A 57,671-nucleotide genomic window follows, 5' to 3' on the forward strand; every position below is an offset into this window, starting at 1 on the left:
GGCGCGCCAGGTCGGACCAGTCGCCGGCGACGCGCCGCTCGCGGAACGCGCGCAGCGCGTCGACGTACGGGGCCCACCCCACGGCGCGCGCTCCCGACTGCCGCAGCCGCTGCTCCAGCCGCTCGTAGGTCTCGGTGAGCGGCCCGTAGGTCTCCTCGACCGCGGCGCGCAACCGTTCGGGAGACGCGTCCGGCGGCGGAGCGCCGTCGTTCGTCCCGCCGCTGTGCCCTGAGTACTCCACCGCCGCCATCCAGACTTCCCGCGCCCGTACGTCTCCCGTCCGTCCTCTGACTAACGTCTCATACGCCCCGGGGTGCTCCGCCCCTTCCGTTGCGCCGCATCCAGCATGATGGCCTGGGACGTTCCTTGTACGCGCCGCCATGAGGCAGGGGTGATCTACCGCACGGCGTCGAAGATGTCGCAGGGAACGGTTCGCGGGGCGGACGGGGCAGTGGCGTCCACGTACCACTCCCGGCCCAACAGCAGCCCGAAGACCGGCGCGGGCACCCGGACCAGCGTCCTCATCACGGCCGCGGCCCGCCCCTTCCCGTAGACCTCGGACCGGTGCGCGGCGAGCGCCGCCTGCTTCCGCCCGGCGTACCGGCGGACGTCGACGCGGTGGGTGATCGCCTCGCGAGGGCTGAACATGCCGCTGAGCTCGTCGGGGTCGAAGCCGATGGGGATCCTCAGCGGCCTCACCAGCCTGGCGAGGCGGACGGCGACGTCGCTCGGGAGCGTCGCCTCCAACAGGCGCGGAACCCGCGCCAGTTCGGCGGCGCGCCTGCCGACCTCGTGCACTCTGACGTGGTCGCGGTGCCCGTAGCCGCCGTTGCCGTCATAGCTGAGCAGAACGTCGGCGTCCTCCTCGCGGAGGATCGCGGCGAGCGTTTCCGCCGCCTCGGCCGGGTCCGCCCGCATGAACCGGGGGCGGTCGGGCGGATCCGGGTACAGCACGGCGCCGTGCCCGCTGTCCGCGTACCCCAGGTGCGCGACGCGGGCTACGCCGAGGACGCGGGCGCTTTCCCGCAGCTCCTTCATGCGCGGTGCGCCGCCGTCCGGCACCTCGCCCATGAGGCCGTCCGTCGCGACGACGACGACCGTCCGGTGCCCCTCGGCCGCGGCACGGGCGAGCGTCCCCCCGGTGAGGAGGACCTCGTCGTCGGGATGCGCGTGGAAGGCGACGACCGTGGCCATGCGGCCCAGTCTGCCGGAGACGATCGGCCGGTCCGGCGGCGAAGGATCGCCGCACCGTTTCGCCGGGTTCCTGCCCGATATCGGGCAGAATTGTTGGCATTGCGTGGACGATGTGGGCAGGATTGAGCGCCATGTCCGCCCCCCACCCCCATGAAGAGCTCGTCGCCCACCTGTGCCGCACCAGCCCGCTCGGGCCGGGCGAGGCGGCCCGCGTCATCGCGGACGTGCTGGCGTACTTCGGCGAGCCGGTGGAGGAGTTCGTCCGCCGCAGGCACGGCGAGCTGCGGGCGCGCGGGCTGACCAACGACCAGATCTTCGAGCGCGTCGCGGCCGAGCTGCCGGCGCGGCGGTTCGCCCCGCCCGAACTCTCCCTGCGCCAGCTGCGTCGCATCGTCTACGGATAAACCGCTCAAACGGAGACATCGTGTGCGGAATCGTTGCCTACGTCGGTCCCCGAGACGCCGTCCCCATCCTGATGGAGGGGCTGACGCGCCTGGAGTACCGCGGATACGACTCGGCGGGGCTCGCCGTCATCGGCCGCTCCGGCGACCTGCGCGTCCGCAAGGCCAAGGGGCGGGTCGCCGACCTCGCCGCCGCGCTGCCCGCCCGCTTCAAGGGACGCACCGGCATCGGCCACACCCGCTGGGCCACCCACGGCGAGCCCAGCGACGTCAACGCGCACCCGCACGTGTCCGGGCCCGTCGCGGTCGTGCACAACGGGATCATCGAGAACGCCGACGAGCTGCGCGCCGAGCTGGAGGCCGACGGTGTCGCCCTGGCGTCCCAGACCGACAGCGAAGTGCTGGCGCATCTGATCGCCCGGTCGGAAGCGGCCGAGCTGGAGGACGCCGTCCGCGACGCGCTGTCCCAGGTGGTCGGCACGTACGGGATCGCCGTCGTCGACACCCGGCACCCCGACACGCTCGTCGTCGCCCGCAACGGCAGCCCCGTCGTGCTCGGCATCGGCGAGAAGGAGATGTTCGCCGCCTCCGACATCGCCGCGCTCGTCCGCTACACCCGCCAGGTCGTGCACCTGGACGACGGGGAGCTCGCGACCGTCCGCGCCGACGGCTTCCGCACGTCCACCCTCGACGCCCGCGCCACCAGCAAGAAGCCGTCCGTCATCGAGACCGACGAGGCGGCCTACGACGCCGAGGGCTACACGCACTTCATGCGCAAGGAGATCTACGAGCAGCCCGCCGCCGTGGAGCGCGCGCTCGGCGGGCGGCTCGACGACCGCTTCCACACCGCGCACCTCGGCGGCCTCAACCTCGACCCGCGCGAGGCCCGCGGCGTGCGCCGCGTCAAGATCCTCGGCTGCGGGTCGGCGTACTACGCGGGGCAGATGGGCGCCCAGCTCATCGAGGAGCTCGCCCGCATCCCGGCGGACGCGGAACCGGCCTCGGAGTTCCGGTACCGCAACCCGGTCGTCGAACCGGACACCCTCTACATCGCCGTCAGCCAGTCCGGGGAGACCTACGACACCCTCGTCGCCGTCCAGGAGCTGCGGCGCAAGGGCGGGCGCGTGCTCGGCGTGGTCAACGCGGTCGGCAGCGCCATCGCGCGCGAATGCGACGGCGGCGTCTACCTGCACGCCGGACCGGAGATCGCCGTCGCGTCCACCAAGGCGTTCACCTCCACGGCCGTGGTGTTCGCGCTGCTGGCGCTGCACCTCGGCCGCATCCGCGACCTGTCGCCCGCCGACGGCCGCCGCATCTGCGCGGGCCTGCGCGCGCTGCCCGGCCAGATCGCCGAGATCCTCCGGCAGGAGGACGAGATCGCCGCGCTCGCCGCCGACCTGGCGACCTACCGCAGCATGCTGTTCATCGGACGCGTCCGCGGCTGGCCGATCGCCCGGGAGGGCGCGCAGAAGCTCAAGGAGGTCTCCTACGTCCACGCCGAGGCGTACCCGGCCAGCGAGCTCAAGCACGGGCCGCTCGCCCTGGTCAGCCCCGAGCTGCCGACCGTCGCGGTCGTCCCGGACGACGAGCTGCGCGACAAGAACCTGTCCACCCTCGGCGAGATCCGCGCCCGCCGCGGCCGCGTCATCACCGTCGGCCACCAGGAGCTCGGCGACGACTCCCTGACCGTGCCCAAGAACGAGCCCGAGCTCGACCCGATCCTGCTGACGATCCCGCTGCAGCTGCTCGCCTACCACGCCGCCGCGGCGCTCGGCCACGACGTCGACAAGCCCCGCAACCTCGCCAAGAGCGTCACCGTCGAATGACCCTGATCGTGCCCCTCCTCGCCTTCGCCGGGGTCGCGGCGGTGCTCACGCTCACGCCCGGCCCCGACTCGCTGCTCGTCCTGCGCACCGCCGTCGCCCACGGCCGCCGCGCCGCGCTGACCGCCGCCCTCGGCGTCCAGACCGGCTGCCTGTGGTGGGGCGCCGCCGCCGGCCTGGGCCTGTCGGCCGTGCTCGCCGCGTCTCAGACCCTCTACACGGCGGTGCGCTGGGCGGGCGCCTGCTACCTCGTCTACCTGGGGCTGCGCCTGCTGCTCCACCGCCACGACGACGAGAACGCCCCCGAACCGCCGGGCCGCCGCTTCTTCCTGCGCGGCCTGCTGACCAACGCCCTCAACCCGAAGGTCGGCGTCTTCTACGTGTCGCTGCTGCCGCAGTTCGTCCCTCATGACGCCCCTGTGGCGGCATGGAGCCTGCTCTTGACCGGCGTCCACGTCGCGGAGGGCCTCCTGTGGTGTGGGGCGATCGCCGTACTGGCCGACCGCCTGGGCCACTGGCTCCGCCGCCGCGCCATGCGCCGCGCCCTGGACCGGCTGGCGGGGACCGCGTTCCTCGTCTTCGCCGCCCGCCTGGCCCTCCGCCCCTCCTAGACGGCGCTCAGCCGCTGTACCCGGGGCGTCGCCGCGCCGTGATGCCGCTGGCGTGCGAGGACGGGCATTGGCCTAAGACACCTCTACCTCGGGCGGGGCGATGAGAGGACCAAGGGGACGTTGGCCAAGATCGGCAATCGGCGGCACCGGCCGGGGAACGGGCGTTACGGTGGGCGCCGTCCCGACGACCAGACGCCCGGCGCGACCGCGCCGTAGGGGAGAGGTGTTCGGTGGACGCAGACCCGCCCAAGATCGACACGACGGTGGCCCATCCGGCCCGGATCTGGAACTACTGGCTGGGGGGCAAGGACCACTATCCGGTCGACCGCCAGGTCGGTGACGAGACCACCCGCGTCTACCCGGAGATCGTCGAGCTGGCCAGGCATCAGCGCGCCTTCCTCGGGCGCGCCGTGCGCTTCATGGCGGGCGAGATCGGCATCCGCCAGTTCCTGGACATCGGCGCGGGCCTGCCCACAGTGGACAACACCCACGAGGTCGCCCAGCGGGTCGACCCCTCGTGCCGGATCGTCTACGTCGACAACGACCCGCTCGTGCTGGCGCACGCCCAGGCGCTGCTCACCAGCACCCCCGAGGGCAGGACCGACTACATCGACGCCGACCTGCGCGATCCCGACAGGATCCTCGCCGAGGCCGCGAGAACGCTGGACTTCACCCGGCCGATCGCGATCACCATGCTCGGCATCCTGATCTTCATCCAGGACGACGAGGAGGTCCGATCGATCATCCGGCGGCTGGTGGGGGCCCTGCCGTCCGGCAGCCATGTCGCGATCACGCACACCACCAACGCCGTCCACGGCGAGCGCACCGACGACGCCGTCCGCGTCTGGAACGAGGGCGGCTCCGTGCCCATGGTCGTCCGCAGTCCGGAGACGATCCTGAGCTTCCTCGACGGACTGGAACTGCTCGATCCCGGCCTGGTGTCGCTGACCCGCTGGCGCCCCGAGGCCACCCCGTTCGGCCCGCCGCCCGAGGTCGACGAGTTCTGCGCCGTCGCCCGCAAGCCCTAGCGCGCCCGGCGGGCCAACGACGGCCCCGCCGGGCTCGAACGCGGCGCGGCCCCGGTGCGCGCCGCCCCGCGCGGAGTCGGGGGCCGTGATCCGTCGACCTCGCCACCCGCTCGGCGGCCCACCAGGCGGACCTGGTCGCGCGTCTTCAGGAGCTCGGCGCGGCACCCGCCGACATCGGCCAAGGCGACGTCCCATGGACGGTTCTGGCCGACCCCGAAGGCAACGAGTTCTGCGTGTTGGAACCTCGACCGGTGTACCAGGACACCGGGCCGATCGCCGCGGTGGTGGTCGACTGCACGGACCCGCGGGCCATGGCCCGCTTCTGGGGCGAGGCGATGGACTGGACCGTGCACGAGGTCACCGACGAGTACGCCAGGCTTCGCTCCGCCCGGGGCGTCGGGCCGTACCTGGAGTTCGTCCGCACGCCCGACGTCAAGACCGTGAGGAACCGCGTCCATCTCGACCTGCGCCCCTACCCCGGTGACGACCAGGCGGCGGAGGCGGACCGGCTGCGGGCGCTCGGCGCCACCGACATCGACATCGGCCAGGGCGACGTCCCCTGGACCGTCCTCGCCGACCCCGAGGGCAACGAGTTCTGCGTCCTCACCCCCATGTGACTCTGAACCCCACCGCTCCGGCCCCGGCGTCGTCGCCTTCGTCGCGGCTTCTGGGGTTGCTGCCCTGGGCCGTTCGCCGAACCAGGCTGCCTTTGCTGTCGCTCCGGTGCACGGCCTGCCGCGCGGAGTCGGCCACCACCGGCGAGGGCAGGTTCCGCGTCAACGCCAACCGCAAGCTGCTGGACGTGTGGCTGCTGGTCCGCTGCACTTCCTGTGACCGGACGAGCAAGCTCACCGTGCACGAGCGAGTACCGGTCGGACCCCTCGATCCAGCCGAGCTGGACGGTTACCGCGTCAACGATCCGGAACTGGTGGCGTCCACGCTGCTGAATCCGCTGTTCGCCCGCCGCAACCGCTTCACCCTGAACTGGACAGGGGCCTGGCGGCTGGACACCCCCTCGACTTTGCCCGACGGACCATGGCCGGTCAGGGTGGAGGTCGCCTTCGAGGACCCGGTGCCGGTGCGTCCGGACCGGCTCATCGCGCAAGGGCTCGGCCTCAGCAGAAGCCAGGTACCGCGCCGGATCAAGTGCGACATTCCGCTGCGTCGTCCGACGAGCACCGGGTTCACCTTCACCGTGCAGGCCCCGGACCAGGCCTGGCGGTCGACGGGCGCGACCTGTCGCCGTCGACCGTGCTCACGCCCGGCGGCGTTCACCCGGCCAGAACCTTGGCCTTGGCGCGCTGGTACTCCTCCGCCGTGAGATCGCCGTGGTCCTTGAGCGCGGCGAGCCGGTCGAGTTGCTCGGCCTGACTCGCAGCGCGACCTCCCAGGGCCGCCTGGTACCGGGCCTCGCGCGCACGCAGCGAAGCGATGTCCCGCTCGCCCATTCCCCTGCCCCGGACGATCAGATACGCCAGCACTCCGACGGCCGGCAGGACGATGACGAAGATCGTCCAACCGGCCTTGGCCCACCCGCTCAACGAGTCGTCGCGGAACACATCGGTGATGACCCGGAACAGCAGCATGAACCACAGGACCAGCAGAAAGAGCCACAGCATCGTCAGGAACGCGTTGAGCAACGGATAATTCATGATCGTTGTCCTGTCGTCGTGTCCGCCGCGCGACGTGACGGCGCCGCCGCACACCAGGGGTCAGGTCCCGGCGCCCGAAGACCACTCGCCGCGGGGCCACAGGGTGTTCCCCGCTCCCGCGCCGTCGCCACGGCTGATGCCGTGCGCCGGATCCCTATCCCGGGCCCCGCCAACGGCCCGGCGTGGATCTCGACTTTCACCTCGTGTCATGGGTGGCGTGCCCAGCGCCGGGGTTCGTAACCGGCGCCGATGCCAAGGTCGCGCGGCCTCCCGTGCCGCGACACCGGCGATCCGGCCGAATGGGGACTCCTCTTCGCACCGACGTACGCCTGAGGCGCGCACACCATGTGCTCGGGCCCCGCCCGTGAGCGGAACTCGCCGTGTGATCGTCGGCCTGGCAGTGACGGGCGAGCTTCTCGTGGCAGGCGGCGATACCGCGCCCGTCCCGCGCCGTCGGGCGCGGGACGCCGGGACGCCCGATGCGTCAGTGCGGGTTGGCGGCCAGGAGCTCGGCCAGCAGATCGTCCAAGGTCACGATGCCCATGTAGTCGCCGTCGGGGCCGTGGACCACGGCCAGCTGGGCACGGGCGCGCCGCATCGCCGTGACGGCGTCCAGCACGGTCGTGCCCGCGACCAGGTCCGGGGCCGGGTGGGCCAGGTCGGCCGCGGTGCGGTCGCCGTCGGGGTCGGTGACGGCGGCGCGGACGTGCACGATGCCGACCACGCCGCCGTCCGCGTCGCGGACGAGCAGGCGGCTGTGGCCGCTGGCGGTCGCCACTCGGCGGATCTCGGCCGTCGAGGCGTCCGCGGCGATCGTCGTGACCGAGGTGGCCGGGACGACCAGGTGGTCGACGGTGACCTCCCGGGCCGAGATGGCGCGGCGCAGCAGCTCGTGGTCGTGCCGGCCGATCAGGCCGAGGCGGCGCGACTCGCCGACCAGGTGGCTGAGCGACTGCGGGTCGGTGCGCTCCTCCAGCGCGTCCCGCGGGGGGATGCGCAGCAGCCGCAGCAGCGCGCCGGTCGTCGCGTTCAGCAGCGCCAGCACCGGCCGGGAGACCTTCGCGAAGCCGCGGAACGGCAGCGCCAGGATCAGCGCCGAGCGCTCCGGGTGGGCGATCGCCCACGACTTGGGCGCCATCTCCCCGACGACCATGTGCAGGAACGTCACCACGGCCAGCGCGGTGGCGAACGCGACCGCCTTGGACCCGGCCTCCGGGACGCCCAGCGCGTGCAGCGGCGGCTCCAGCAGGTGCTCGAACGCGGGCTCGGTGACGATCGCCAGGCCCAGCGAGCACATGGTGATGCCGAACTGGGCGCCGGCCAGCATCAGCGACAGCTCCCGCGACCCGGCCACGGCCGCGGCCGCCGGGCGGCTGCCGCGCGCCGCGGCGCGCTCGAGCTGGCCGCGGTTGGCCGCGACCATCGCGAACTCGGCGGCCACGAAGAACCCGTTGCCGAGCAGCAGCAGGACCGTGACGAGCAGGGTGGCGACCGGGTCCATCAGGACTCCACCGCCGCCAGGTCGCCCGGCACGGCGGGCTCGGGGGCGACGGCGCGCAGGCGCACCTGGCGCGCCACCCGGCGGTCCACCGTGACCACCTCGATCTCGGCGCGGCCGACCGGGTCCAGGTCGACGACGACCCGGTCGCCGGGCGCGGGCAGGCGCCGCAGCCGCGCCATGACCAGGCCGCCGAGGGTGTCGTACGCCTCGCCCTCGGGCAGCTCGATCCCGGTCAGGCGGACCACCTCGTCGATCCGCATGCCCGCGTCCACCAGCCACGACCCGTCGGGGGCCGCGGCCGGGGCGCTCTCGCCCACGTCCGTCTCGTCGACGATCTCGCCGACCAGCTCCTCGGCCACGTCCTCGAACGTGAGGATCCCGGCCAGGCCGCCGTACTCGTCGACGACGCAGGCGAACTCCTCGCCGGTCTCGCGCATCCGCTCGATCACCCCGTACAGCGGCTGGCTGCCGGGCACCAGCAGCGCGGGCCGGGCGATCTCGCGGACCGGGGTGGCCGGGTCGAGCCCGTCGTCGGCGACCTCCCGCACGCCCGCCACGCCGATCACGTCGTCGACCTCGCCGTCCCACACCGGATAGGCGGTGTGCCCGGTGCGGCGGATCAGCTCGACCAGGTCGGCGACGGCGGCGTCCCCGGACAGCGCCTGCACGCGGGTGCGGGGCACCATCACCTCGTCGGCGGTGCGGTCGCCGAACGTCACGGCGCGTTCCAGCAGCCCGGACAGGTCGGCGGGCAGGTGCCCGGCGCTGTGCGAGCGGCCGATGATGTCGCCGAGCTCCTCCAGCGTGGCGCCGCCGGGCAGCTCCTGCACCGGCTCCACGCCCACCGCCCGCAGCAGCCGTTCGGCGGACTTGTCGAACAGCCGGATCAGCGGGCCGAACACGGCCAGGTAGGCCAGTGTGGAGGCGGCCAGGGCGCGGGCCAGCGACTCGGCGCGGGCCAGCGCCAGGTTCTTGGGGAACAGCTCACCCAGCAGCATCTGGATGAGGGTGGCCAGGACGAAGCCGGTCGCCAGCGCGATCGCCCCGGCGGCGCCGGCGGGCACCCCCGCCAGCGGCAGCACCGGCTCGATCAGCCCGGCCAGGGCGGGTTCGGCGATGAAGCCGACCACCAGCGTGGTCATGGTGATGCCGAGCTGCGCGCCCGACAGCATGAACGACAGGCGGCCGAGGACCTTCAGGGCCCGCGCGGCCGCCCGGTCGCCGCGCTCGGCGGCCTGGGCCAGCCGCGACCGGTCGGCGGCGACGTAGGCGAACTCCTGAGCGACGAAATACCCGGTGGCCGCGGTCAGCAGGACCACGGCCAGCACACCCAGCGCCGCGCTCAGCATGGGGCACCGGGTCTATGACTGGGGTCCGACACTGCGGACGCTCAACTCCTCTCTCGACTGCTCACGTTCCCAAACGCAAGCTCACACCAGGTCGTTCCCGAAAACAAGGAGGGAGGTCCTGTGATGACCACCGCTTGTGTCCAAGTGTGTCACCGATCACACTGAATGATGAACGCCTGCCGGATTCTTGACGTTGAGGGCGGTTGACGCTCCCCGGCCGCCCACGGGGGATCGACGGGGGGACGACGGAGCCCGGCGGGCGGCGGGGCCCGCCGGATCGAGCGCGGAGCGGACGTGAACGAGAGCGGGGCCGGGGCGGCCGCGCCCATGAGCCGTGAGGGCGTCGACCATGCCCTGCGCGCCCTGCGCGAGGAGCACGAACGCATCGCCGACTCCCTGCTCGCGCTGGAGGACCACCAGGGGTTCCGGCTGCTCAAGGGCGCGACGCTGGCGGGCGAGACCTGGCGGCGCTGGGACGCGGCGCGGCGCGGCCTCGAACGGATGTGGCTGCTGTTCGACGCCTGCCGGCGGGTGGCGGAGGAGGCCGGGCGGCTGCGGGCCAGGCGGAGCCGTCCCGACCACGAGACGCTGGTGGAACTGAGCGCGCTGCTGTCGGGCCCGTCGGTGGACGCGCCCGAGGCCGAGATCCCGCTGGAGCGGCGCACCCTGCTCGGCCCCGACCGGCGGCGGCTCACGCTCGACGAGGCCGTCGCCGAGATGTCCGCGACGTTCGACCGGGTGGTCGAGGTGGTCGCCGCGGCCGACGCGGCGTGGACGGCGCTGCTGGCCCCGCTGGACGAGCTGGAGGACCGGTGGCGGGAGGCGGCCCGGCTGGCGCAGGAGCTGGACGGCGCGCGGCACCCCGAGGTCGACCGGCTGGGCCGGGAACTGACCGCGTACGGGCGGCTCGTCCGCGGCGACCCGCTGTCGCTGGTGCGGGACGGACGGCCCGACACGTCCCGCCTCGACCGGCTCCGCGCCTCCCTGGACGCGCTGCGCGGGTCGCTCGCCGAGGCGGTGCGGCTCAAGCGGGATTACGAGCGGCGCGTCGCGGACCTGCGCGCGTCCGTCGACGGCGTCGCCGAGGCCGAGCGGCTGGCCGCCCGCGCCCGCGCGGAGGCGCTCGCCAAGATCGCCTCCCCCGCCCCGCCCGACCCGGGCCCGTCGCGGGCCGCGGCGCTGCGCGACCAAGTGGCGGCGCTGGAGGGGCTGCGCCGCGCGGGCCGCTGGACCGAGCTGGCCGGACGGGTCGCGGAACTGGACGCCGCCGCCCGCCGCGCCCTCCAGGAGGCCCGCGACGAGCGGGGCCTCAGCACCGGCCTGCTGGACCGGCGCGACGAGCTGCGCGGGCGCCTGGAGGCGTACCGGGCCAAGGCCGCGCGGCTGGGCCTCGCCGAGGACGAACGGCTCACCGCTCTCTACGAGCGGGCCCGTGACCTGTTGTGGTCAGCCCCCTGCGACCTGCGACGGGCGACGATGGCGGTGGCGGATTATCGGCGTGCGGTCAGAGCGTGCGGGAGCGAGACGGGGACGGGGCGATGACGCGGTGCACCCAGCCCGGCTGCTCGGGCACCGTCGGAGAGGACGGCTTCTGCGACGAGTGCGGCCTGGCCCCGCCCGTCGGCCTCCCCTCTGGTGAGGCCGCACCCGCTGGAGCGGCCGCGGCCGCAGGGGGCGCGGCATCCGGCGGAGAGGCCGCGCCAGGCGACGGCGCCGTGCGGGCGCCGTCCGCGGCCGCGCCGAAGGCCGCGTCCGCCGCGATCCCGGCACCGAGGGCCGGTTCGGGAGGCTCCCCCGGCGGCTTACCGGACGGCGCAGCCGGAGCCGCCACGATGGCGCCCGACGGGCCGTCTCCCGCAGGCGCCGGTCCGCCCCCGCCGCGGGCGGGCTCGCAGCCGTCCGGGGCGGCGGGCCGGGCGGGCTCCGGGTCGTCCAGCGGGGGACGGACGCTGTGGCGGGGGTCGCCGGGGTCCGGGGGCAGCGGCGGCTCGGCCCGGCGCGGCACGCTGGGCGCCGGGCTCGTGGACGTGCCGCCCGTCCCCTACCGGGACCCCGCGTCGGCGATCCTGCAGGACCCGCAGGTGCCGGAGAAGCGCCGGTTCTGCAGCCGCTGCGGCGAACCCGTCGGCCGCAGCCGCGACGGGCGTCCGGGCCGCACCAAGGGGTTCTGCCGCAAATGCGGGCACCCCTTCTCGTTCACGCCCAAGCTGAAGCCCGGCGACATGGTCGGCGGGCAGTACGAGGTGCTCGGCTGCCTCGCCCACGGCGGGCTCGGCTGGATCTACCTGGCCCGCGACCACAACGTCAACGGCCGCTGGGTGGTGCTCAAGGGCCTGCTGGACACCGGCGACGCCGACGCGCTGGCCGCGGCCGCCGCCGAGCGCTCGTTCCTGGCCGAGGTCGAGCACCCCAACATCGTCAAGATCTACAACTTCGTGCGGCACGGCGACTCCGGCTACATCGTCATGGAGTACGTCGGCGGCCAGTCCCTCAAGGACATCCTGCTGGAGCGCCGCGAGCGGGAGGGCGAGGACGCGGCGCTGCCGCTGCCGCAGGTGCTCGCCTACGGCCTGGAGGTGCTGCGCGCCCTCGGCTACCTGCACGGCGTCGGCCTGCTGTACTGCGACTTCAAGCCCGACAACGCGATCCAGTCGGAGGAGCAGCTCAAGCTGATCGACCTCGGCGGGGTGCGGCGGGTCTTCGACGTCGACAGCCCGATCTTCGGCACGCCCGGCTACCAGGCCCCCGAGATCGCCGCCTTCGGCCCGTCCGTCACCTCCGACCTGTACACCGTCGGCCGGACGCTGGCCGTGCTGAGCTTCCCGTTCCGCGGCTACACCCGCAAGCACCTGCGGAGCCTGCCGCCCCGCGACGAGGTGCCGCTGCTGCGGCGGCACGAGTCCTACTACCGGCTGCTGCGCCGCGCCACCCACCCGGACCCGGAGGCCCGTTTCCAGAGCGCCGCCGAGATGGCCGAGCAGCTCACCGGCGTGCTCCGCGAGGTGCTGGCCGCCGAGGACGGCACGGCGCGTCCGGCCGCCTCCACGCTGTTCGGGCCGGAACGCGACGCCGCCGGAACGGAGATCGCCCACGTCGGGGACGGCGGGCCGGTTGCCGCCGGCGGGCGGGCGGGAGCGCCGGTCGTGCTGGCCCCGCTCGACCCCGCCGAGGCCGTCGCCGCGCTGCCGGTTCCGCGGGTGGCCGACGACGATCCGGCGTCGGCGTTCCTGGCCGGGCTCACCTCCCGCGACCCGGACTCCCTGGCCTCCGCGCTGGCCGCCTCCCCGCTGTCGTCGGTGGAGGTCGACCTGGCCCTGGCGCGGGTGCGGATCGAGCGCCGCGACCTGACCGCCGCGGCGGGCATGCTGGAGCGCGTCGCCGACCGCCACCCCGACGACTGGCGCGTCGACTGGTACCGCGGGGCGCTCGCGCTGGCGGACGGCCGCTGGGCGGAGGCCCGCCGGATCTTCGACGAGCTGTACGACCTGATGCCCGGGGAGATCGCGCCCAAGCTGGCGCTGGCGTTCTGCGAGGAGGGCGACGGCCGCTGGGAGTCCGCCGCCCGCTTCTACGAGACGGTCTGGCGCACCGACCCGACGTACGTCAGCGCCGCGTTCGGGCTGGCCCGCGTGCGGCTGGCCGTCGGCGACCGGGCGGGCGCGGAACGCGTCCTGGACTCGGTGCCCCCCGTGTCGAGCCACTACCTGGCCGCGCAGCTGGCGGCCGTGGCGACCGCGGTGCGCGGGCGGCGCGCCGAGGAACTGGACGCCGGCGTCCTCACCGGGGCGGCGCGCCGCCTGGAGAGGCTGCGGCTGGACGTCGAGCGGCACGCCAGGTTCGCCGCCGAGGTGCTGGAAGCGGCGCTGACCTGGGTGCGCGCGGCCGCCCCCGGCGACCCGGCCGGCGAGGTGTTCGGCACCCCGCTGGAGGAGCGCCGGCTGCGGCGGCGGCTGGAGCAGACCTACCGCACGCTGGCCAAGCTGGCGGGCCGCGCCGAGGACCGGCACGCGCTGGTACGGCGGGCCAACGCCGTCCGACCGCTGACCCTGTTGTGACGCCGTGCCGAGTTGCGACGCCGTGCCGAGTTGCGACGCCGTGCCGAGGGACGCGGGCGGACGGACGGGCGTCGGGCCGGACGACGCGCCGCACCCCCGACCGCACGGACCAGGGAGCAGTCACATGAGCGACCTTCCCGAGTTCACGATCAAAGTCGACCAGAACCCCTACCTGCCCGAGGGCGGCCGGGAGATGCACGCCATCGTGACCGTGGCGGCCGCCGGGGGCTCCGCCGCGGCGGGCCCGTCCCCCGCCGCGGAGATCATCATCGTGGACACCTCGGGGTCGATGTCGTTCCGCAACAAGATCGCCGCCGCCAAGCGCGCCGCCCGCGCCGCGCTCGACGTGCTGCGCGACGACGTGCGCTTCGCCGTGATCGCGGGCGCCAACGGGCCGCGCATGATCTACCCGCGCGGGGAGGGGCTGGCGCGCATGACGGCGGAGACGCGGGCGCAGGCGCAGGCCGCGGTCGACCGGCTCGACGCCGCCGGCGGCACCGCCATCGGCTCCTGGCTGACCATGGCCGGACGGCTGTTCGCCGACCACGCCGACCCGGGCGCGGTCCGGCACGCGATCCTGCTCACCGACGGCAAGAACCAGCACGAGTCGGCGCGGGAGCTCGACGCGGCGCTCGAGCGGTGCGCGGGCGCTTTCGTGTGCGACGCGCGCGGCGTCGGCACCGACTGGGAGCCCGCGGAGCTCCGCAAGATCACCTCGGCGCTGCTCGGCACGTTCCTGGACGTGCCCGACCCCGACGCCCTGGAGGACCACTTCCGCGAGATGACCGAGGCCGCCATGCGCAAGCAGGTGGCCGACGTGGCGCTGCGCGTCTGGACGCCGCGCCGGGCCAGGCTGCGGTTCCTGAAGCAGATGGTGCCGACCGTGGTGGATCTGACCGGCCGCCGCGTGGAGTCCGGGACGCAGACCGGCGACTACCCGCTCGGCGCGTGGGGCGACGAGGAACGCGAGTACCACCTGTGCGTCGAGGTGCCGCCCGCCGACGTCGGACGGCAGATGCGCGCCGCCTGGGTCAAGGTCGTCGCGCCCGGCCCGGAGCCGGACGCGCCCGTCCGGGAGCTGGCCGCGGGCAACGTCCTCGCCGAATGGACCGACGACGAGGCCAGGGCCACGCGCATCAACGCCCGCGTGGCGCACCACACCGGGCAGCGGGAGCTCGCGGAGGCGATCCAAGAGGGCCTGGAGGCCCGCCGCCGGGGCGACGAGGACACCGCCACCGCCCGCCTGGGACGCGCCGTCGTGCTCGCCCGCGCGGTCGGCAACGAGCAGATCGCCGGGCTGCTGGACAGGGTGGTGGAGGTCCTCGATCCGGCGACCGGGACCGTCCGGCTGCGGAAGGACATCTCCAAAGAGGACGAGCTGTCTTTGGACACCCGTTCCGTCCGGACCGTGCGGACGAGGCAGGCCCCCGAAGCCGCGCCAGGGGAAGGGCTGTCATGACGCCCCCCGCGACCAGTCCCCCGGCCGCGCCGGACCCGTCGTCGAGCGGACCGCCCGCGCCGCCGCCGCTCGCCGCTCAGGCGCCCGCCGTCCGCCGGGCGCGCACCCGGCGGCGGTTCCGGCGGGTCGGTCTGCGCACGGTGCCCGGCTGGATCCGGATCGGCACGGCCGCGACGCTCGCCGCCGTCGTCCTGCTGGTGGCCGCGACGATGGCCGCGGTCGGCGACGCGCGGGAGGGCATGCGGACCGTCGGCCACGACGCCGGCCGGCAGGTCATGGCGACCGGCACGCTGTACTTCGCGCTCAGCGACATGGACGCGCAGGTCGCCGACATCCTGCTCATCGGGCGCGAGCACGACCTCGGCATCGGCCGCGCCGAGTCGCTGCGCCGCTACGAACGGCGCCGCGCCGAGGCGAACCGGGCCGCGGTGGAGGCCGCGCAGATCGCCGGACGCGACGAGGCCCGCCGCCGCACCGTCCGCGAGGTGCTCGACGGGCTCGGCAGCTACGAACGGCTCGTCGGCGAGGCCATGCTGCTCGACCGCCAGTCCGACCACCCGGCCGGGGAGCTGCCGCCGAACGTCGTCGAGACCTACCGGAAGGCCACCGACCTGATGAAGCTGGAGCTGCTGCCCCGGGCGTACAACCTCACGCTCGACAGCGGCGCCACCGTCCGGCGGTCCTACGAGACCGACCGCGCCGCCGTGCTGGCCGGGCGGCTGCGGGTCGGGCTGACCGGCGCCCTCGCGCTCGTCCTGCTGATCGGCCTGCAGGTCTACCTCGCCGCGCGGTTCCGGCGGCTGGTCAACCCGGCGCTGGCGCTGGCGACCCTCGGCGCCCTCGCCGTCGCGGTGCTGGGCGTAGGCATGCTGTCGGCGCAGGCCGGGCACCTGAAACGGGCCAAGGAGCAGGGGTTCGACTCCATCCTCGCGCTCAACCGCGCCCGCGCCATCAGCCACAGCGCGTTCGCCGACGAGAGCCGCTACCTGCTCGACCCGGGCCGCGCCGACACCTACGAGCAGACTTTCCTCGACAAGGCGCTGTCGGTGCTGTACGTCGACCCCGGCGAGCGGCCGCTCAACCTGGAGACGTACTACGACCTGCTGCCCGGCGCCGTGCGCAGCTACGAACGCGCCCCCGGCGGCCCGCCGGTGGAGGTGCTGGGCCTGCTCGGCGAGGAGAAGGGCAACAGCCTCGGCCCGTCCGAGCGGAGCAGGCTGCACGCGACCGTGCAGGCGTACCAGCGGGTCCTCGACAACGACCGGCGCATGCGCGAGCTGGCCGTCCGGGGCGACCGGCGCGCCGCGATCGAGCTGCGCATGGACCGCGCGTCCGGCGCCGTCGCCGCGTTCGACGCCTACGACCGGCGGCTCGCGCTGCTGATCCAGGCGCACCAGGACGCGTTCGACCGGGCCGTGCGGGCCGGCGACGACGGGCTGGCCGGCTGGGACGCGCTGCCGACCGCCGCCGCGCTCGCCGTCGCCGCCCTCGTCCTGGCCGGCGTCCGTCCCCGCCTGGCCGAGTTCCGCTGAGACCGGCTGACCGGAGGTCGACAGTCATGCACAACCCGCGCCTCGCGCGAAGGGGCCTCGCCCTGGCCGCCGCGGCCGCCGCCGTCGCCGCCGCGGCCGGGTGCGCGGTGGAGCCGGACACCGGCAGCGTCGTGGACGCGCGCTCGCTGACCATCGGGGTCAAGGCCGACCAGCCGGGCCTCGGGCTGCGCCGCCCCGACGGCCGCTACGAGGGCTTCGACGTGGACGTGGCCACCTACCTGGCCGGACGGCTCGGCGTGCCGCCCGAGCGGATCCGCTTCCGCACCACCCCGTCCTCGGTCCGCGAGAAGGCGCTGCGGGAGGGGACGGTCGACATGGTGGTGGCGTCCTACTCCATCACCGCCAAGCGCAAGACCCAGGTCACCTTCGCCGGGCCGTACTACGTGCCGCACCAGGACACCCTCGTCCGCGCCGACGACGACTCCATCCGCGGCGTGCGCGACCTGGAGGGCAAGCGGCTCTGCCAGGTGACCGGCTCGAACTCCTGGCGGCGCGTCACCGAGGAGCGCAAGATCGCCGCGCGGCTGGTCGAGGCCCCCACCTACAGCGCGTGCATGGACCTGCTCGCCGCGTCGAAGATCGACGCGGTCTCCACCGACGACCTGATCCTGGCGGGCTTCGCCGCGGGCCGCCCCGTGAAGATCATCAACGCGCCGTTCACCGACGAGAAGTACGGCGTCGGCCTGCACAAGGGCGACCTGGCCGGCTGCGAGGCCCTCAACCGGGCCATCACCGCCATGTACCAGGACGGCACCGCCGCCAGGCTGCTGGACAAGTGGTTCGGCGAGTCGGGCTTGAAGCTGACGACCAGCGTTCCCCAGTTCGAGGGCTGCTCCTGATCCGCCGACAGGTCCGTGCGGTCGGGCGGACGGCGTGCGGCAACGGAGGCGCGGCTCAGGGGACGCGGGCGCGTCTCAGGACGGAGTGGTGGACGACAGGGCGCCGAGGGCCTCCCGCAGGGTGTCGTAGGTGGGGACGAACTCGTCGACCCCGGTGATCCGGAACACGCGCCGGACCCGGGGCGGCAGCGCGACCAGCGCGATCGGCACGCCGCGTTCGATGGCGCGGCGGTTGGCCGCGACCACCGCGTTCAGACCGGTGGAGTCGCAGAAGGTCACCTGCCGCATGTCGACGATCATCGGGCCGCCCGTGTCGATGACCTCGAACATGGCTTGCTCGAAGCGCGGCCGGGTGACCACGTCGATCTCTCCGCGCACCCGCACCAGGGTGCAGCGGTCGTGATGCATCAGGTGCACGTCGAAGTCCATGGGCAACCTCTCGTTCACCGCCCGGAAGAGGTTCCGTCCCCTGCCCGTCGTCCCTCAGCATCGCGCAACCGCGGCCCCGAACCAAGGGGGCGGACGGACGGATCGCCCCGCCCGCGCGCGCCGCCGGCCCCGCGGATCGCGCGCCGAGAGGAGCGCGGAACGGCTACTCATTGGAAACTTACCCAATGGTAGGAAATGGCGGGCCGTGTCCCGAGGCGCCCTATATCAAAGCCATGCACCGGTTCGCTCAGGAGAGATGATATATATCACCGATCAGCGGCTTGACCTGCGACGCGGCCATTCGGGGGAGGTTGTCGACGGGCAAACCGCGGCCCCAAACCCGGGCCCGGTTCGGCGCGCGGGTTACAGTAGCGGTGCCGAATTTGGGGAGGCTGGGTGTTCTACACTTTCTTGTCGCGCGTGGTCGCACCGATCCTTCGCCTGCTATTCCGCCCGCAGGTCGAGGGCGTCGAGAACGTGCCGAACTACGGTCCGCTGATCGTGGCCAGCAACCACCTGTCGTTCATCGACAGCTTCATCATCCCCTTGGCCATCCCCCGGCCGGTGACCTACATCGCCAAGGCCGACTACTTCGAGGGCCGCGGCCTCAAAGGCCGGTTCGTCCGCTGGTTCCTCACCACGCTCGGGCACATCCCGGTCAAGCGCGGCGCCCGGCGCGCCGCGATGGGCGCGCTGGAGCAGGGCGTGGAGGTGCTCGCCAACAGCGGCGCATTCGCCATCTACCCCGAGGGCACCCGGTCCCCGGACGGGCGGCTCTACCGGGGCCGCACCGGGGTCGGCTGGCTGGTGCTGGCCTCCGGCGCCCGCGTGCTGCCGGTCGGGGTGACCGGCACCGACAAGATCCAGCCGCTCGGCGCGTCCTTCCCGCGCATCTTCGGGCCGCGCCCCACCGTGCGCATCGGCCAGCCCATGGACTTCTCCCAGTACCGCGACCTGCCGCCCGCCCGGGCCCGGCGCGTCATCACCGACGAGATCGTCGCGACGATCCAGAAGCTGTCCGGGCAGGAGTACGCCGGCGTGTACAACGAGCGCGCCGACCAGCGCTGACGGCCGGTACCGGCCGGGCGGCGTGTCGTCCCGGGCGGCCCGCCCCGGGCGCCCCCTAAGGTCGCCCCCATGGCGCAGCACAGGCTCTTCCCGGTGGCGGTGCTCGCGGCAACGCTGGCGGCGGCGCTGGCGTCCTGCGCGGGCGACGAAGGGGACGCCCGGCCCGTCCGGGCGACCGACCGGGCCGCGCCCGTCGGCACCGGCTACACCTCCGACCAGCTCGAACAGGCCCTGCTGTTCGAGATCTCCGGCTACCAGCGGGCCGGTGAGCCCGACTCCGGCGAGTACGGCTCGCTCAAGGCCATCCAGAACTTCGACCAGCTCCAGGACCAGGTCGTCCTGGACAAGCCGCGCTGCGCCAAGGCGGCCCGCCCCGGCGCGGAGATCGACCGCAGCACCCCGACCGCCATCGCGACCTTCACCCGCGGCAACGGCCTGACGGCGACCGAGACGCTCATGGCGGTCGGCGCGGCCACCGCCGACAAGCACATCAGGGCGCGGGTGCCGGAGGGCTGCCTGACGTTCCGCACCCGCGTGGGCTCGCAGTGGTCCGAGCACCGCGTCGTCGAGACCCCGCCCGGCACGCTCGGCGAGGGGTCGCGGACCGTGGGCGTGACGACGACCAGCGGCGCGTCCCACACCAAGACCTGGTACGTGGTCCTGCGCGGCCGCCACTTCCTCGCGACCATCAGCCTGCACGGGCCGGGCGCCACCCGCGCCGAAGCCGAGCTGCTGGCCACCCAGGCCTACGACCAGGCCCGCCGCATCCTGCGCTGACCCGTCGCCGCGGGCGCCGCGCACGCGCGCGGCGGAGCAGGAGGAGGCGCAGTCGCGGCGGGACGGGAGGAGCGGCTACCGTTCCCCTACACGATGTCGGGCCCGCGGCGGCCCCGGCCGGGACGGGCCGGGCGCGGCGGCGTCCGCGCGTGCCGACTCCGGAGAACGAAGAGGAGCGGGGGAGCGCTTGATCGGCAAGGAGGGCCGGGTCACCGGCAAGATCGGCCCCGGTCTGGTCGGGGAGGTGATGATCCCCGTCCGCGGCGGGGTGGAGGCGTTCTACGCCCATCCGGTCGATCCCCGCGAGGAGATCCCGGTGGGGAGCATCGTGGTCGTCGTCGAGTACCACCCGCCCCGCACCGTCTACGTCGCCCCCGCCCTGTCGTCCTGACGCCGCCGCGCGCCGCGGCCCGGCGCCGCGGACGAACGCGGGGCGCCGCGCCGCCCCGCCGGCCTGGCCGTTCACGGCCGTTCTCGGCCGTTTTCACCGGACGACAGAACCGAACGGGCCGTCACCGCGTCTATGAGGCGAGTCGGTGAGGCGTCGGGGGTTGGAGGACCGGTAGGAGGCCGCATGTCCCTAGCAATAGCCGCCGCGGTCGTCGTCGCGCTGATCGTGCTGATCATCCTCTTCAAGATGGTCTGGCGCGTCGCCGAACCGAACGAGGCGCTGATCATTTCCGGGCTCGGCGCGCGGTCCAAGCCGATCGACGGCGTGGACAGCCTGGGCTTCAAGATCGTGACGGGCAAGGGCACCGCGGTGCTGCCCGGGTTCCAGGTGGCGCGGCGGCTGCGGCTGGACAGCCGGGCCGCCAACCTGGAGGTCAACTGCGTCACCCAGCAGGGCATCCCGGTGCGGGTGCGCGGCGTGGTGATCTACAAGGTGGGCGACGACTTCGTGTCCATCGCCAACGCCGCCCGCCGGTTCCTGGAGCAGCAGGCCTCCATGGACGGCGCCATCCACGAGCTGTTCACCGGCCACCTGCGGTCGATCATCGGCAACCTGACCGTGGAGGACCTGATCCTCAACCGGGAGCGGCTGACCAGCGAGACGCGCAGCTCGGCCGCCGACGAGATGAGCAAGCTGGGCCTGGTCGTCGACTCGCTGCAGATCCAGGAGATCGACGACGAGACCGGCTACATCACCAACCTGGGCCGTCCGCACGCCGCCCGGGTGGCGTCCGCCGCCCGCATCGCCGAGGCCGAGCGCGACCAGGAGGCCACCGAGCGCGAGCAGGAGGCCGAGCGGCAGAAGGCCGCGGTGATCCGGGACACCGAGATCAAGAAGGCCGAGTACGAGGGCCAGGTCCGCCAGGCCGAGCAGCAGGCCCGGCAGGAGGTCATCCTCAAGGAGACCCGCAACGCCGAGCTGGAGGCCGAGCGCACCGAGAAGCGGCTGGAGAGCGAGATCCGCAAGCCCGCCGACGCCCGCGCCTACGAGCGGGTCAAGCTGGCCGAGGCCGAGCGGGAGGAGCGCATCCGCCTCGCCGAGGCGCAGGCCAAGGAGATCCAGCTCAAGGCGCAGCGGGAGGCCGAGGCCACCCGCATCCTCGGCGAGGCGCAGGCCGATGCGATCCGGCAGAAGGGTCTGGCCGAGGCCGAGGCGATCAAGGCGCGGGCCGCGGCGCTGGCCGAGAACCAGGAGGCCGTCATCGCCCAGCAGCTCGCCGAGAACTGGCCGCAGATCGTCGAGGCGGCCGCCAAGGTGTTCGGCAACGTCGACAACATGGTGGTGCTGAACGGCGCCCAGGGCGTGGAGGACATGCTGGCCAAGGCGCTCACCTTGGGCGGCACCGGGCTCGGCCTGGCGCGCCAGCTGCTCGCCGGGATGAACGGCGGCCTCGCCCCCGACGGCCGGACGACCCCGTCCGGCGTCCCGGCCGCGGCGGCCGACGGCGCGCGGGACGACCGGCCCGTCGGCCAGGACGGCTGACGAGTTCTCCGAGGCCCCTCCGGGAGGCGCCCGCGCGCGGCGGGCCGCCTCCCGGAGGGGCTTTCGTCCGGACCGCCCGCCCGAGCGGCGGCCAGTGCGCACCGTCAGCCGGTAACGTTCATGACATGACCGTGCCCCGGCTCGCCGTCACCGTCGACCTCGTCGTGCTCACCGTCCGCGGGCACCGGCTGTGCGCGCTGATGTGGCGGCGCGACCGCGACCCGTACAACGGCTGCTGGTCGCTGCCCGGCGGGTTCATCCAACTCGACGAGGACCTGCCGGTCGCCGCGGCGCGGCTGATGGCCGAACGCGCCGGGCTCGCCGACGTGCGCATCCACCTCGAGCAGCTGGCCACCTACGGCTACCCCGACCGCGACCCGCGCCAGCGCGTGGTCAGCGTCGCCTACCTGGGCCTGGCCCCCGACCTGCCCGCCTCCAGCCGCGCCCAGGTGCTGTGGACGCCGGTGGACGATCTGATCCACCGCGACCGGGCCGCCTTCGACCACCGCCGCATCCTCACCGACGGCGTGGAGCGGGCCCGCGCCAAGCTGGAGTACACCTCGCTGGCCGCCGCGTTCTGCCCGCCCGAGTTCACCGTGGCCGAGCTGCGCCGCGTCTACGAGATCGTGTGGGGCTGCCCGCTCGACCCGCGGAACTTCCACCGCAAGGTGACCGGCGCCGACCGCTTCCTGATCCCGACCGGCCGGACCACGACCCGCGACGGCGGCCGCCCCGCCCAGCTCTACCGCCGCGGCGACGCCGAACAGCTCCGCCCGCCCATGCTCCGGCCCCGCCCCGACCGCACCCCCTCCTCCAACGAGCACGCCCACACCTGACCCCGCGCCCTGCCCCGCACCGGACGCCGCGGAGACAGGGCGCCCGCACGGCGGCCGAGGGGGCTGGGAACGGCACGGCGGAGCGCGGGCGGTAGCCGCGTCCTGACCGGATGCGACGTCGCGCGGAGCGAGGCGAACGGGTTTCGGGACTGGCGACACGACCGGTCGCGCGCGTTGCTAGCTTGTCCGGCATGGATGATCTATCGGAGCGGCTGAGCCTGCTGGTCCGCGACATCGGGGAGGCGGGGGTCGCCGAGATGGCCGGCTCGCCCGCGCTGGTCGCGGCCGTGGACCAGCACGCCGCCGAGATCCGGGACATGCGCCTGGCGCCCGGACGGTCGCAGACCGAGGCGCTGCTGGGGTACCTGCACGAGTTCACCGAGGAGGTGTTCCGGCGCGGCTGGCGCCCGAACGGTACCCGGGACTGGGAGTTCGTCCGTATCGTTACGATTTGCTGGATGTTGCGACAGGCGTCCGGCTCGTAGGTCCTTCAGCGTCCGCCGGGCCGGTCCGTACCCTGGAGCCACCACCTCGACCGCTACGGAGGACAACGGTGTCCGAGGCACCCACACCGCGCTTCCGCTCCGTCCTGGACCGGTTCGTGGCCTACAAGCCCGGCAAGCGGGCCGTCTCGCCGGACGGCCGCTCGTACAAGCTGTCGTCCAACGAGTCGCCGCACGGCCCGCTGCCGTCGGTGCTGGAGGCGATCAGCCGGGCCGCCGCGAGCGTCAACCGCTACCCCGACAACGCCTGCGCCGAGCTGGTGGAGGCGATCGCCGCCCGGCACGGCGTCCCGAGCGAGCACATCGCGGTGGGCTGCGGGTCGGTCGGGGTCACCCAGATGCTGCTGGAGGCGGTCGGCGAGCCCGGCGCGGAGGTGGTGTACGCCTGGCGCTCGTTCGAGGCCTACCCGCTGCTGGTGTCGCTGTCGGGCGCCGCGTCCGTCCAGGTCCCGCTGCGGGACGAGACGCACGACCTGGCCGCGATGGCCGACGCGATCACCGAGCGGACCCGCGCGGTGTTCGTCTGCAACCCCAACAACCCCACCGGCACGGCGGTGCGGCGCGCCGAGCTGGAGGCGTTCCTCGACCGGGTGCCCGCCGACTGCCTGGTGGTGCTGGACGAGGCGTACCGCGAGTACATCCGCGACGCGGACGTGCCCGACGGCCTGACCCTGTACGGCGACCGGCCCAACGTGGCCGTCCTGCGCACGTTCTCCAAGGCCTACGGGCTGGCCGGGCTGCGCGTCGGCTACCTGGTGGCGCACCCGCAGGTGGCCGAGGCGATCCGCAAGACCTACCTGCCGTTCTGCGTCAACAGCGTCGCGCAGGCCGCCGCCGTGGCGTCGCTGGCCGCCACCGACGAGCTGCTGGCGCGCGTCGACGAGACCGTCAAGGAGCGCGAGCGCGTCCGCGACGCGCTGCTGGCCGACGGCTGGACGGTGCCGCCGACGGAGGCCAACTTCGTGTGGCTGCGGCTCGGGGAGCGCACCATGGAGTTCTCCGCGGCCTGCGAGGCGCAGGGCGTCAGCGTGCGGCCGTTCGCGGGGGAGGGCGCCCGGGTCTCGATCGGCTCCGCGGAGGAGAACGACGCCTTCCTCGCCGTCGCCCGCGCCTTCCCGCACCGCAACTGAGGCGGCCCTCCGCCTGGCCTCGTGGCTCGGCCGGCCGTGCGTCCGTCGGCCGAGCCGCCGTCGCCGCTCGAACCGTTCGCAGGGCCGCGACGTGCCGCGCCGCGACCCGAGGCGGGACGCAGGCGCGCACGACCGGCGGCGTGGCCGCCGCGGCTCGTTCCGTTGCGCGGGCTGCCGCCTGGACATGCGGCCGTCGGCGCACGTGGGACGCCGCCGCGGCGCCTGAGGCCGGGCGGTGGAACGCGCCCTCGGCCCGCCCGCGCGCGGTGCCCGCGGCGGATCAGGCGCCGGTGCCGGACCTCGGGCCCAGCTTCTCGACGATCAGCCGGTAGAGCTGGCGGGGGCGGCCGGGCTGCGGCGTCCGGTTGGGCGGCAGCGGCCAGGCCAGGCCCTCCTCGACCAGCGTGCGCAGCAGGCGCCGCGCCGTGCGCGGCGTCACGCCCAGCATCTTGCCGGCGTTCTCGGCGTCCACGATCAGCGGCTGCTCCTGGTCGCCGAGCTTGTCGGCCAGCCGCGCCAGGATCTCCAGCCCCTTGGGCTTGGCCTGCGGCTGCGCCCGCGGCGGCGTGCGCGGGGCCGGGACCAGCGCCCGGCCGTCCCGGTCGAGGGCGAACCCCTGCGTGCGCTGCGAGCTCTGCGACCGCGCCAGCGCGGCCCGCGCGTGCGTCTCGGCCTCGTGCGCGGTGCGGCCCATGCCGATGCCGACCTCGATGGCCAGCCCCAGCTCCTCGCGGACCCGCTCGACGAACGGCGGGGTGCGGAAACCCTCGGTGGTGGCGGTGACCGAGCCCCGGGTGGCGATGACCAGGTAGCTGTGGTCGTCCAGCGGCCACACCGAGGCGTTCATGCGGTGCGCCTCCTGCAGCAGCACCCGGTGCAGCGCCAGCTTCAGCTCGTCGCGCCAGTACCGCGGGGTCACCCGGCGCGGCGTCTCGCGCAGCGTCGGGACGTCCACCAGGACGACCACGAGCTGCGACTCCTCCAACCGGTGGTGGGCGCCGAGCAGCGCCGCGGTCTGCAGCGAGCTGCGGATCGCCGCGCCGGTCGGGCGCACCCGGATGGTCGGCACCCCGGCCATCTCCATCCGCTCGGCGGTGGCGTGCACGCACGTCATCGCCACCGTGGTGGCGCCGCGCCGCCACAGCCGCTCGTGGAAGGCGGCCAGCGTGCCGGGCCCGGCCGCCTCCTCGCGCAGGTGCACGCCGTCGGTGGCCAGGTTGATCTCGGCGTACGCCTCCTCGACCTCGGCCCGGCCCAGCACGTCGATGCTGACCCGGGTGGGGTCGTAGCGTTCGTCCAGCGACGCCCGCAGCAGCGCGCCCTGCAGGGCGGCGCCGTTCAGCGGGACGTACGTGGCCGGCATGGTCAGCACCCCGGCCTTGCGGGCGAAGTCATAGGGCACCGGACTGGCGAACAGGCACACGTCCACGCCCGAGCCGAGCCGGACGACCTTGTCGGCCGCCTCCTGCTCGTCCCGGTACGCGGCGGCCACCAGCCGGCTCGGCACCGGCGTCGGTCCGTGGCCCATCAGCATGACCCGCTCCACCAGGTCATGGGGGCCCACGACTCCGATCGTGAGCTCCGGTGTCGCCGAGCCCGTTCGCGCGGCGGTCATCGGCGACCGCCCGCTTCCCGCTCGGCCTCTCGGCGGGGCCCCCGCCCCGACCCTGCGTTCACGCACGCTCCGCCCAACGGTTGACTCATGGCTTGTCGCCCCTGCCTTCTGACCCTGCACCGCAGTTCCCGTGCGATTCGTTCCTCAGTGGGCAGATCGGGTCAGGGCGACGTTGTGTGACGCCCAGACGCGAAATCGAATCAAGAGTGCGGCGAAAAAGTAACCTACGCGACCCCTCAGTCAGTAATTTGTCACCAATCGGTCAGTCTTGATCCTGCATCTTCGGTCGTCCGAAGATGAAAGGCAAGACCCGAAAACACGGCAACGGCGCCGCCGTGGTGCTGATGCGCATTGAGATGACCCCTGTAGCGTGCGTTTGGTTTACGGGTCGCCCGAATTGCGCCTATCTCGCGGTGACCCTCGCCAAAAATCAAGCAAAACGTCAGCTCGGACACCCGCGGGGCGCCGATCCCGGGTCCCAGGGGGGTCTGTGCCCGCTGGTCAGGCGCTCAAAGGAGGTGTGGAGGGCGCGTTGCGAAGCCTCTTCTGCGCTGTGCCGAAGCGCTTACTGTGCGTGAACGAGAGGGTCGCGAACCCAATCTTGGTGATTTTCCGACGCCCGTGACTGAGGTGCGCAGCATCAGTAAGGACCGCGCCCCGGCGCCGGACGTTACAAGCGACCTTGACAAGCCAGGCCCCTCGCGGCGGGTCCGGCAAGGGGTGCGCCGAGGGGGCAAACCGGCAGAAAAGCGAACCGCCCGCGCCGTGCGGCGGCGGGCGGTCGGGCGGAGCGCGGCGCCGGTCAGTCGGTCTCGCGGACGATCTCGGCGCCCAGCTGGGAGAGCCGCTCGGCGGTGTGCGCGTGGCCGCGGTCCAGGTAGTAGCCGTTGCTGATGACGGTCTCGCCCTCGGCGGCCAGGCCCGCCAGCACCAGGGCGCTGCCGCAGCGCAGGTCGTGCGCCTGCACCTGCGCGCCGCGCAGCGGCCGCGGTCCGCTGACCTTGGCGCGGTTGCCGTTGACCTCGATGTCGGCGCCCATCTTGCGCAGCTCCCCGGCCAGCTTGAACCGGCCGTCGAAGATCCGTTCGTAGATGTAGGACTGGCCGTCGGCCAGGCAGGACACCGCCATGATCGGCGACTGCAGGTCGGTGGCGAACCCGGGGTACTCGTCGGTGATGACGTTGATGGGCCGCAGCGGGCGCTCGCGGCGCACCTGCAGCACCGCCCCCTGCTGGTGGAACTCCACGCCCATCTGCTCCAGCTTGTCGGCGGCCACGCCCAGGTGCTCCAGGGACGCGCCCACCAGGTTCAGCTCGCCCCCGGTGATCGCGGCGGCCATGACGAACACGCCCGCGTCGATGCGGTCGGGCATGACGGTGTGCTCGACGGCGCTGAGCGCGTCCACGCCCTCCACGGTGATGAACCCGGTGCCGCCGCCGCTGATGCGCGCGCCCATGGCCTGCAGCAGCGCGATGTGGTCGAGCACCTCCGGCTCCAGCGCAGCGTTCTTGATCAGCGTCCGCCCCTTGGCCAGCGCGGCGGCCATGATCAGGTTCTCCGTGCCGGTGTGCGACGGCGTGTCGCAGTACAGTGTGCCGCCGCGCAGGTCGCCCGCCTTGATGTGGATGATCCCGTTGCCGCCGCCGGCCATCTGCTCGGTGACGGTGGCGCCGAGCCGCTTGAAGCCGTTGTAGTGGAAGTCCAGGTTCCGGCTGCCCAGGTTGCACCCGCCCACGCCTTCGATCACCGCCTCGCCGAGCCGGTGCAGCAGCGCGGGCACGAACAGGAAGGAGCCGCGGAAACGGGACGCGATGTCGGCCGGGAGCACCGGGCTGTCCAGCCGGGAGGCGTCGATCACCAACGTGCGCTCGGCCTCGTGCAGCTCGGCCTTGGCGCCCACGGCCTGGGCCAGCTCGACGGCGCGCCGCACGTCCTCGATGATCGGGACGTTGCGCAGGACCGTGCGGCCCGTGGCGGCCATCAGCGAGGCGCCGATCATCGGCAGGACGGCGTTCTTGGCGCCCTGGACGAAGACGGTGCCGTGCAGTCGCCGCCCGCCGCTCAGGCGGTAGCGGACCTCGTGGCCCATGGTCATCCCGATTGACTCCTTTAGCTGCGAGAACAGTGGGTCTGCTGAGCCGATGGGGGACTTGGCCTGCCCGTCCGCCCGGCGGGGAGACGGGGGTGACCGCGTGCGCCGGACGGTGTCCCTGTGCGTCGGCGCGCCCAAGTAAACCACCGTGACGCCGATGAGGCGTCCGGACCGGAGACCTCGTTCCGCCGGCCACTCTGTTAGATCGCACGTGGGCTCCTCGAAGTTCGAGACGAGTGCCCTCAGCGTGCCGTGTTTCGTCGTAACGTGTCCCCCATGCCGGACTAAGGTGACGGTCTATGGATGAATCAGCCCCCGGCTGGGACGCGATCGACGGTGCTCTCGGGCGCGTCTACGGGGACACGGAACCGTTCCACTGGGGCACCGTCCTCAAGTGGTCCCTGGGCGGCCCGGACCCCCTGGACGGCATCAGCGCCTACCGGCGCGACGACCCGGTGCCGCACTGGCACTACGTCTCGTACGGGATGACCGAGCTGTACGAGAAGGAGTCGTCCAATCCCGACGAGTCCGGCTGGGGGTTCGAGTTCACGTTCCGGCTGGCCAGAGACCCCCACGGGCCCGCCGACGACGAACCGCCGGTCTGGGCGGCGAACTTCCTGCAGAACCTCGCCCGGTACGTGTTCCGGACGGGCAACTGGTTCGAGGCCGGGCACCACATCGACCTCAACGGGCCGATCGCCGCCGATCGCGCCGACACCGCGATCCGCGCCGCCGCGTTCGTCCAGGACCCGGAGCTCGGCGCGATTTCCACGCCGCACGGCCGGGTGGAGTTCCTGCAGATCGTCGGGCTGACCCACGACGAGTACCAGTCGGCGCGGCGCTGGGACGCCCGGTCGCTGCTGGAGACGCTCGGCCCGCACCTGCCGCTGTACGTCACCGACCTCGGCCGAGGCTCGCTGCTGGCGGACCCGGACGTGGCCGAGGCCGTGCGCCGGGGCGAAGCGCGCGACGGGTCGAGCCAGGGGTCGGTGCTCGTCGACGTCGTGGGCTGGACGCTGCGGTCCGGCGCGGTCACCCTCCGGTTCGGCGCGCTGCCCGCCCCGGCGATCGCCGAGGCGCTGCGCGGCCGCCTGCCGTACGGGCGCGACCTGGTGGTCAGCGGGCGGGACGCGCACGTCGTGTTCCGGCCCGGCGACGCCTTCGCCGCCCGGGAGATCGACGACTCCGCGCTGGAGCTCACCGTCCCCGCGTCCGCGCTGGACGATCTGGTCGCCGCGCTGCCCGCCGAGGCGGGCAGCAGGCCGGTGCCGTCCCTGCCCGGCCTGGTGGTCGACATCGAGCCGACGGCCCTGCGCGACGGGCGCACCGGCGAGGCCACCGGCCGCGTCATCGGCTGACCCGCCCGCCGTTTCCCACCGCGGCCGCGGCACCGGCAGCTTGCGGCCATGGGCGAGGGCACTGCGGCCGGCCTCGATGGGGGAGCCACCGCGCGATCTGTCCACCGGCCCGCCCGGCCGCCAGGCCGTACGGAGCTTCCCCTCCACGCCCGCATCCCCGCCGCGCGCGGTCGATGAGGGCGGCGTCAGACGCGGTCCGAGGGGGCTACCGGCCGTCGTCCGAGTCGGGCGGCCGGGTCTCCAGGACCTCCACCGGGTCGCCCACCGTCAGGGTGCCGAGCACGCGCGGGACGCCGTTCTGGCCGAAGCGGATGCCGCGGCCGATGGTCCGGTACGCGGCCAGGGTGCGCAGCGGCTCGCGGCCGCGCACCCCGGTGTCCTGGTCGGTCGTGGTGATCACGCACCGGGTGCACGGCTTGACCAGCTCGATCACCGCGGGCCCCACCCGCAGCAGCCGCGCCTCGTCCTCGCCGTACGGGCCCAGCCCCTCGATCACCAGGCTGGGCCGGAACCGGTTCATCGGCAGCGGCTCGGCCAGCCGCGCGTTCAGGTCCGCCAGCGACTCGGCGGAGAGCACCAGCAGCGGGTAGCCGTCGGCGAACGCGACCTGGCCGCCGCCCCGCTTGGTCGCCCGGCGGCCGGTGAAGCGCACCAAGCGGCACTCGGCGTCCAGCAGGGCGGAGAACCAGGCGGCGGCCTCGTCGCCCTGGTCCACCCCCTGACAGGCGGACCTGTGGACGAACACCTCCCGCACGGGCCCGTCGTGCACGGCCTTGTGAACGAGCGGCGCGACGTCCACCGCGGGATCGGCGAACGCCACCGTGAGGACCTCGCCGTCGTACGACGGCCGCAGCAGCGCCATCCGGGGGAAGTCCCGTTGCGACAGGAAGCGCCCCTCCGGGGTGATGAGCATGAACTCCCGGTCGTACCGCAGCCCTGTCGGGGTCAGCTCCGCGGTGCGCAGGGACGTGCCGCGGCCGCTCTTGAACGGGTACACGTTGAGCTCGGTGAGCACCCCCGTGCCGGCGGCCGGGCGTCCCCCCTCGCGGTTCCCTCGTGCGGGTACCGTCACGGCGTCTCCTCATGCTGCGCGCGCCGGGGCGCGCGTGCGCGGCTCAGGTGAGGGCCGCCAGGCGGTCGAACACGGGGCCGAGGCGCTCCACGAACCGCTCGGGGCGGCACACCTCGTCCAGCCGCGCCTCGTCCAGGGTCAGACCGGCCTCGGCGGCGTGCTTGCGCAGCGTCTCGCGGAACGGCACGCCGGTCTGCCACGTCTCCATCGCGGCCTTCTGGACCAGCGGGTACGCCTCGTCGTCGCGCGACATGCCCATCTCCACCAGCTCCAGCAGCACCGTGGAGGTGTAGATGAGCCCGCCGGTGGACTCCAGGTTGGCCTTCATCCGCTCCTTGTCCACGACCAGCCCGGACATCAGCCGGTCGGTCAGGTGCAGCATGTAGTCCAGCGCGATGGACGCGTCCGGCAGCGCGATCCGCTCGGTGGACGAGTGCGAGATGTCCCGCTCGTGCCACAGCGGGATGCCCTCCATGACCGGGACGATCTGCGCCCGCACGACCCGCGCCAGCCCCGCCAGCCGCTCGGAGATGATCGGGTTCTTCTTGTGCGGCATCGCCGACGAGCCCTTCTGGCCCTTGCCGAACGGCTCCCACAGCTCGCGGACCTCGGTGCGCTGCCCGTGCCGCACCTCCAGCGCGATCGCCTCGCACACCGTCGCCATGATCGCCAGTGCGGACGTCCACTCGGCGATGCCGTCGCGCAGCACCACCTGCGTGGACACGTCGGCCGGGCGCAGCCCCAGCTTTTCGGCGACCTGCCGCTCGATCTGCGGGTCGATGTTGGAGTAGGTGCCGACCGCGCCGGAGATCGCCATCACGCCGACGGACTCGCGGGCGCGGCGCAGCCGGTCGCGCGACCGGGCCATGGCGAACGCGAAGTCGGCGACGCGGTGGCCCCACACGTCCGGCTCGGCGTGGATGCCGTGCGTGCGGCCCACCCGCAGCGTGGCGCGGTGCTCGAGGGCGTGGTCGCGCAGCGTCGCGACCAGCGCGTCCGCCTTGGCCAGCAGGATGTCGGTGGCCTCGACCAGCTGCAGGGCCAGCGCGGTGTCCAGCAGGTCCGACGACGTCATGCCGAAGTGGACGTACCGGGCCGCCTCCCGAGGCTCGGTGTTGTCCGCCCACGCCGACAGGAACGCGATCACGTCGTGCTGGGTGACCTTCTCGATCTCCTGCACCGCCTCCGGGGTGGGCGGCGGCGCGTTGCGCACCGGCTCCACGACGTCGGCCGGGATCGTGCCCGCCGCGGCGTGGGCCTCGACCACCAGGGTCTCGACCTTGCACCACAGCTCGTACTTGTGCGCGTCGCTCCAGACGCGCCCCATCTCCGGAAGCGTGTAGCGTTCGATCACGCCCCCGATTCTCGCAGGTCGCGGCGTGTGCCGACGCCCTGGGGGCGGGGCCTAGGCGCCGTGGGCGGCGGCCTCTTCGGCGATGTCGGAGCGGTGGTGGGAGCCGCGCAGCCGGATCCGGCCGAGCGCCTCGTACGCCCGGGCCCGCGCCTGGGCCAGGTCCGCGCCGGTGCCGACGACGTTGAGCACCCGGCCGCCCGCCGACACCGGCCGCCCTTCGGCGTCCACGCCGGTCCCGGCGTGCAGGACGTACGCGTCCGGCACCTGGGCGGCCTCCTCCAGCCCGGTGATCACGTCGCCCTTCACCGGGGACGCCGGGTAGTTCTCGGCCGCCAGCACGACCGTCACCGCCGCGCCCGGGCGCCACTCCAGGCGGGTCGAGGGGGCGAGCTCCCCGGCCGCGCACGCCCGCAGCAGCCCGCCCAGGGGTGTGGCCAGGCGGTCCAGCACGACCTGGGTCTCCGGGTCGCCGAAGCGGGCGTTGAACTCCACGACCCGCACGCCCTTGGACGTCAGCGCCAGCCCCGCGTACAGCACGCCGACGTACGGCGTCCCCCGGCGGCGCAGTTCGGCGACGGTGGGGCGGATCACCCGGTCCATCACCTCGTCCACCAGCCCGGTCGGCGCCCACGGCAGCGGCGTGTAGGCGCCCATGCCGCCGGTGTTGGGGCCCTCGCCGCCGTCGTAGGCGCGCTTGAAGTCCTGGGCGGGCATCAGCGGCACGGCGTTCTCGCCGTCGCACAGCGCGAACAGCGACGCCTCGGGGCCGTCGAGGAACTCCTCGATGACGACCCGGCCGCAGGCGGCGGCGTGCCGCAGCGCCTCGTCGCGGTCCTCGGTGACGACCACGCCCTTCCCGGCGGCCAGCCCGTCGTTCTTCACCACGTACGGCGGGCCGAACGCGTCCAGCGCCGCCTCGGCCTCGGCCGGGGTCTCGCAGACGCGGGCCGCGGCGGTCGGGACGCCCGCGGCGGCCATGACCTCTTTGGCGAACGCCTTGGAGCCCTCGATGCGGGCGGCCTCGCGGTCCGGCCCGAAGCAGGGGACGCCGGCCTCGCGCAGCGCGTCGCCCACCCCGGCCATCAGCGGGGCCTCGGGCCCGATCACGACCAGGTCCGCGGCCAGCCGCCGGGCCAGGTCCACGACGGCCTGCGGATCGGTGGCGTCCACCTGGTGGTTGGCGCCGAGCGCGGCGGTCCCGGGGTTGCCCGGGGCGCAGTGCACCTCGGCGACGGCGGGGTCAAGGCTGAGGGCGCGGGCGAGCGCGTGCTCGCGGCCGCCGGATCCAAGGACGAGTACTCGCACGTCACGCGAGCTTAGCCGCCCGCCCGGAGGCGACTTCGCTCCAAGCCGCGATATGACGGCCGCATCCCGTTCGGAGCCGTTCGGGACTGTTCAGCGGCCGTTCTTCCCCAGGGCATACGCACACGGCCGCCAATGTTGCGATAATAGTGCGGGTGTCCGGACGGCGTTGCGCCGCCGTCCGCACGCTCTGAGCCTCCCCCCTCGGTCGAGTGACCACGACCACGCCGCGCGGCGTCAACCGAGTCGCCGCCCGCTTCGTCGAAAAAGTCGACTGGTAGGCTGCCGAGGCTGTGACGTGACGGCCGTGAGCGAAAGGAGGTGGTCAAGATGAGCGCTGGCGATCCTTGCAGTACGCCGGAACTCCCTCACAGTCCGAATCCGACTGTTCGTCTGACCGCCTCTACCAGGCGCCCGGCCTCCCGCTTCGCGCGCTCCTTCCGCTGACCCAGGGTGAGCGCGCGCTGCGCGCGTGTGGCCGGCGGGTTAGGAGAACCTCATGGCCATGACGAAGGTCCGCCCTGGTCGCGCGACGATGTCGTTGTTCCGGACGCGGGGACGTCCGCACGCGTCCGCCTCCTCCAACGGCGGTCCGCGCCGCGACACGGCGGTGATCGACTGGGCCGCGTACATCGACGGCAACCGGGTGTCCACCGAGACCGTCGCCGACGCCGTCCGCCTCATCCGCGACGGCCGCCTGACCGCCGACGGCGACAGCGCCGGGTTCGTGTGGGTCGGGCTGCACGAGCCGTCCGCCGCCGAGCTGGCCGATCTGGCCGACGTGTTCGGCCTGCACCCGCTCGCCGTCGAGGACGCCATCCACGCCCACCAGCGGCCCAAGCTGGAACGCTACGACGACGTCCACTTCCTGGTGATGAAGACCGTCGGGTACGTGCAGCGCGAACCCGGCGGCGACGAGGTCGTCGAGACCGGCGAGATCATGATCTTCTGCGGCGCCGACTTCGTGGTGACGGTGCGGCACGGCGCCCACAACGAGCTCGGCCCGGTGCGGCGCCGCCTGGAGAAGAACCCCGGCCGCCTGGCGCTCGGCCCGGCCGCCGTCGTGCACGCCGTCGCCGACAGCGTCGTCGACGGGTACGTGTGCGTCGCGGACGCCGTCCAGGAGGACATCGACGAGGTCGAGGAGGCGGTGTTCTCCCCCGACCGCACCGACGAGTCCCGGCGCATCTACCGGCTCAAGCGCGAGGTCATCCAGCTCAAGCGGGCCGTCGGGCCGCTCGCCGGGCCGCTGCGCAACCTGTCGGGCCGCCGGTTCGTCCCCGCGGAGATCAAGGAGTACCTGCGCGACGTCGAGGACCACCTGACCCGCGTGCGCGAGCAGGTCGAGGCCTACGACGAGCTGCTCAACCCGATCCTGCAGGCGCACATGACCCAGGTGACGGTCGGCGACAACCAGGACATGCGGCGGATCTCCGCCTGGGGCGCCCTGTTCATGGTGCCCACCGCGATCGCCGGGATCTACGGCATGAACTTCGAGTTCATGCCCGAGCTGAAGTGGAAGTACGGCTACCCGATGGTCCTCGGGATCATCGCGGTGACCTGCGTGTCGCTGTACCGGGGCTTCCGGCGCAACGGCTGGCTGTGACCCGCCGTCCCGCGCCGCGCGCCCCGCGGCGGCGCGCGGGTCGGCCGGCCTCGGCGGACCGGCCGCCTCAACCGGGAAGCGGCGCGGTCATCGGCTCGGGCAGCGGCAGGCCGCGCCGGGCCAGGACGGCGCGCAGCCGGTCGGGGTAGTCGGTGACGATCGCGTCCACGCCGTAGTCGACGAACCGCGACATCTCCTCCGGCTCGTTGACCGTCCACACCACCACCGGAAGCGCCAGCGTCTGCGCCTGGTCCACCAGCTCGGGCGTGGCGAGCCGGCGCTCGGGCGACAGCGCCGTCGCGCCGATCTTCAGGGCGCTTCCGGCGGGATCGTCGGGCGGCTCCCCGGCCAGCCACGGCGACCCCGGGACGAGCGTGCGCGGCTCCACCAGCCCGACCCGCCCGGCGGCGGGGGCGTGGCGCTGCGCGGCGGTCAGCACGCGCCAGTCGAACGCCAGCAGCCGGCTGCGGCCGGTCAGCCCGAACTCGTCCAGCACCTCCGCCACGGCGGCGGTGAAGCGCTCCACGTCGGCGTCCGACCAGCCCGGATCCGTCTTCAGCTCGACGGCGAGGACGACGCCGCAGCCGCTCAGCAGCGCGCAGGTCTCGGCCAGCGTCGGCAGCGCGGTGCCCGGCAGCGGAAGCTGCGTCAGGACGAACGGGTCGTCGTCGTCGCTCGGGCGGCGCACGCCCGCCTCCAGCGTCTTGACCTGCTCCAACGTCAGGTCGCGGACGGCCTTGCCCACATACGGGAACAGCGGGTCGCCGGGACGCACGGGCGCGGTGTCCGCCAGCGTCACGGGAGACAGCGCCTGGTCGTGGTTGAGCACGACCACGCCGTCGGCGGTGATGCCGACGTCGAACTCGATCGCGTCGACACCCAGTTCCAGCGCGTACTTGAAGCCCGCCAGGGTGTTCTCCGGACGAAGGCCTCGCGCTCCTCGATGGCCGTGGAGCTCGACGGCTCCCCCGGTGAAATGCACGCGGGGAACGCTACAGGCTCACCGCGAACGATTGGTGGCCGACCGGTGAGAAACCGGGGAACTGCTCGTCAGACGCGTGTGATTCCGCGCACCCCCGACTCGGGCGCGTCGCGCCGCGGGGCGGCGCGCCCGGCTACACGAGGGGACGCAGCGACAGCGTCTGCTCGCGGCCCGGACCCACGCCGATCGCCGAGATCTGCGCGCCCGCCAGCTCCTCGACGGCGCGCACGTACGCCTGCGCGTTGGCGGGCAGGTCGGCGAAGGTCTTGGCGCCGCTGATGTCCTCCTTCCAGCCGTCCAGGTACTCCAGGATCGGCTTGGCGTGGTGGAAGTCGGTCTGCGACGGGGGCATCTCGTCGACCCGCTCGCCGTCGATGTCGTAGGCCACGCAGACCGGGATCCGCTCCAGGCCCGACAGGACGTCCAGCTTGGTCAGGAAGTAGTCGGTGATGCCGTTGACCCGGGTGGCGTAGCGGGCGATCACCGCGTCGAACCAGCCGCAGCGGCGGTCGCGGCCGGTGGTCACGCCGTACTCGCCGCCGGTCTTGCGCAGGTACTCGCCCTGCTCGTCCAGCAGCTCGGTCGGGAAGGGCCCCGAGCCGACCCGCGTGGTGTACGCCTTGAGGATGCCGATCACCTTGGTGATCCGCGTGGGCCCGATGCCGGACCCGGCGCACGCCCCGCCCGCGGTGGGGGACGACGACGTCACGAACGGGTAGGTGCCGTGGTCGATGTCCAGCAGCGTGCCCTGGGCGCCCTCCAGCAGCACCACCTTGCCCTCGTCCAGCGCCTTGTTGAGCACCAGCGCGGTGTCGGTGACGTAGGGCCGCAGCCGCTCGCCGTACTGGACGTACTCCTCGACGATCGGGCCGGTCTCGATGCGGCGCCGGTTGTAGACCTTGGTGAGGACCTGGTTCTTCTCGCGCAGCGCCAGGTCGAGCTTCTGGGTGAGGATGTTCGGGTCGAACAGGTCCTGCACCCGGATGCCCATGCGGTTGATCTTGTCGGCGTACGCCGGGCCGATGCCGCGGCCGGTCGTGCCGATGCGGGCCTTGCCCAGGTACCGCTCGGTCACCTTGTCCAGCGCCCGGTGGTGGGGCATGATCAGGTGCGCGTTGGCGGAGATCAGCAGTCGCTCGCAGGAGACGCCGCGCTCCTTCAGGCCGTCGATCTCCGACAGCAGCACGGCAGGGTCGATCACGACTCCGTTCCCGATCACCGGGATCACGTCCGGGGACAGCACCCCCGACGGCAGCAGGTGCAGGGCGTAGCTCTCGTCGCCGATGACCACGGTGTGGCCTGCGTTGTTGCCACCCTGGTAGCGGACGACGTAGTCGACGTCCCCGCCGAGCAGGTCGGTGGCCTTGCCCTTGCCCTCGTCTCCCCACTGGGCTCCGACAAGAACGATGGCCGGCATGCCGATCTTCCCTTCCCACGACGAAGGCCCCTGATCGCAAGCGCGAAGGGGCCTCTTGCGATCGCATCGTACCCGCCCCCGGAGAGTGAGGAAAAACGCACCTCACAGCCCCTGAGACCGCGCATGCCGGCAGCGACGGCCGTGGCGGACGAGGGTCAGGAGGACAGCGCCTCGGCGGCGGCCCGGCTGCTGTCGCGCAGGAACGCGCGGCAGCGTTCCGCCTCGTCCTCCTCGCCGATGGCGGCCGCGGCGCGGCCGAGGGCGTGCAGAGCGCGCAGGAAGCCCCGGTTCCCCTCGTGCTCCCACGGGATGGGCCCGTGCCCCTTCCAGCCCGCCCGCCGCAGCTGGTCGAGGCCGCGGTGGTAGCCGGTGCGGGCGAACGCGTACGAGTCGATCACGCCGCCGCGGGCGAAGGCGCGGTCGGCGAGCTCGGCCCACACCGCCGGATAGGCGGGATGGCGGGCGGCGACCTCGAACGGGTCGACGCCGCTCTCCAGGGCCTCACGGGCTTCGGGGTTGTCCGGAAGGTACGTCGGAGGCGGATCGCCGAGCAGGTTCTTGGTCATGCGGCTCATCGTAAGTCCCCCCAGCTCGCCCATATCAACCCGCCCTCCGCGGGCGACCCCGGCCCGCTCACGGGGTCACGCGCGGCAGGGGCAGGTGGAAGCGGGCCGAGCCGTCGTGCCAGACGGGGCGCGCCGCGGGCCAGGCGGCGGCGATGGCGGCGCGGGCCTGCCTGTTCTCGAGGAGGACGTCGGCGTGGAAGACGCCGATGCGGCGGCGCCGGGCCAGGTCGGCGAGGCAGGAGACCAGGAGGCGCGCCAGGCCGCGGCGCTGCCAGGAGTCGGCGACGAGGACGGCCACGTCGGCGTGGTCGGGGCGGTCGGCCAGGCGGGTGTAGTCGGCGATGCCGATGATCTCGTCGTCGAGCAGCGCGACGATCGCCTCGCGGTCCCAGTGGTCGAGCCCGCGCAGCGCGCGGACGTAGTCGTCGGGCAGGCGCGGGGTGCCGATGAAGAAGCGGGTGTAGAGGCTGTGCCGGGAGAGGCGCTGCGAGATGCGCAGCAGGCGCTCCTCGTCCCCGACGCCGTACGGGCGGACGCGCACGTCGTCCAGGGAGGCCGGCCCGAGGGAGAGCGGGCTGAGCAGTGTCAGTTCTGTCATGCAACCTATTGGACCGCTGCAAGGTTGCGTGACGCAACTATGGGAGGCCGTGCCGCCGTGGGCTTGGACATGCCGCGGAGGGCCTGGCGGTCGGGGTTGCCGGACGGCAGCAGCCGTGCTCGCCTCCACCAGCTCCAGATCGCGCGGCGCGGACCCAGGCCGCAGGTCGTCCAGGGCTGGCGGCGGCCCGGCGGGCGCGCTCCAAGTCGGGACGGCCCACCGCGACCACGTCGCGCACGGCCGGGCGGCGGGCCGGCACCGCGGCGACCTCGCGTCTCCCCGCCGGTGTTGATCACGTCGTCGGCGCGGCGGCTACGGGAGGCGGGGCTGGCTGCACCCGGGCCGCCTTCGCGCGGACAGGGCGCCGACGAGGTCAGGCGCCCGGGCCGGGGCGGGCCTCGACGTCGTTCGGGCCGAGCGGGGCGCCGCAGGAGTCGCAGACGAAACGGTCGGTCAGCGCGCCGTCGCAGCCGCGGTGGGCGACCACGACCGGCGGGCCCTTGGGGGCGTAGTGCCGGTCGCCCCACAGCAGCAGGCTCATGACCGCGGGCCACAGCTCGACGCCCTTGCGGGTCAGCCGGTACTCGTAGCGGTCGGGGCGCTCCTGGTAGCGGACGCGGCGGAACAGGCCCTCGTCGCACAGCCGGGTGAGCCGGTCGGTGAGCACGTTGCGGGCGATGCCGAGGGCCTCCTGGAAGTCGTCGAAGCGGCGCACGCCCTCGAACGCGCTGCGCAGGATCAGCAGCGTCCAGCGGTCCCCCACGACCTCCAGGGCGCGGGCCACCGAGCAGTTCTGCGACTCGTACGTGCGGGGCAGCACGCTTCCAGAGTAAGCGGTTGTCTCACGCAACGGACCCCCGGACCAGGCGGGGCCCGGGGGTCCGCGCGAACGCCTCCGACGCTTACTTGATCTTCTTGCCGGCCGACATCAGGTGCTCGCAGGCCTCGACGACCCGCTTGGCCATGCTCTCCTCGGCGAGCTTGCCGTAGGAGCGCGGGTCGTACTTCTTCTTGTTGCCGACCTCGCCGTCCACCTTGAGCACGCCGTCGTAGTTGGTGAACATGTGCGCGGCGATCGGGCGGGTGAAGGCGTACTGGGTGTCGGTGTCGATGTTCATCTTGACCACGCCGTACGACACCGCCTGCCGGATCTCCTCCAGGCTGGAGCCGGACCCGCCGTGGAACACCAGGTCGAACGGGCGCTCCTTGCCGTACTTGGCGCCGACCGCGTCCTGGATCTCCTTCAGCACCTCCGGACGCAGCTTGACGTGCCCGGGCTTGTAGACGCCGTGCACGTTGCCGAACGTGGCGGCCAGCAGGTAGCGGCCCTTCTCGCCCAGCCCGACCGCCTCGGCGGTGGCCAGGGCGTCCTCGGGCGTGGTGTAGAGCTTCTCGTTGATCTCGCCGACGATGCCGTCCTCCTCGCCGCCGACGACCCCGATCTCCATCTCCATGATCACGCGGGCCTTGGCGCACTCCTCGACCAGCTCGGCGGCGATGGCCAGGTTCTCGTCCAGGGGGACGGCCGACCCGTCCCACATGTGCGACTGGAACAGCGGCTCCTCGCCCCGCGCCACCCGCTCCTGGGAGATCTTGACCAGCGGACGCATGAAGCCGTCCAGCTTCTCCTTGGGGCAGTGGTCGGTGTGCAGGGCGATGTTGACCGGGTACTTGGCCGCGACGACCCGGGCGTACTCGGCCAGCGCGGTGGCGCCGACGACCATGTCCTTGACGGTGGAGCCGGACAGGTACTCGGCGCCGCCGGTCGACACCTGGATGATCCCGTCGCTCTCCGCCTCGGCGAAGCCGCGCAGCGCCGCGTTCAGCGTCTGACTGGAGGTCACGTTGATCGCGGGGTAGGCGAAACCGCCCTGCTTGGCACGGTCGAGCATCTCCGCGTAGACCTCGGGGGTCGCGATGGGCATGGTGAGCGTCCTTTCTTACGCGATGGTGCCGCCGGGCATCCGGCCGTGTTGACCGCGTCGCAGGTCAGGCAGCCCCTGGAACGGAAAGGCCGGGCGTGGCGCGTCGGCCGCCGCGTCGAGGCCCCGCCCGGTCCGCGGACGGCCGCGCCACAGCTGCCAGTATCTCGAATTCTCCCGGCCGGGCCACCAGCGGCCCCCGCGGAATGTCACCGGCCCCGGCCGCCCCCCTCCGGCCCGGGCGCAGCGGCGTGAGCTGCGGGAACATCGACGCCGCCGGGACCGGATGAACCGGGGATCCGCCGGGGCGGCCGGTAGTCTCGCGTTGTGGACCTGGCGCTCATCTCCTCGGACATCACCGAGTGGCTGCACCCGACCGCGTGGCTGCACCTGTTCGGCACCTTCGCCACGATCGGCGTGATCGCCATCATCTTCGCCGAGACCGGACTGCTCGTCGGCTGCCTGCTGCCGGGCGACTCGCTGCTGTTCACGGCGGGCGTCCTCACCGTGGTCACGGAGATCGACGGGCAGCGGTTCCAGCCGCTGTCGCTGCCCTGGCTGCTGGTCGGCGGGCCGATCGCCGCGATCGCCGGCGCCCAGCTCGGGCACTGGCTCGGCGCCAGGTACGGGCGCCGGCTGTTCGACCGCCCGGACTCGCGGCTGTTCCGCCGGGAATGGGTGGAGAAGGCCGAGTACTACTTCAACCGGTTCGGCCCGGCCCGGGCGGTGGTGCTGGCGCGGTTCGTCCCCATCGTGCGGACCTTCCTCAACCCGCTCGCCGGGATGCTCGCCATGCCGCCCGGCCGGTTCCTGGTCTTCAACGCCCTCGGCGCGGTCGTGTGGACCGACAGCCTGTTCCTCGCGGGCCACTACCTCGGCACGAGCGTCCCGGACATCGAGCGCTACATCCTGCCGGGCGTGGCGGTCATCCTGGTGCTGTCGCTCATCCCGATCGTCCATGAGGTCATGAAGGGACGCAGGACGCGGCACGACGGAACGAATAAGAATGACTCTGAAGAGTCACGTCCGTCGCTCAGCAGCGACACTTATCGCTAACCTCCCCATGTGGGACGTCATCGGTCGGACCCTCGGGGTCTCGCGCGCATACTGATCGCGGCCGTGGCCGTGATGCTGGCATTAGCGCTTCTCGTCATCGGTGGGATCGCGCTGGTGAACGCGCTGACATCGGAGCCCGAGGGCGCACCCCCGGGAGCGGCCGAAACCGCCGACGCCGAGGACCCGCTCGGCTCCGCGGACGCCACCCCCACGCGCAGCCGCACCGCGCAGTCCGCCACGGCCACCCCCCTGGTCATCCGAGTGGTCGGAGCGCCCACTCGGGTGGTGGTGACCGTGGCCGGCACCGGCGAGGTGCTGCAGCAGGGCGTGCTGAACACCGGGGAGGCGCGCCAGTACGACAAGGCGCCTTTGCAGGTGGTCGCCGCGGACGGCGGTTCGGTCGAGGTGCTCATCTACGGTCGGCAGCAGCCCCGCGCACCCGCCGGGGAGCGCAAGAGCTGGTTCGTGCCCGCCAAGGGCAGCCGTCAAGGGTGAGCGGGCATCCGCCCGGTGCGCCCCCGCCACGGCGGGGGCGCACCGGTGCGTGCGCCGTCAGACACGCCACGGTGCCCGCGGCGCCGCGCCGCGGGCACCGTTCGACGCATGCCCTTCTGCGGACGCCCCTGAGCGCCCCGCGCCGGGCCGGTCAGGACACGCCCAGATCGGCGAGCGTGAAGGGGTGGCGGTACTCCAGCCCCTCGGCGGCGATGTTCTGCGCGGCGCCGCGTTCCACGATCGTGGCGACCGCGACGACCTCGGCGCCCGCCTCCCGCAGCGCCCGCACGGCCGTCAGCACCGAGGAGCCGGTCGTGGAGGTGTCCTCGACGGCGAGCACGCGGCGGCCCGCCACGTCCGGGCCCTCGATGCGGCGCTGCAGACCGTGCGCCTTGCCCTCCTTGCGGACCACGAACGCGTCCAGGGCGCGGCCGCGGGCGGCCGCGGCGTGCAGCATGGCCGTGGCCACCGGGTCGGCGCCGAGCGTGAGCCCGCCGACGGCGTCGTAGTCCAGGTCGGCCGTCACGTCCAGCATCACGCGGCCGACCAGCGGCGCCACCTCGCCGGACAGGGTGATCCGCCGCAGGTCGACGTACCAGGACGCGCGCCGCCCGGACGACAGCACGAAGTCGCCGTGCACCACGGCCCGCGCTTTGATCTCTTTCAGCAGGTCATCGCGATCGCTCACAGCCCCCCACCCTATTCGTGCCGCTCCGCCCCCTCATGACCGCGCCGTCCCATGTAGCGTGGCGGGAAAGCGCCTCGGGGCGGTAGGAGGTGGAGGCAATGACGCCCGGGACCATCGTGCTGTTGCACACCCCGCACGCCACCGCCGACATGTGGGGGGACCTGCCCGAGGCGCTGCGCTCGCACGGGCTGGACGTGGTCGCGCCCGACGTCCAGGGCGAGGACGGGACGCGGTACGTGGCGCGCGCGTCGCTCATCATCGCCGCGACGGCGCCGACCGCGCCGCTGGTGCTGGTCGGGCACGGCGCGGCGGGTCCGCTGCTCCCGGGCGTGGCGCTCGCGCAGCGCGCCGCGCACCGCAAGATCGGCGCGTACGTCTTCGTCGACGCCGACCTGCCGCGTCCCCTCACGGACGGCCACGGCCTGCCGATGCCGCCCGACTGGCCCGAGGCGCCGTGCGGCTACCTGCGCACCCGCTCGGCGCGCGACGAGCACGACCGGGCGGCGCGCGAGGCGCGGCTGCGCGGCTGGCCCGTCGTGGAGCAGACGCCGCCGACGGACGTCGCCCAGGCGTTCACCCAGCTGATCGCCGCCCTGTGACGGCGGGACGGCGTCAGGTGCCGTTCTTCAGCAGGTCGTCGAGGAGGGCGTCGTAGTCGTCCTCGGCGCGGCCGAGGTCGACCCGGGCCCGGTAGCGCAGCCGCAGCAGGGCCTCCAGGCTGTCCTCGGCGAGGGCCACGTCCTCGGGGCCGGGCTCGTCGGACGCGGCGGGCCGGTCGGGGGCGTCGCCGGCGCCGACCGCCTTCCCCGCGGTCGCCGCCTCCGACCCCGCGCCCATGCCGGTGCCCACCGCGCTGTCGCGCAGCGCCAGCACCACGTCGGCGCCCGCGGTGGCCCACTCGTGCGCCCCGGCCGCGTCCCCGTGGGCGTACAGGACCTCCGCGACCGCCCGGTACACCTCGGGGTCGCGCGGTTCGTCCGCGCGGATCTCCTCGACCAGCGTGCGCGCCTCGTCGGCGCGGCCCAGCTCGAACAGCGCGTCGGCCAGGTAGGCGCGGGGGTCGCCGTAGGCCTCCCCGCCGTCCTCGATGGCCTTGCGGTACAGCTCCGCGGCCTTGTCGTGACGGCCCGCGTGCTGCCACTGCTCTCCCGCCCGCAGCAGCACCTTGGCGCGTGACACGCCGCCGGAGACCGTCTCGGCGAGCTCCGAGAGCCGCAGCGCCGCGGCGACGTGGTCGCCCGTGCGCAGGGTGTCGAACTCCAGGTCGTCGAGATCGTCTTCCGTCACATGGGTCACGCCTCAACGCTACCCGTCGCTCGGCGAACGAAGCGGGTGAATCGAGATGATCGTGAATTACCTACGCGTTCAGGCGACGACTCCGCCGATCGGACCGGACGCCCGCGCCGCGCCGCCCGCCGCGTCGGCGCCGGAGCGGCTCAGCGGCGGGAGCGTTCGAGGGCGTCCCAGAAGCCGCGGCGCAGCGCGTGCCGCACCTCGTCGTGCAGCAGGAAGTCGATCGGCAGCGAGGAGCCCTGCAGCAGGCGGGCCTCCAGGTCGGACGGCATCCGCGGCTTGCGGGCCAGCACGGCCTCCAGCCACAGCGCGGGCGCGTCCCGGGCGACGGACTCGCCGAAGTCCTGCCCCTCCTGGTGGGCGGCCTTGACCGCGTCGGCCAGCGTGGGCGTGTTCTTCTGGGCCGGCACCGGCGCGAGCTGCTGCGGGCCGGTGTACGGCCCGACCGGCTGCCCGGTCGCGGCGGACGGGCTGAACTGCGAGCCGGCGGTGCTCTGCGGCGCGGTGGTCTGCGCGGCCGGAGCGGGCTGCAGCGGCCCGGTGGTGGAGGACGACTGCGGCGGCGCGCCCGCGCCGGGCCCCGAGGCCGGCCCCGGGGTGTAGCCGCCCGTCCCCGACCCGAGGTCGGCGTTGGAGCCCAGGTTCGGCGCGCCGGACGTCCCGAGACCGGAGCCCGAGCCGATCCCGGCGGAGGAGCCGAGCCCGGAGGGCGAGCCGACGCCGGAGCCGAGCGACCCCGGGCCCGAGCCGAGCGCCGGACGCGGGGCCGTGTCGGAGGACCCGGGCTTGGCGGCGCCGACGCCCGCCCCGGCTCCCGACCCGAGGCCCGACGGCAGGCCGGACGGCGACGCGCCGCCCGCGCCCAGCCCGGACGTCGAACCGACGCCGCCGCCGATGCCGTAGGCGCCCGTCGATCCCCCGCCGGACCCGGACGACGGCCCCGACGACCCGGAGGACCCGGACGACGTCGACGAGCCCGCCGACGAGCCCGACGAGCCCGTCGACGAGCCGGACAGCTGCGGCGGACCGGTCAGCGGCGTCGACGGCGGCGGGCCTCCGGGCGAGACGCTCTGCAGCGGCCCGAGCGCGCCGCCCGCGCCCGATCCGCTGCCGTGCCCGTTGGACAGCGGCCCGGCGGGCAGGCCCGACGAGCCCGTGGACGACTCCACGCCCGCCAGCAGGTTGACGTAGGGGCGCAGCTGCCCGGCGCCGAGCTCGATGAGGTCGTCGCACTCCTGACGCAGCACCCGCGAAATGGTCCAGTTGCCGTCGACCGCCACGTGCACGACGGTCACGCGGACGCCGAGGTCCTGCGCGTCCGCCACCACCTGGGCCAGGTCCTCGTCGCCGCTGACGATCACCGCGTCGGCCAGCGCGCCGTTGCGCGCCAGCGTCATCAGGTCGCGGTGGATCTCGGTGTCGACGCCCTCGCGGCGGCCGGGGCGGATGCGGCCGAGACGCAGCTTGAGCCCGGGCAGGTCGGCCAGCGCCTCGTGCTCGGGGGAGCGGCGGCCCTCGACCGTCGCCTCGTACCAGTAGCAGCGCAGCAGCGGCAGGCCCGTCCGCTCGCGGGCCAGCTCGCCCAGCAGCTGCAGCAGGCCGCCGAAGTCCCAGGAAACGGTTTCCCTATGGCGTGTGCCGTGCACCGCCATGGCGCCGTCCGCCAGCAGATAGCCGGCGTCCACGAACAGCGCGCAGCGATCCATGCGGCACCGCCTTTCCTCAACACGGGACCTCTCCGGGAACCCACTCCGCTGTCAGGTTCTCGGGGGGCGGCCATCTCGGGCGGCCCGCCTTCCTGCTCTGCGGGACGTGAGTCGGCGAAGAAGAACCCGGCGCCTATAGCGTAGTGAAAGCCGCTGGCCACGTAAGCCCATACGGCGATTCGCCACTCTTTCATGACAGGTGGACGCGCGCGAGTCCACGAGGCGGCGAATCCGGCGGGTCGGCCGCCCCACCCTGGTTCCGAGGACTGTCAGCGCGGGACGCTACCAGCCGTTCCGGTCTGTCCATAATGCTTCCGCATGATCTTTACGCGCGGAGTCGGCTTCGCGGTTCAGTCGTGAAGCCTCGGTAACCCGGGCTTAACCGCGCGTGGTCGCGACGGTCACGACTCCCGGAAGGCAGGCGTCCCGGCCGGCGTGGAAGGTCAGCGTTCGGTAATTGCGTGGAAACGCCGAGAAGTCATCGACGTCCACCCCGAAGGAAAGCCCGGGGCCGACGGCGCCGCGCGCGGAGCCGTCGAAAACGTTGCCGGGGTCGCGGTCGCCCGCGGCGGGCACCAGCGGCCGCCCGTCCAGCAGCAGCCGGTCGCCGGACAGGTCGGCGTCGCCCTCCCAGACCACCGCGCCGACACGGCCGGGCCGCCCCGCGGCGAGCAGGCCGCCCACCGGCGCGTCGAGCCGCCGCCGCGCGTCGAGCACCGGCGCCCGCCGGGCCCGCACCGCGTCGAGCACCATGGCCTGCCGGTGCGGCGCGTCGGGGGACGCGACGACCACGACCAGCGCCCAGCCCGCGTACCGGCCCGCGCCGGTGCGCAGCGGCGGGTCCGCGCACCACCACACGCCGCCGCCGTGCCGCCGCACCAGCGCGGTCACGTCGGCGAACGCCTGGTAGACCGGGCCGACGGGCAGCCGCCCGCGGCTCACCTCGGCGGCGCGGACCGTCCGGTACGACGTGCCGGGCGGCCGCAGCTTCACGGTGACGGGGCCGCGGGGGCGCGCCGTGCCCGACCAGTACAGCCCCGCCCACAGGACGGTCGACTTCTCCGGCAGCCGCACGCGGGCGGCGCTGGATGCTCTCGTCGCGGCCGCGCGGTCTTGGTCGAGCGGGCGCATCCGCCACCAGTCGTTGTCGCGCCTGTGCCCCGTGCGGCGCAGCGTGCGTCGGCAGTCGGGACGGCTCATGTCGCAGGTCAGCAGCGCGTTGCCCGCGTGGACGGTGTGCAGGCGGCCGTCCGCGGCGAAGCGGGCGGGCAGTCCCGCTCGCGTCACGCCGTGCGGTGCGCGGGCCGCGCCGAGGCGCATCCCGCCCGAGGACACCGTGACCGTCGGCGCCGCGCCGTACGGCGCCGACGCGGCCACATATACGCGGAGGTATGCGGACACGGCGGCGCCCGGCGGCAGCGGCGCGCGCGTGCATCGCACCCGGGCGGCGCGCCCCGGCGTCCGGCCCCTGCGCGGGCGGCACCGCCAGCCGTCACCCGATGAACGCGCCGCGGTGGACCGCGCCGCGCGGCGTCCCGTCGCGCCGCCCGCGTACGCCACACCGGGCGGCAGATCGACGTCCGCGACCAAGGCGCCGGTGAGGCTCGCGCCGTCATTGCGGACCGAAAACGCCACGATGCCGCGTTCATCGCGCAGCAACGCGCCGACCACGCCGATGCGCGTCACCAGCCGTTCCCCAGGAGGCCGCGGCCGCACTGCGGGAGGATTCGGCGCGGGCGACGGCCTCACCACGGATCCTGCGCGGCCCGCCCGCGGTGGGCCCCCGACCGGCGCAGTGACCGGGGACGACGGCGCGGCCTCGGACGCCGGCAGGTCGGCGGGCGGCGTCGGACTCGGCGCGGGGCGGGGCGGGCCGCCCGGAGATTCGTGCGCCGGCCGGATCGACTCGTCCCCCGACACCAGGATCAGACCGAGGACCACCGCCGCCGCCAGCGCCGCGGCCGCGCCGCCGAGCACCTGTTGACGTCTCGTCGGCCGCTGCGGGAAGCCGAACACGCCGCCGCCCTGCGCGGCGCCCGTGTAGGCGCCGGCCGCCGCGCCCAGCACCAGCGGGCCGACGACCTCGCGCAGCGCCGAGCCCACGGCGGCCAGCTCGGCGGCGACCGCCGCGCAGCGTTCGCAGCCGTCGAGGTGGCGTCGGACGGCACGCGACTCGCGCCTGGACGAGCCGCCGCGCACGTGCGCGCCCAGCTTCCCCAGCACCGCACGGCACTCCTCAGCCGGCCGGGACGCGGCGGCACCCGCACCCGAGGGGGAGGCGTCCATGTCCTCCGCGGGCAGGTGCAACCGCAGGTACGCCTGCCGCAGTCCCTCGCGCGCCCGGTGCGCCAGCGCCGCCGCGCCGTCGGGAGTGAGGCCGAGCAGCGGCGCCACCTCCGCGGGTTCGGCGCCCTCGACCTCCGTGTGCCACAGCACCGTCCGCCAGCGCTCGGGCAGCGACCGGAAGGCGCGCGCGACCATCGAGCGCTCCAGCCCCTCCAGCGCCGGGTCGGCGAACGGGGCGCCCGGGTCGTCCTCCTCGCTCCGGTCGGTCGGCCGTCGCTCGCTCCGGCGCCGGTCGTCGACGGTGCGGCGGACCGCGGTGAGCAGGTACGGCCGGAACTCCGCGCGGGGTCCGCCACCGCGGCGCAGCGCGTCCAGCACCTTGGCGAACGCCTCCCGCACCACGTCCTCGGCGGCGCCGGCGCCGGTCAGGTGCCGCGCCAGCGTCCGCGCCGCTGCCGCATGCCGCTCGTACAGCGTCGCGGAGGCCGATGAGTCCCCGGCGCGGACGCGCGAGATCAGTGCCGCGTCGCTCGACTCCTCCGCGGTCGGGTCCGGCGACGCGGCGTCGCTCACGAAGACCTCCCAGCCCGTCGAGGCGATCCCCTTGCCGGGGGAGCGCCGTCCATCGACCACTCTTTGTAACTCTACTGACACGCTACGTCGCGGAAAAGGATTCTGCAAAGCGCGTCATGACCGAACGGATTCGCGGTCTTGAACCTGTGAGGACGCAGCCGCGGGCCGGTCCCGCGGCGAACGGTGGCCGGAAGGAGCGGCCTCGGCGGACCCGGGCGGCGGGCTCACCGGCGGCCGCGCGGTCCGTCATCGAGGCACGGGTGTTCCGTGAATGCCTCGAGCGGTGCAACGCGCCGGGAGGGGCGCGCCGTCATATGAGCGTGCGGACGCCGTCAGCGTCGGCAGCCCCGACGAGGGGGCGGGGCAGGCGCCGATGGCCCGGACGGGGCGTCCGTTCCGCTGGAGCGGGCGGAACGGACGCTCCTTCTGCACTCGCAGGTCAGCCCGTGACCAGCCGGACGCTGTGCAGCTCCAACAGCTCGGTCGCGGTGCGCGGCGTGCGCCAGCGCACTCGGCAGTCCCGGCCGGACAGCTCCACCGTCGCGATCGCGTTGGAGAACCACGGCCCGTCGGTGATGCGCCACCGCAGCGGCGGCGGCGCCACCCCGGCCAGCCGCCGGAGCAGCCGGAACGGCGGAGCCGTGGCCCGCAAGCAGGCGATCTTGTTGGCCCACCGGAACCGGCCCGCCAGCGGATTGCGGAACGGCGAGCACACGATCTGCGCGATCGCCGACTGCGTGTCGTCCGGGACGGTGACCCGCGCGAGGTAGGAGTAGTGGATGTCGCCGGACAGGAACGCGATGCTCGCCGGGGCGGCGCCGCGTTCGCCGCGCGCCACCGCGAGCACGTCCTCGGCCACCGCCCGGAACGACGCGTCGAACGCGGCCCAGTGCTCCAGGTCGGCGGCCTGCCGCATCGTCTCGGCGAACCGGGCGGCGCGCTTCCCCCAGGCGCCGTCCGCCACCGCCTCGTTCCACGCCTCGGCGTTGTGGATCGTCGACGGCAGCAGGTACGGCAGGGAGCTGGCGATGAGCAGGTGGTCGCGGCCGCCCCGGCACTGCTCGTCCAGCCAGCGGAACTCCTCGTCGTCGAGCATCGCGCGGCGCTCGGGCGTCAGCAGCCGGGAGCAGCGGCTGTCCACGACGATGAGGCGGGTGCCGCCCCAGTCCCGCACGTAGCTCCACCGCGTGGACGACGGCTCGCGGTCGGCCCGCTCGGCGAACTCGTCCAGCACCTTCGCGCCGTCGCCGTGGTCCTCGGACGCCGCGCGCACCGCCTTGTACACCGGATCGGCCGCGCGCTCGGCCGGCGACAGGTTCCCGAGGTGCTGGTAGATCCAGTAGGAGCCGATGCCGCCGACGATGCGCTCCCGCCACCACGGCTGCGCCTGCATGCGCCGACGCCAGGCGTAGGAGGTGTTCCAGTCGTCGCGGACGTCGTGGTCGTCGAAGACGGTGAACGTGGGGACGGTCGACAGCAGCCAGCGCACGGCCGCGTCCTCGCGCCAGGCCAGCCGGTACAGGTAGGTGTACTCCTCGAAGTCGGCCAGCTCGTCGCGGGGTTCCCCGTCGGGGCCGCGGCGTCGCGCGATGAACGCGCGCATCTCGTCACTGAGCTCGTCGGCGTACACCTGGTCGCCGATCATCAGCAGCGCGTCCGGCCGCTCGCCGCCGCGCGCCACCGTGTGGGCGTAGGCCGCGAGCGCGTCCAGTCCATGCCGGTTCGTCCGGTCGGGCGCGCGGCGGCAGGAACCGAACGCGATCTTCAGCGTGTCGCCCGGGCCGGGCGCCGGCGTGCGGATCGTGCTCGGGGGAAAGGACGACCCCTCCTCGGGCCAGACCCGCTCGCCGTCGATCAGCACTTCGTACGGCACCTCGGAGCCGGGCTCCAGGCCGTCGACGTCGACCAGGGCGTAGTGGTGCCCGTGCACGGTGAACGTCTGCGCCGAGGCGTCCACACCGTGCCCCCCGGCGACGACGCGCACCTCGCAGGGGCGATCGGTTTCGACCCAGACGGTGGCGGTGCGCTCTTCCACGTGCCTGAGCAAGGGCCCGAGTACCAAAGCGGTCATACACGGCTCTCTATCGGACGCGGAACGGCCGTGTCCATCGCTTCGCCGGTTCGCGGCTCCGGTCTCCGGGCCCGTGCCCAGTTCGTCATTCAGCGTTCACCGCGACGACGCTGTAGGGAGTGGTCGGGGTCGAAGTGGTGGTGAAGCGCGCGTTGGGCAGGTAACAGGCGTTGACCTCGAGAAGCTTTTGCGCGGGGGCGTCCTAGCGGAGAGGTGTCGAACTGTCAGGCGGTCGCCGCTGGGGTGTGCAACGGCCATGGAGTCGCACCGTCGTCGCCGCAACGGGATCCGTCGCGGATCCCGTCAGCCTTCGCTGAGGAAGCCCGCCCCGAGAGAGCCGGAAATCCGGTCGTTCTTCTTGTCGCCCTTCTTCGGCTCGAATCGCAGGACGGCGCCCGTCTCGTCGAGCCGCGTCACCGTGATCTTCGGGCCGTAGGCGAGCGAGAACATTCCGGTTCCCCGGTGGTAGGCGCGCGTGAGCTGGCCGTTCGTCCTGAGGACGACGTAGTTCATCTTGTTCGGCGGCACGTGGGTGACGTACAGCTTGTGGATGCCGAACTTGTCCGCCAGCGGAATGTCGGCGGTCTTCCCCCGGACGACGATCTCGCAGTCGCCCTTCTTGCACGCTTTCACGTCGGTGCCGTTCGCGGCGGTGAGCGAGGGGCTCGGGGTCGGACTCTTCGGGGCGGAGGTCGTGGTCTTCGCCGCGGCGGGGCGCTCAGGGGACGACGAGGAGCAGCCGGGCGCCAGGAGGAGCGGGACGAGCAGCGGGGCCGCACGCCTGACGGCGTTGATGTGACGCATAGTACGCCTTCATAGCAGAACGTATAACCGGCCGGGAAGTCAAAAAAACGCGCGGAAAACGACAGAGGACGCGTCAGGGGTTCTCGATGGGACCGCCGTTGTGCAGCGCCGCGATCGTCCACCGCGCGAGCTCGGCGGCGTCGTCGCGCAACCGCTGGAGGGGCGGCGTCTCACCGGATTTCCCGTAACGGACTTCGACCAGGAGATTGGCGGAGCGGGCCACGATGACGGCGCGCAGGGAATCGTCGCCGCGGGTGTCGTAACCGAACGCCTCCTCGCCGACGCCGTGGACGGACCTGGTGGATTCCTCCGCCTCCCGGCGGAGCATGGCGAAGTCGCCCCGCGCCGCGCCGAAGGCGTCTTCCGAAGGACGCGCCTTGACCGCGATCGCCCTGATCATCGCGGAGAAACCCGTGTCCATGTCGTCCTTCTCGTACCACCGGCAGGCGTTCGAACCGGTCGGATGCCGGGCGAAGTAGTCGCTCATGAAATTGGTCTCGAACGACGACGCGCGCGGCGTCGGAACGAACCGGCTCATCTGCTCGACGCTGAACAGCCCGCACATCGACGGGATCGCCGTGACCGGCGTCGGACGGGTCTGCGGCGACGCGGCGACGGGGGACCGCCGGTCGTCGGTCAGGACGGGCACGACCACCGGAGCCGCCAAGGCGCACACGCCGAGGGCCACGGCCAGCGCGATAGTGCGGCGGCGACCGCGTCGCGGCCGGGACTCGCCAGAACGGCCCTCCGCCTCCTCGGGACGAGGAAGGGCGTCACCCGCGGTGACAGCGGCCAGCTCCCGGCGCACCTCTTCAACGGTGGGCCGGCCCTCCGGATCCTTGGTGAGCAGCCGCAGCAGTACTGGGGCGAGCGGGCCCGCGCGCTGAGGCGGCTGCGGCTCCTCGGTGAGGATCGAACCGAGCACGCCCATGGACGACCTGCGACCGAACGGCGGCTGCCCCTCCACCAGCGCGTACAGCGTCGCCCCGAGCGACCACAGGTCGGACGCGGAACCGCCGGACTCGCCGCGGACCCGCTCAGGCGCCATGTAGGCGGGCGAACCGACCAATGCCCCCGGGCGGGTCAGAGCGGGGTCGCCCGCGAGCCACGCGATGCCGAAATCGGTGAGGACCGCGCGTCCGTCCTCGCGCAGGAAGATGTTGGCGGGCTTCACGTCGCGGTGCACCACCCCGCGTTCGTGCGCCAGTTCCAGGGCGTCGAGCACCTGGCCCCCGATGGCGGCGGCCCGTTCGGGCGCCAGCGGCCCCTCCTCCTCGACGATCTTGTCCAGCGACCGGCCGGACAGCAGCTCCATCACGATCCACGGGCGCTCCTCGGCATGCACCACGTCGTGCACGGTGACGATGCCCGGGTGCCTCAACACCGCGGTGGCGCGGGCCTCCCGCAGGGCCCGCCGGACCGCCTTCTCCCGCCGCGCCGGGTCCCCCTTGTCCCGCAGCACCAGCTCCTTGACCGCGACGTCACGCCGCAGCGCCTCGTCCCGCGCCCGCCAGACCGTGCCCATGGCGCCCCGGCCGATCTCCTCGACCAGCCGGTACCGCCCGGCGAGCATGTCGCCGCGTCCGGTCACGACGGGCGCCCCCGGCGCGCGATCGCCGCGGCGATCATCGAGGCGGCGCGGCGCGCCCCCTCCTCCGGGGCGACCGGTCCGTCCCGCCGGGCCTGGAACGTGACCTCCACCATGACGTCGTCCTTCCGCATGAGAACGGTGACCATGTCGATCGGATGGGACGTTCCGCGGTAGCCGTGCACGACCGCCTCGTCGCCCACGCCCGTGACGACCCTCGGCTCCGTGGAGACCGCCTTCATCTTGTCGACGCCGGCGTCCTCCCACGTCAAGGTGATCGGTGAGCCGCCCCCGGTGAACCCGGAGATCATCTCGTTGCGCCGGACGGCCATCCGCTTGCGCGCCGCGTCCGCCGATTCGGCCTGCCGCGGCACGTACACGACGATCTCGGCCGGGACGTCCCGGGCCAGCCACGAGCACTGACCCTTGAGGGGAGTGTCGGGACGGCGGACCGCGCCGGCGGCCAGGCTCCGCGCCTCCGCGTCGGTCAGCAGGGAACAGGCGGTGAGCGGCGCCGACTTCGGCGCCGCCCGGGGAGTCGCCGGGACGCCGCCCGGCCGGTCCGCCCCGTCGACCAGTATGGGCGCGGCCACCGCCAGGGCGACCGCGCCGACCAGCGCCGGCCCGCCGATCCGGACCGCGCGGCGGACTCGCGACGGCCCCGGCCGGCTCAGCCCGGAACGGCCGCCCGCCGCCACCCGCCGCAGCGCCGCCATCGCCTCCTCCGTGCCGATCCGGGCGGCGGGGTCCTTGACGAGCAGATGCCCGAGCACGGGGCCGAGGGGACCCGAACGCCGGGGGCGCGGCGCGTCCTCCGTCAGGACGGCGCCGAGCGAGGCCACGGTCTCGTCCCGGTCGAACGGCCCCCGCCCCTCGACGGCGGCGTACAGGGTCGCGCCCAGCGACCAGAGGTCGGACGGCGGGCCGTACGGCTCGTCGCGCAGCCGCTCCGGCGCGATGAACCCGGCCGAACCGACCAGCGCGCCCGTCCTCGTCAGCGCAGGATCGCCGTCCATCACGACGAGCCCGAAATCGGTCAGGACGACGCGCCCGTCGGCCGCCAGCAGCACGTTCGACGGTTTGACGTCCCGGTGCAGCAGGCCCCGTTCATGGACGCAGGCCAGCGCCTCCAGCAGACGCAGCCCGATCTCCGCGACCCGGCGCGGCGGCAGCGGACCGTCCGCCTCGATCACCTGGGCGAGGGACCGGCCGTCCACCAGCTCCATGACGATCCACGGGTCGCCGTCCACCTGCACCACGTCGTGGACGGTGATGACCCCGGGATGCTCGAGCATCGCCAGCGCCCGCGCCTCGCGCCAGGCCCGCTCCCGCAGCACGGCGTGCTCGTCGGGCGGCACGTCCTCGGGCGGCTCCAGCTGCTTGACGGCGACGTCCCGTCCCAGCACCTCGTCGCGCGCCCGCCAGACCGTGCCCATGCCGCCCTCGCCCAGGGGAGCCAGCAGCCGGTACCGGTCGGCGACACGACGATCGGTCATCTTGCTCCGGGCGACGGTACGGCAGGGGGTGAGGGCCACATTACAGCGCGTTCCGCCCCGGGCTCCCAGGTAGACGGAACGTTCTATACGCTTCAGGGATGAACCACGCGAAACGGCGCCTGCCCCCGGCGCGCGAACGCATCCTGCAGGCGGCGGACCGGCTCTTCTACGCCGACGGCATCAACACGACCGGCGTCGACGCCGTGATCGAGGCCGCCGGGGTCGCGCGGATGACGTTCTACAAGCACTTCAAGGGCAAGGACAGGCTGATCCTGGCCTACCTGAACGGCCGCGAGGTGCGCTGGCAGGCGCTCCTGGACCGCTGCATCCAGGACGCCGGAGACGACCCGCGCGCCCGCCTCCTCGCCGTCTTCGACGCGCTCAAGGAATGGGCGTCGTCGCAGAGCCGGTACCGCGGCTGCTCCTTCGTCAACGCCATGGCGGAACTCGCCGAGCCCGACCACCCGGCCCGCACGCTGGTCACGTCGTACAAACGCGCGCTGCGCGACCGCGTCTTCGAACTTGCCCAGGCCACGGGCACAGCCGACCCGGAACTCCTCACCGACCAGCTCCTACTCCTCTACGAGGGCGCCATCACCAACCGCACCTTCGGCCACGTCACGGACGCCATAGAAAAGGCCCGCACAACCGCCCGCCACCTCATCGCCATGGCCTGACAACACACCCCGCCGCCGCCTCTACGAAGCCCCAGCGCGTGCGGCTTCGTCCGCCAATCGGTGATCCATGGCCGAAGCCCCGCGGCGACCCGACCCGCCGCGCGGGGATCGCACATGTCCAACTGACACTCTCGAGCAACCTGCGCCATCGCCCGGCTCGGACGTGGCGCTGGTCGACGAGGCTGCGACATCGTCTGACCTTCGAGGCGAGTCCCATCACGACCGATGGCCGCCCGCGGTTCGCCGCGTTCCACGGCGGAAGCTGGCGATCATCAGGCGGCCTGCACAAGAAGGACGCCGCTTCGCCGATGGCGCCGCGCCTGGCATGACGAGCCGGTTGCCCTGATGTATCTCCGGGCAGACAAAAGCGGACTTCGAGGCGTCACTCGCCGAACACAACGTCAAAGATTGCACTACTCAAGGTGCAAAAATGTGGCCCGATTCTCATTGATGCCGCCATTTGTGAGAGCAGGTGCCGCCTTGACGGAGCGAACGCGGCATCGACCGTGCTGCCGTCGCACCGCGTCAGCTCACCGTGTTCTTGGGATCGGCCACGTGCCTCCGTGCCGCGGCCAACAGTGTCACGTTGCAGTGCGGTTGTCTGTACCGATATGTGGTGCATTGCGGTTGTTCGGGAAAAACAATCAATATGATCAGCTGTGGGGCGTTAGTCTTAGCGACTACGTGATCAAAGAACACGTGACGTGGCGGACAAGTCGGGCGGCTGGTGTCCGGCGCGCCGAGCCGGCGGTGGGCGGTGACGGGGCTCGCATGCCGGAGACGGCGCGCCCCAGCTGTTCAGTCCGGCGCGACGGTGCGGGGGGTGACGTCGTCGGTCAAGCGGGTGTCGTCGGGCAATCAGCGCAGGCCGTCGCGGCGGCGACGTCCGCAGCGCCGCCGGTCTGAACCCCGGTCGTCGGGGAGGCCGCTCGCGTGATCATCACAAAGCTCACCGAGGTAGCGATCGGAGCCCTTCATGGGTAGGCCCGGTCGCCGTGGCGGCGGTGGTCGCCGCGGCGGCGCCGGAGCACGCGCGGCAGGAGGCGTGTTCGGCAGGGCCGCCGCCCATGCCTTCCGCGTCCCCAAGGGACGCTCCGGCGGCGGCCCGGGAGGCGGGGGACGTCGTCCGTCCTCGGCGAGCCGTAACAGCCGCACCCCCGCACGTCGGCAGGGCAACGATCGCGCCAACGCCAGGCCGAACGACACCAAGTCGACGACCAAAGACCCGATCGACGTCGTCACCGGCGAAGTCCTGCTGACGCAGACCGACGTCGACCTGCCCGCCGCGTTGCCGCTCGTCCTGGAGCGCACGCACGTCTCCACCTATCGGGCGGGCGCCCTGTTCGGGGTCTCCTGGGCCTCCACTCTCGACCAGCACCTTCAGCTGGAGGGCGACGGCGTGTACTTCCTGGCCGCCGACGCCACGGTGCTGAAGTATCCGCACGCGCAACTGCCCAACATCCAGTTCCGCCCCGTGGAGGGACCGCAGTGGCCGCTGACGCTCACTTCTGACGGCGGCTACACCCTCACCGATCCGCGGCTCGGCCGAACGCTCCACTTCCCTGCGCCCGGTGAGGAACACGGCTGGTCGCGTCTGCCGCTGATCGCCATCACCGACCGCAACGGCAACCGCATCGACTTCGTCTACGAGAACCAGGTCCTCACCGAGATCCGCCACTCCGGCGGCTATCGCATCGCCGTCGACACCGCGCCGGTGGACGACGGCCCCGACCGTCGCGTCACCGCACTGCGGCTGCTCCCCGACCCGGCCGACGGTCACCCCGACGGCATCACCCTCATCAGGTACGGATACGACGCCGACGGGCACTTGGCCGAGGTCGTCAACTCCTCCGGGCAGCCGCTGCGGTTCAGCTACGACGACAACGCACGCCTGACCGGCTGGGTCGACCGCAACGGCTTCTGGTACCGCTACGAATACGACGAGGAAGGCCGCGCGGTCCGCGGCGTCGGCAAGGACGGCTACCTCAACTCGACCCTCGCGTACGACCCCGCCAACCGCACCACCGTCGTCACCGACTCCCTCGGCCACGCCACCACTTATCGCTACAACGAGCAGTTCCAGGTCGTCGAGGAGACCGATCCGCTAGGGAACACCGTTCGCCGCGAGTGGGACCGCTTCGACCGGCTGCTGTCGTTCACCGACCCCCTCGGCCGCACCACCCGCTACACCTACGACGACTACGGCAACGTGACCTCGGTGACGCGCCCCGATGGCGCGGTCACCAGCATCTCCTACAACGAGCTGATGCTGCCGGTGGAGGTGACCGAGCCCGGCGGCACCGTGTGGCGGCAGACCTACGACCAGCGCGGCAACCTCACCTCGGTCACCGACCCCTCCGGGGCGGTCACGTCCTATGACTATGACGAGCACGGGCGGCTGACCGCGCTGACCGACCCGTCAGGCGCCAGAACCCAGGTCGTCAACAACGCGGCGGGACTGCCGATCGCCGTCACCGACCCGAGCGGCGCCGTCATCCGGCTGCAGCGCGACGCGATGGGCTGGGTCGTCGCCGTCACCGACCCCGCCGGCGGCGTCACCCGCTACGGCTGGACCCTCGAAGGCCGACTGTCCTGGCGCATCCTGCCCGACGGCACCACCGAGAAGTGGACCTATGACGCCGAGGGCAACGAGATCGCCTACACCGACCCCCTCGGCCAGGTCACCCGAACGGAGATCGGCCCCTTCGACCAGCCGGTCGCACACATCGACCCGGACGGCACGCGACTGGAGTTCGCCTACGACCGGGAGCTGCGTCTGACCGCCGTCACCAACCCGCGGGGGGCGGTCTGGCGGTACGACTACGACGCCGCCGGCAACCTGATCGCCGAGACCGACTTCAACGGCCGCGTCCTGCGGTACGGCTACGACGCCGCGGGACAGCTGGTCCAGCG

At 73.4% G+C, this 57,671-nt stretch carries 48 protein-coding genes and 2 pseudogenes (2 of these 50 cut by a window edge); 25 read left to right on the plus strand and 25 right to left on the minus strand.

The annotated features are described in order from the left end of the window. Positions 1-250, minus strand: partial view of a hypothetical protein gene (locus tag AR3_RS01610; protein WP_067907205.1) — the beginning only. 3,149 nt of this gene lie to the left of the window's left edge; only the first 250 of its 3,399 coding nucleotides appear in the window; it begins with the start codon at positions 248-250; its stop codon lies off the left edge, out of view. 146 nt (positions 251-396) lie between these two features. Continuing rightward, positions 397-1,194 carry a PIG-L deacetylase family protein gene (locus tag AR3_RS01615; protein WP_067907207.1) on the minus strand — a complete coding sequence of 266 codons (798 nt, stop codon included), beginning with the start codon at positions 1,192-1,194 and terminating at the stop codon, positions 397-399. A 131-nt stretch (positions 1,195-1,325) separates the two neighbouring features. Between AR3_RS01615 and AR3_RS01620 the strand changes: the two genes are divergently transcribed. The 6 genes and pseudogenes from AR3_RS01620 to AR3_RS01645 all read left to right on the plus strand — a co-directional run. After that, entirely contained in the window at positions 1,326-1,598 is a 273-nt protein-coding gene (locus tag AR3_RS01620; RefSeq protein ID WP_067907209.1) for a hypothetical protein, read from the plus strand. 20 nt (positions 1,599-1,618) lie between these two features. Continuing rightward, positions 1,619-3,421 carry a glutamine--fructose-6-phosphate transaminase (isomerizing) gene (gene glmS / locus AR3_RS01625; protein ID WP_067907211.1) on the plus strand — a complete coding sequence of 601 codons (1,803 nt, stop codon included), beginning with the start codon at positions 1,619-1,621 and terminating at the stop codon, positions 3,419-3,421. Continuing rightward, positions 3,418-4,029 (plus strand): LysE family translocator, encoded by a 612-nt coding sequence (locus tag AR3_RS01630; RefSeq protein ID WP_067907213.1) that lies wholly within the window; start codon positions 3,418-3,420, stop codon positions 4,027-4,029. The genes glmS and AR3_RS01630 overlap by 4 nt, the downstream gene beginning before the upstream one ends. Before the next feature lie 230 nt (positions 4,030-4,259). Continuing rightward, complete coding sequence (locus AR3_RS01635) at positions 4,260-5,057, plus strand: SAM-dependent methyltransferase (protein ID WP_067907215.1); 798 nt, start codon at positions 4,260-4,262, stop codon at positions 5,055-5,057. A gap of 92 nt (positions 5,058-5,149) precedes the next feature. Next, positions 5,150-5,674 (plus strand): annotated as a pseudogene (locus AR3_RS01640) (VOC family protein); the annotation flags it as partial. A 56-nt stretch (positions 5,675-5,730) separates the two neighbouring features. Then, positions 5,731-6,261 (plus strand): annotated as a pseudogene (locus AR3_RS01645) (DUF1062 domain-containing protein); the annotation flags it as partial. Between the two features lie 67 nt (positions 6,262-6,328). Here AR3_RS01645 and AR3_RS01650 read toward each other — a convergent pair. The 3 genes from AR3_RS01650 to AR3_RS01660 form a co-directional block, all read right to left on the minus strand. Further along, entirely contained in the window at positions 6,329-6,697 is a 369-nt protein-coding gene (locus tag AR3_RS01650) for an SHOCT domain-containing protein (protein ID WP_227023299.1), read from the minus strand. 496 nt (positions 6,698-7,193) lie between these two features. Continuing rightward, positions 7,194-8,210 (minus strand): hemolysin family protein, encoded by a 1,017-nt coding sequence (locus AR3_RS01655; protein WP_067907222.1) that lies wholly within the window; start codon positions 8,208-8,210, stop codon positions 7,194-7,196. Then, positions 8,210-9,559, minus strand: a complete 1,350-nt coding sequence (locus AR3_RS01660) for a hemolysin family protein (RefSeq protein WP_067907224.1) — start codon at positions 9,557-9,559, stop codon at positions 8,210-8,212. Before AR3_RS01660 ends, AR3_RS01655 begins: the two co-directional genes overlap by 1 nt. Before the next feature lie 294 nt (positions 9,560-9,853). Here AR3_RS01660 and AR3_RS01665 point away from each other — a divergent pair, with 294 nt between their 5' ends. The 5 genes from AR3_RS01665 to AR3_RS01685 all read left to right on the plus strand — a co-directional run bounded on the left by AR3_RS01665 (position 9,854) and on the right by AR3_RS01685 (position 17,465). Then, the gene (locus tag AR3_RS01665; protein ID WP_067907226.1) at positions 9,854-11,101 is read left to right on the plus strand and encodes a hypothetical protein; all 1,248 of its coding nucleotides are present in this window, start codon (positions 9,854-9,856) and stop codon (positions 11,099-11,101) included. Next, on the plus strand, positions 11,098-13,614 hold the full coding sequence (locus tag AR3_RS01670) for a serine/threonine-protein kinase (RefSeq protein ID WP_083950840.1): 2,517 nt from the start codon (positions 11,098-11,100) through the stop codon (positions 13,612-13,614). The genes AR3_RS01665 and AR3_RS01670 overlap by 4 nt, the downstream gene beginning before the upstream one ends. A 124-nt stretch (positions 13,615-13,738) precedes the next feature. Further along, complete coding sequence (locus AR3_RS01675) at positions 13,739-15,073, plus strand: VWA domain-containing protein (RefSeq protein ID WP_067907228.1); 1,335 nt, start codon at positions 13,739-13,741, stop codon at positions 15,071-15,073. After that, the gene (locus AR3_RS01680; protein WP_169803771.1) at positions 15,070-16,605 is read left to right on the plus strand and encodes a GlnX family signal transduction membrane protein; all 1,536 of its coding nucleotides are present in this window, start codon (positions 15,070-15,072) and stop codon (positions 16,603-16,605) included. The genes AR3_RS01675 and AR3_RS01680 overlap by 4 nt, the downstream gene beginning before the upstream one ends. Positions 16,606-16,631: 26 nt before the next feature. After that, entirely contained in the window at positions 16,632-17,465 is an 834-nt protein-coding gene (locus tag AR3_RS01685; protein ID WP_067907230.1) for a glutamate ABC transporter substrate-binding protein, read from the plus strand. Between the two features lie 75 nt (positions 17,466-17,540). Here the strand turns inward: AR3_RS01685 and AR3_RS01690 are convergent, their stop codons facing one another. Further along, complete coding sequence (locus tag AR3_RS01690; RefSeq protein WP_227023301.1) at positions 17,541-17,912, minus strand: STAS domain-containing protein; 372 nt, start codon at positions 17,910-17,912, stop codon at positions 17,541-17,543. Positions 17,913-18,290: 378 nt separating this feature from the next. Between AR3_RS01690 and AR3_RS01695 the strand changes: the two genes are divergently transcribed. The 7 genes from AR3_RS01695 to hisC all read left to right on the plus strand — a co-directional run bounded on the left by AR3_RS01695 (position 18,291) and on the right by hisC (position 24,141). After that, positions 18,291-18,962, plus strand: coding sequence for a lysophospholipid acyltransferase family protein (locus tag AR3_RS01695; RefSeq protein ID WP_067907234.1), 672 nt, complete (start codon positions 18,291-18,293; stop codon positions 18,960-18,962). A gap of 69 nt (positions 18,963-19,031) precedes the next feature. Then, entirely contained in the window at positions 19,032-19,739 is a 708-nt protein-coding gene (locus AR3_RS01700; protein ID WP_067907236.1) for a hypothetical protein, read from the plus strand. A 187-nt stretch (positions 19,740-19,926) separates the two neighbouring features. Continuing rightward, positions 19,927-20,130 (plus strand): NfeD C-terminal domain-containing protein, encoded by a 204-nt coding sequence (locus tag AR3_RS01705; protein ID WP_067907238.1) that lies wholly within the window; start codon positions 19,927-19,929, stop codon positions 20,128-20,130. Positions 20,131-20,313: 183 nt separating this feature from the next. Continuing rightward, positions 20,314-21,672, plus strand: coding sequence for an SPFH domain-containing protein (locus AR3_RS01710; protein WP_106259033.1), 1,359 nt, complete (start codon positions 20,314-20,316; stop codon positions 21,670-21,672). Between the two features lie 125 nt (positions 21,673-21,797). Further along, positions 21,798-22,508: an NUDIX hydrolase gene (locus AR3_RS01715; protein ID WP_067907325.1), complete on the plus strand. Its 711-nt coding sequence runs from the start codon at positions 21,798-21,800 to the stop codon at positions 22,506-22,508. A gap of 191 nt (positions 22,509-22,699) precedes the next feature. Further along, complete coding sequence (locus AR3_RS01720; protein ID WP_067907240.1) at positions 22,700-22,993, plus strand: DUF6401 family natural product biosynthesis protein; 294 nt, start codon at positions 22,700-22,702, stop codon at positions 22,991-22,993. 68 nt (positions 22,994-23,061) lie between these two features. Continuing rightward, a complete protein-coding gene (gene hisC, locus AR3_RS01725; RefSeq protein WP_067907242.1) occupies positions 23,062-24,141 on the plus strand; it encodes a histidinol-phosphate transaminase in 1,080 nt (359 codons plus the stop codon). A 280-nt stretch (positions 24,142-24,421) separates the two neighbouring features. On the opposite strand, the gene AR3_RS01730 is transcribed toward hisC, so the two are convergent. Both AR3_RS01730 and murA read right to left on the minus strand, forming a co-directional pair. Next, on the minus strand, positions 24,422-25,690 hold the full coding sequence (locus AR3_RS01730) for a transcriptional regulator (RefSeq protein ID WP_067907328.1): 1,269 nt from the start codon (positions 25,688-25,690) through the stop codon (positions 24,422-24,424). An 868-nt stretch (positions 25,691-26,558) separates the two neighbouring features. Continuing rightward, complete coding sequence (gene murA, locus AR3_RS01735) at positions 26,559-27,845, minus strand: UDP-N-acetylglucosamine 1-carboxyvinyltransferase (protein WP_067907331.1); 1,287 nt, start codon at positions 27,843-27,845, stop codon at positions 26,559-26,561. Positions 27,846-28,147: 302 nt separating this feature from the next. Here murA and AR3_RS29225 point away from each other — a divergent pair, with 302 nt between their 5' ends. Continuing rightward, on the plus strand, positions 28,148-29,206 hold the full coding sequence (locus tag AR3_RS29225) for a suppressor of fused domain protein (protein ID WP_083950832.1): 1,059 nt from the start codon (positions 28,148-28,150) through the stop codon (positions 29,204-29,206). Between the two features lie 205 nt (positions 29,207-29,411). Here AR3_RS29225 and AR3_RS01745 read toward each other — a convergent pair whose 3' ends face one another. The 3 genes from AR3_RS01745 to purD are packed head-to-tail and all read right to left on the minus strand — an operon-like array spanning position 29,412 to position 32,937. Next, entirely contained in the window at positions 29,412-30,278 is an 867-nt protein-coding gene (locus AR3_RS01745) for an MOSC domain-containing protein (RefSeq protein ID WP_083950833.1), read from the minus strand. Between the two features lie 43 nt (positions 30,279-30,321). Further along, a complete protein-coding gene (purB, locus tag AR3_RS01750) occupies positions 30,322-31,632 on the minus strand; it encodes an adenylosuccinate lyase (protein WP_067907246.1) in 1,311 nt (436 codons plus the stop codon). 51 nt (positions 31,633-31,683) lie between these two features. Then, positions 31,684-32,937 (minus strand): phosphoribosylamine--glycine ligase, encoded by a 1,254-nt coding sequence (gene purD / locus AR3_RS01755; RefSeq protein ID WP_067907248.1) that lies wholly within the window; start codon positions 32,935-32,937, stop codon positions 31,684-31,686. Positions 32,938-33,433: 496 nt separating this feature from the next. On the opposite strand from purD, the gene AR3_RS01760 reads away from it, so the two are divergent. Then, the gene (locus tag AR3_RS01760) at positions 33,434-34,540 is read left to right on the plus strand and encodes a magnesium and cobalt transport protein CorA (protein WP_067907250.1); all 1,107 of its coding nucleotides are present in this window, start codon (positions 33,434-33,436) and stop codon (positions 34,538-34,540) included. A gap of 67 nt (positions 34,541-34,607) precedes the next feature. On the opposite strand, the gene AR3_RS01765 is transcribed toward AR3_RS01760, so the two are convergent. The 6 genes from AR3_RS01765 to fbaA form a co-directional block, all read right to left on the minus strand. Further along, the gene (locus AR3_RS01765) at positions 34,608-35,522 is read right to left on the minus strand and encodes a glycerophosphodiester phosphodiesterase family protein (protein ID WP_067907252.1); all 915 of its coding nucleotides are present in this window, start codon (positions 35,520-35,522) and stop codon (positions 34,608-34,610) included. A 133-nt stretch (positions 35,523-35,655) separates the two neighbouring features. After that, on the minus strand, positions 35,656-36,939 hold the full coding sequence (locus AR3_RS01770; RefSeq protein ID WP_067907253.1) for an adenylosuccinate synthase: 1,284 nt from the start codon (positions 36,937-36,939) through the stop codon (positions 35,656-35,658). A 155-nt stretch (positions 36,940-37,094) separates the two neighbouring features. Next, positions 37,095-37,514 (minus strand): DUF3151 domain-containing protein, encoded by a 420-nt coding sequence (locus AR3_RS01775; RefSeq protein ID WP_217998413.1) that lies wholly within the window; start codon positions 37,512-37,514, stop codon positions 37,095-37,097. 58 nt (positions 37,515-37,572) lie between these two features. Continuing rightward, positions 37,573-38,103 (minus strand): GNAT family N-acetyltransferase, encoded by a 531-nt coding sequence (locus AR3_RS01780; protein WP_067907257.1) that lies wholly within the window; start codon positions 38,101-38,103, stop codon positions 37,573-37,575. Between the two features lie 373 nt (positions 38,104-38,476). After that, positions 38,477-38,923: a winged helix-turn-helix transcriptional regulator gene (locus AR3_RS01785; RefSeq protein ID WP_067907259.1), complete on the minus strand. Its 447-nt coding sequence runs from the start codon at positions 38,921-38,923 to the stop codon at positions 38,477-38,479. 82 nt (positions 38,924-39,005) lie between these two features. Then, complete coding sequence (fbaA, locus tag AR3_RS01790; protein WP_067907260.1) at positions 39,006-40,028, minus strand: class II fructose-bisphosphate aldolase; 1,023 nt, start codon at positions 40,026-40,028, stop codon at positions 39,006-39,008. A gap of 324 nt (positions 40,029-40,352) precedes the next feature. Here fbaA and AR3_RS01795 point away from each other — a divergent pair, with 324 nt between their 5' ends. Together AR3_RS01795 and AR3_RS01800 are read left to right on the plus strand one after the other, a co-directional pair. Beyond that, complete coding sequence (locus AR3_RS01795) at positions 40,353-41,081, plus strand: DedA family protein (RefSeq protein WP_067907262.1); 729 nt, start codon at positions 40,353-40,355, stop codon at positions 41,079-41,081. Positions 41,082-41,153: 72 nt separating this feature from the next. Beyond that, positions 41,154-41,576 carry a hypothetical protein gene (locus AR3_RS01800; RefSeq protein ID WP_245637844.1) on the plus strand — a complete coding sequence of 141 codons (423 nt, stop codon included), beginning with the start codon at positions 41,154-41,156 and terminating at the stop codon, positions 41,574-41,576. Positions 41,577-41,727: 151 nt separating this feature from the next. Here AR3_RS01800 and pyrE read toward each other — a convergent pair whose 3' ends face one another. Beyond that, positions 41,728-42,264, minus strand: a complete 537-nt coding sequence (gene pyrE, locus AR3_RS01805) for an orotate phosphoribosyltransferase (protein WP_067907265.1) — start codon at positions 42,262-42,264, stop codon at positions 41,728-41,730. Positions 42,265-42,362: 98 nt separating this feature from the next. On the opposite strand from pyrE, the gene AR3_RS01810 reads away from it, so the two are divergent. Beyond that, entirely contained in the window at positions 42,363-42,863 is a 501-nt protein-coding gene (locus AR3_RS01810) for an alpha/beta fold hydrolase (RefSeq protein WP_067907267.1), read from the plus strand. A gap of 13 nt (positions 42,864-42,876) precedes the next feature. On the opposite strand, the gene AR3_RS01815 is transcribed toward AR3_RS01810, so the two are convergent. The 7 genes from AR3_RS01815 to AR3_RS01845 all read right to left on the minus strand — a co-directional run bounded on the left by AR3_RS01815 (position 42,877) and on the right by AR3_RS01845 (position 54,081). Further along, entirely contained in the window at positions 42,877-43,551 is a 675-nt protein-coding gene (locus AR3_RS01815) for a tetratricopeptide repeat protein (protein WP_067907270.1), read from the minus strand. Between the two features lie 149 nt (positions 43,552-43,700). Beyond that, entirely contained in the window at positions 43,701-45,263 is a 1,563-nt protein-coding gene (locus AR3_RS01820; protein ID WP_067907272.1) for an NYN domain-containing protein, read from the minus strand. A gap of 378 nt (positions 45,264-45,641) precedes the next feature. Then, entirely contained in the window at positions 45,642-48,182 is a 2,541-nt protein-coding gene (locus AR3_RS01825) for a sigma-70 family RNA polymerase sigma factor (protein WP_067907274.1), read from the minus strand. Between the two features lie 379 nt (positions 48,183-48,561). After that, the gene (locus tag AR3_RS01830) at positions 48,562-50,193 is read right to left on the minus strand and encodes an alkaline phosphatase D family protein (RefSeq protein WP_067907277.1); all 1,632 of its coding nucleotides are present in this window, start codon (positions 50,191-50,193) and stop codon (positions 48,562-48,564) included. Between the two features lie 303 nt (positions 50,194-50,496). After that, entirely contained in the window at positions 50,497-50,997 is a 501-nt protein-coding gene (locus AR3_RS01835) for a hypothetical protein (RefSeq protein ID WP_067907279.1), read from the minus strand. Positions 50,998-51,070: 73 nt separating this feature from the next. Beyond that, a complete protein-coding gene (locus AR3_RS01840) occupies positions 51,071-52,588 on the minus strand; it encodes a serine/threonine-protein kinase (RefSeq protein ID WP_067907281.1) in 1,518 nt (505 codons plus the stop codon). Beyond that, positions 52,585-54,081, minus strand: coding sequence for a serine/threonine-protein kinase (locus tag AR3_RS01845; RefSeq protein WP_067907283.1), 1,497 nt, complete (start codon positions 54,079-54,081; stop codon positions 52,585-52,587). Before AR3_RS01845 ends, AR3_RS01840 begins: the two co-directional genes overlap by 4 nt. Before the next feature lie 98 nt (positions 54,082-54,179). On the opposite strand from AR3_RS01845, the gene AR3_RS01850 reads away from it, so the two are divergent. Further along, positions 54,180-54,758 carry a TetR/AcrR family transcriptional regulator gene (locus AR3_RS01850; RefSeq protein WP_067907285.1) on the plus strand — a complete coding sequence of 193 codons (579 nt, stop codon included), beginning with the start codon at positions 54,180-54,182 and terminating at the stop codon, positions 54,756-54,758. A 1,045-nt stretch (positions 54,759-55,803) separates the two neighbouring features. Continuing rightward, positions 55,804-57,671 carry the 5' portion of a DUF6531 domain-containing protein gene (locus tag AR3_RS01855; protein ID WP_067907287.1) on the plus strand. 1,867 nt of this gene lie beyond the right edge of the window, so 1,868 of the gene's 3,735 nt are visible here — the first part of the coding sequence; the start codon lies at positions 55,804-55,806; its stop codon lies beyond the right edge, outside the window.

The organism is Actinomadura rubrobrunea NBRC 15275 (assembly GCF_001552235.1).
Classification (GTDB): domain Bacteria; phylum Actinomycetota; class Actinomycetes; order Streptosporangiales; family Streptosporangiaceae; genus Spirillospora; species Spirillospora viridilutea.

What these genes read in the sequence shown, in the direction of transcription:
- AR3_RS01615 (WP_067907207.1), bottom strand. Translation starts at nt 1,194, where the DNA reads ATGGCCACGGTCGTCGCCTTCCACGCGCATCCCGACGACGAGGTCCTC.
- AR3_RS01620 (WP_067907209.1), top strand. Translation starts at nt 1,326, where the DNA reads ATGTCCGCCCCCCACCCCCATGAAGAGCTCGTCGCCCACCTGTGCCGC.
- AR3_RS01630 (WP_067907213.1), top strand. Translation starts at nt 3,418, where the DNA reads ATGACCCTGATCGTGCCCCTCCTCGCCTTCGCCGGGGTCGCGGCGGTG.
- AR3_RS01655 (WP_067907222.1), bottom strand. Translation starts at nt 8,210, where the DNA reads ATGGACCCGGTCGCCACCCTGCTCGTCACGGTCCTGCTGCTGCTCGGC.
- AR3_RS01660 (WP_067907224.1), bottom strand. Translation starts at nt 9,559, where the DNA reads ATGCTGAGCGCGGCGCTGGGTGTGCTGGCCGTGGTCCTGCTGACCGCG.
- AR3_RS01670 (WP_083950840.1), top strand. Translation starts at nt 11,098, where the DNA reads ATGACGCGGTGCACCCAGCCCGGCTGCTCGGGCACCGTCGGAGAGGAC.
- AR3_RS01675 (WP_067907228.1), top strand. Translation starts at nt 13,739, where the DNA reads ATGAGCGACCTTCCCGAGTTCACGATCAAAGTCGACCAGAACCCCTAC.
- AR3_RS01680 (WP_169803771.1), top strand. Translation starts at nt 15,070, where the DNA reads ATGACGCCCCCCGCGACCAGTCCCCCGGCCGCGCCGGACCCGTCGTCG.
- AR3_RS01685 (WP_067907230.1), top strand. Translation starts at nt 16,632, where the DNA reads ATGCACAACCCGCGCCTCGCGCGAAGGGGCCTCGCCCTGGCCGCCGCG.
- AR3_RS01700 (WP_067907236.1), top strand. Translation starts at nt 19,032, where the DNA reads ATGGCGCAGCACAGGCTCTTCCCGGTGGCGGTGCTCGCGGCAACGCTG.
- AR3_RS01710 (WP_106259033.1), top strand. Translation starts at nt 20,314, where the DNA reads ATGTCCCTAGCAATAGCCGCCGCGGTCGTCGTCGCGCTGATCGTGCTG.
- AR3_RS01715 (WP_067907325.1), top strand. Translation starts at nt 21,798, where the DNA reads ATGACCGTGCCCCGGCTCGCCGTCACCGTCGACCTCGTCGTGCTCACC.
- AR3_RS01720 (WP_067907240.1), top strand. Translation starts at nt 22,700, where the DNA reads ATGGATGATCTATCGGAGCGGCTGAGCCTGCTGGTCCGCGACATCGGG.
- murA (WP_067907331.1), bottom strand. Translation starts at nt 27,845, where the DNA reads ATGGGCCACGAGGTCCGCTACCGCCTGAGCGGCGGGCGGCGACTGCAC.
- AR3_RS29225 (WP_083950832.1), top strand. Translation starts at nt 28,148, where the DNA reads ATGGATGAATCAGCCCCCGGCTGGGACGCGATCGACGGTGCTCTCGGG.
- AR3_RS01760 (WP_067907250.1), top strand. Translation starts at nt 33,434, where the DNA reads ATGGCCATGACGAAGGTCCGCCCTGGTCGCGCGACGATGTCGTTGTTC.
- AR3_RS01770 (WP_067907253.1), bottom strand. Translation starts at nt 36,939, where the DNA reads ATGCCGGCCATCGTTCTTGTCGGAGCCCAGTGGGGAGACGAGGGCAAG.
- AR3_RS01775 (WP_217998413.1), bottom strand. Translation starts at nt 37,514, where the DNA reads ATGAGCCGCATGACCAAGAACCTGCTCGGCGATCCGCCTCCGACGTAC.
- AR3_RS01780 (WP_067907257.1), bottom strand. Translation starts at nt 38,103, where the DNA reads ATGACAGAACTGACACTGCTCAGCCCGCTCTCCCTCGGGCCGGCCTCC.
- fbaA (WP_067907260.1), bottom strand. Translation starts at nt 40,028, where the DNA reads ATGCCCATCGCGACCCCCGAGGTCTACGCGGAGATGCTCGACCGTGCC.
- AR3_RS01800 (WP_245637844.1), top strand. Translation starts at nt 41,154, where the DNA reads ATGCTGGCATTAGCGCTTCTCGTCATCGGTGGGATCGCGCTGGTGAAC.
- AR3_RS01810 (WP_067907267.1), top strand. Translation starts at nt 42,363, where the DNA reads ATGACGCCCGGGACCATCGTGCTGTTGCACACCCCGCACGCCACCGCC.
- AR3_RS01820 (WP_067907272.1), bottom strand. Translation starts at nt 45,263, where the DNA reads ATGGATCGCTGCGCGCTGTTCGTGGACGCCGGCTATCTGCTGGCGGAC.
- AR3_RS01830 (WP_067907277.1), bottom strand. Translation starts at nt 50,193, where the DNA reads ATGACCGCTTTGGTACTCGGGCCCTTGCTCAGGCACGTGGAAGAGCGC.
- AR3_RS01835 (WP_067907279.1), bottom strand. Translation starts at nt 50,997, where the DNA reads ATGCGTCACATCAACGCCGTCAGGCGTGCGGCCCCGCTGCTCGTCCCG.
- AR3_RS01845 (WP_067907283.1), bottom strand. Translation starts at nt 54,081, where the DNA reads ATGACCGATCGTCGTGTCGCCGACCGGTACCGGCTGCTGGCTCCCCTG.
- AR3_RS01850 (WP_067907285.1), top strand. Translation starts at nt 54,180, where the DNA reads ATGAACCACGCGAAACGGCGCCTGCCCCCGGCGCGCGAACGCATCCTG.